The organism is Nocardioides phosphati, assembly GCF_014646375.1.
Taxonomy (GTDB): Bacteria; Actinomycetota; Actinomycetes; order Propionibacteriales; family Nocardioidaceae; genus Nocardioides; species Nocardioides phosphati.
The window spans coordinates 1-54943 of the sequence record NZ_BMNI01000003.1 but is presented as its reverse complement, the minus strand read 5'-3'; the positions used below and the strand labels follow the sequence as shown (position 1 = coordinate 54943).

At 72.5% G+C, this 54943-nt stretch carries 57 protein-coding genes and 4 tRNA genes (1 of these 61 cut by a window edge); 34 read left to right on the top strand and 27 right to left on the bottom strand.

Features of this window, described 5'->3' with window-relative positions; all coding sequences use genetic code 11:
• On the bottom strand, window positions 1-691 hold the 5' portion of the coding sequence (locus tag IEX47_RS07540) for an FHA domain-containing protein (protein WP_188783402.1). 17 nt of this gene lie to the left of the window's left edge; the window shows 691 of its 708 coding nt (coding positions 1-691); the start codon lies at window positions 689-691; the stop codon falls past the left edge of the window.
• A gap of 179 nt (window positions 692-870) precedes the next feature.
• On the opposite strand from IEX47_RS07540, the gene IEX47_RS07535 reads away from it, so the two are divergent.
• Window positions 871-953 (top strand) — tRNA-Leu (locus IEX47_RS07535).
• A 73-nt stretch (window positions 954-1026) separates the two neighbouring features.
• Here the strand turns inward: IEX47_RS07535 and IEX47_RS07530 are convergent.
• Window positions 1027-1719: a S1 family peptidase gene (locus tag IEX47_RS07530; RefSeq protein ID WP_188783401.1), complete on the bottom strand. Its 693-nt coding sequence runs from the start codon at window positions 1717-1719 to the stop codon at window positions 1027-1029.
• Window positions 1720-1837: 118 nt separating this feature from the next.
• Between IEX47_RS07530 and IEX47_RS07525 the strand changes: the two genes are divergently transcribed.
• From IEX47_RS07525 to IEX47_RS07515, 3 genes are read left to right on the top strand one after another with little or no spacing between them, the layout of a single operon-like run.
• Window positions 1838-2413 carry a nitroreductase family protein gene (locus IEX47_RS07525; RefSeq protein ID WP_188783400.1) on the top strand — a complete coding sequence of 192 codons (576 nt, stop codon included), beginning with the start codon at window positions 1838-1840 and terminating at the stop codon, window positions 2411-2413.
• A 51-nt stretch (window positions 2414-2464) separates the two neighbouring features.
• Window positions 2465-3133: a hypothetical protein gene (locus tag IEX47_RS07520; RefSeq protein ID WP_229662713.1), complete on the top strand. Its 669-nt coding sequence runs from the start codon at window positions 2465-2467 to the stop codon at window positions 3131-3133.
• Entirely contained in the window at window positions 3133-3363 is a 231-nt protein-coding gene (locus IEX47_RS07515) for a hypothetical protein (RefSeq protein ID WP_188783398.1), read from the top strand. The genes IEX47_RS07520 and IEX47_RS07515 overlap by 1 nt, the downstream gene beginning before the upstream one ends.
• 106 nt (window positions 3364-3469) lie before the next feature.
• Here the strand turns inward: IEX47_RS07515 and IEX47_RS07510 are convergent, their stop codons facing one another.
• Window positions 3470-4234, bottom strand: a complete 765-nt coding sequence (locus IEX47_RS07510; RefSeq protein ID WP_188783397.1) for a maleylpyruvate isomerase N-terminal domain-containing protein — start codon at window positions 4232-4234, stop codon at window positions 3470-3472.
• Window positions 4235-4404: 170 nt separating this feature from the next.
• Between IEX47_RS07510 and IEX47_RS07505 the strand changes: the two genes are divergently transcribed.
• The 6 genes from IEX47_RS07505 (at window position 4405) to IEX47_RS07480 (ending at window position 12226) form a co-directional block, all read left to right on the top strand.
• Entirely contained in the window at window positions 4405-5901 is a 1497-nt protein-coding gene (locus IEX47_RS07505) for a fatty acid desaturase (RefSeq protein ID WP_188783396.1), read from the top strand.
• Window positions 5901-6092 (top strand): ferredoxin, encoded by a 192-nt coding sequence (locus tag IEX47_RS07500; protein ID WP_188783395.1) that lies wholly within the window; start codon window positions 5901-5903, stop codon window positions 6090-6092. The genes IEX47_RS07505 and IEX47_RS07500 overlap by 1 nt, the downstream gene beginning before the upstream one ends.
• Before the next feature lie 2 nt (window positions 6093-6094).
• Window positions 6095-6706, top strand: coding sequence for a TetR/AcrR family transcriptional regulator (locus IEX47_RS07495; protein WP_229662712.1), 612 nt, complete (start codon window positions 6095-6097; stop codon window positions 6704-6706).
• Window positions 6707-6761: 55 nt separating this feature from the next.
• Entirely contained in the window at window positions 6762-7973 is a 1212-nt protein-coding gene (locus tag IEX47_RS07490) for a M15 family metallopeptidase (RefSeq protein ID WP_188783394.1), read from the top strand.
• Window positions 7974-8020: 47 nt separating this feature from the next.
• Window positions 8021-9958 (top strand): M13 family metallopeptidase, encoded by a 1938-nt coding sequence (locus IEX47_RS07485; RefSeq protein WP_188783393.1) that lies wholly within the window; start codon window positions 8021-8023, stop codon window positions 9956-9958.
• A gap of 162 nt (window positions 9959-10120) precedes the next feature.
• Complete coding sequence (locus IEX47_RS07480) at window positions 10121-12226, top strand: RecQ family ATP-dependent DNA helicase (RefSeq protein WP_188783392.1); 2106 nt, start codon at window positions 10121-10123, stop codon at window positions 12224-12226.
• Window positions 12227-12296: 70 nt separating this feature from the next.
• Here the strand turns inward: IEX47_RS07480 and IEX47_RS07475 are convergent, their stop codons facing one another.
• The 3 genes from IEX47_RS07475 to IEX47_RS07465 form a co-directional block, all read right to left on the bottom strand.
• On the bottom strand, window positions 12297-13877 hold the full coding sequence (locus IEX47_RS07475; protein WP_229662711.1) for a DHA2 family efflux MFS transporter permease subunit: 1581 nt from the start codon (window positions 13875-13877) through the stop codon (window positions 12297-12299).
• 144 nt (window positions 13878-14021) lie between these two features.
• A complete protein-coding gene (locus tag IEX47_RS07470) occupies window positions 14022-14492 on the bottom strand; it encodes a DUF6328 family protein (protein WP_188783391.1) in 471 nt (156 codons plus the stop codon).
• 39 nt (window positions 14493-14531) lie between these two features.
• Window positions 14532-15017 carry a glutathione peroxidase gene (locus IEX47_RS07465; protein ID WP_188783390.1) on the bottom strand — a complete coding sequence of 162 codons (486 nt, stop codon included), beginning with the start codon at window positions 15015-15017 and terminating at the stop codon, window positions 14532-14534.
• Between the two features lie 53 nt (window positions 15018-15070).
• Here IEX47_RS07465 and IEX47_RS07460 point away from each other — a divergent pair, with 53 nt between their 5' ends.
• The 4 genes from IEX47_RS07460 to IEX47_RS07445 all read left to right on the top strand — a co-directional run bounded on the left by IEX47_RS07460 (window position 15071) and on the right by IEX47_RS07445 (window position 19835).
• Window positions 15071-16015, top strand: a complete 945-nt coding sequence (locus IEX47_RS07460) for an iron-containing redox enzyme family protein (RefSeq protein WP_188783389.1) — start codon at window positions 15071-15073, stop codon at window positions 16013-16015.
• The gene (locus IEX47_RS07455; protein WP_188783388.1) at window positions 16012-16215 is read left to right on the top strand and encodes a CDGSH iron-sulfur domain-containing protein; all 204 of its coding nucleotides are present in this window, start codon (window positions 16012-16014) and stop codon (window positions 16213-16215) included. The genes IEX47_RS07460 and IEX47_RS07455 overlap by 4 nt, the downstream gene beginning before the upstream one ends.
• A gap of 111 nt (window positions 16216-16326) precedes the next feature.
• Window positions 16327-19143: an SNF2-related protein gene (locus IEX47_RS07450; RefSeq protein ID WP_188783387.1), complete on the top strand. Its 2817-nt coding sequence runs from the start codon at window positions 16327-16329 to the stop codon at window positions 19141-19143.
• Window positions 19140-19835, top strand: a complete 696-nt coding sequence (locus IEX47_RS07445) for an SWIM zinc finger family protein (protein ID WP_188783386.1) — start codon at window positions 19140-19142, stop codon at window positions 19833-19835. The genes IEX47_RS07450 and IEX47_RS07445 overlap by 4 nt, the downstream gene beginning before the upstream one ends.
• A 28-nt stretch (window positions 19836-19863) precedes the next feature.
• On the opposite strand, the gene IEX47_RS07440 is transcribed toward IEX47_RS07445, so the two are convergent.
• Both IEX47_RS07440 and IEX47_RS07435 read right to left on the bottom strand, forming a co-directional pair.
• Window positions 19864-20454: a class I SAM-dependent methyltransferase gene (locus IEX47_RS07440; RefSeq protein WP_188783385.1), complete on the bottom strand. Its 591-nt coding sequence runs from the start codon at window positions 20452-20454 to the stop codon at window positions 19864-19866.
• 13 nt (window positions 20455-20467) lie between these two features.
• Window positions 20468-21022, bottom strand: a complete 555-nt coding sequence (locus IEX47_RS07435; protein ID WP_188783384.1) for a TetR/AcrR family transcriptional regulator — start codon at window positions 21020-21022, stop codon at window positions 20468-20470.
• Between the two features lie 45 nt (window positions 21023-21067).
• Here IEX47_RS07435 and IEX47_RS07430 point away from each other — a divergent pair, with 45 nt between their 5' ends.
• Genes IEX47_RS07430 through IEX47_RS07415 form a run of 4 tightly spaced genes read left to right on the top strand, consistent with a single transcriptional unit; the run spans window position 21068 to window position 26764 of the window.
• On the top strand, window positions 21068-22639 hold the full coding sequence (locus IEX47_RS07430; RefSeq protein WP_308423259.1) for a carboxyl transferase domain-containing protein: 1572 nt from the start codon (window positions 21068-21070) through the stop codon (window positions 22637-22639).
• 11 nt (window positions 22640-22650) lie between these two features.
• Entirely contained in the window at window positions 22651-24591 is a 1941-nt protein-coding gene (locus IEX47_RS07425; RefSeq protein ID WP_188783383.1) for an acetyl/propionyl/methylcrotonyl-CoA carboxylase subunit alpha, read from the top strand.
• A complete protein-coding gene (locus IEX47_RS07420; protein ID WP_188783382.1) occupies window positions 24588-25556 on the top strand; it encodes a serine/threonine-protein kinase in 969 nt (322 codons plus the stop codon). Before IEX47_RS07425 ends, IEX47_RS07420 begins: the two co-directional genes overlap by 4 nt.
• Window positions 25553-26764: a hypothetical protein gene (locus IEX47_RS07415; protein ID WP_188783381.1), complete on the top strand. Its 1212-nt coding sequence runs from the start codon at window positions 25553-25555 to the stop codon at window positions 26762-26764. Before IEX47_RS07420 ends, IEX47_RS07415 begins: the two co-directional genes overlap by 4 nt.
• 12 nt (window positions 26765-26776) lie before the next feature.
• Here the strand turns inward: IEX47_RS07415 and IEX47_RS07410 are convergent, their stop codons facing one another.
• Window positions 26777-27451 carry an EcsC family protein gene (locus IEX47_RS07410; protein WP_188783380.1) on the bottom strand — a complete coding sequence of 225 codons (675 nt, stop codon included), beginning with the start codon at window positions 27449-27451 and terminating at the stop codon, window positions 26777-26779.
• 39 nt (window positions 27452-27490) lie between these two features.
• Between IEX47_RS07410 and aat the strand changes: the two genes are divergently transcribed.
• The gene (aat, locus tag IEX47_RS07405) at window positions 27491-28186 is read left to right on the top strand and encodes a leucyl/phenylalanyl-tRNA--protein transferase (RefSeq protein WP_188783379.1); all 696 of its coding nucleotides are present in this window, start codon (window positions 27491-27493) and stop codon (window positions 28184-28186) included.
• Window positions 28187-28210: 24 nt separating this feature from the next.
• Here the strand turns inward: aat and IEX47_RS07400 are convergent, their stop codons facing one another.
• From IEX47_RS07400 to IEX47_RS07380, 5 genes are all read right to left on the bottom strand, one after another.
• The gene (locus IEX47_RS07400) at window positions 28211-28870 is read right to left on the bottom strand and encodes a hypothetical protein (RefSeq protein ID WP_188783378.1); all 660 of its coding nucleotides are present in this window, start codon (window positions 28868-28870) and stop codon (window positions 28211-28213) included.
• A 118-nt stretch (window positions 28871-28988) separates the two neighbouring features.
• On the bottom strand, window positions 28989-30623 hold the full coding sequence (locus IEX47_RS07395) for a copper resistance CopC/CopD family protein (protein WP_188783377.1): 1635 nt from the start codon (window positions 30621-30623) through the stop codon (window positions 28989-28991).
• A gap of 2 nt (window positions 30624-30625) precedes the next feature.
• Window positions 30626-31357: a YcnI family copper-binding membrane protein gene (locus IEX47_RS07390; protein WP_188783376.1), complete on the bottom strand. Its 732-nt coding sequence runs from the start codon at window positions 31355-31357 to the stop codon at window positions 30626-30628.
• Window positions 31358-31434: 77 nt separating this feature from the next.
• A complete protein-coding gene (locus tag IEX47_RS07385) occupies window positions 31435-31980 on the bottom strand; it encodes a hypothetical protein (RefSeq protein WP_188783375.1) in 546 nt (181 codons plus the stop codon).
• A 39-nt stretch (window positions 31981-32019) separates the two neighbouring features.
• Window positions 32020-32352, bottom strand: a complete 333-nt coding sequence (locus tag IEX47_RS07380; RefSeq protein ID WP_188783374.1) for a rhodanese-like domain-containing protein — start codon at window positions 32350-32352, stop codon at window positions 32020-32022.
• 19 nt (window positions 32353-32371) lie between these two features.
• Between IEX47_RS07380 and IEX47_RS07375 the strand changes: the two genes are divergently transcribed.
• Window positions 32372-33238, top strand: a complete 867-nt coding sequence (locus IEX47_RS07375; protein ID WP_188783373.1) for a DNA-formamidopyrimidine glycosylase family protein — start codon at window positions 32372-32374, stop codon at window positions 33236-33238.
• A 56-nt stretch (window positions 33239-33294) separates the two neighbouring features.
• On the opposite strand, the gene IEX47_RS07370 is transcribed toward IEX47_RS07375, so the two are convergent.
• The 3 genes from IEX47_RS07370 to IEX47_RS07360 form a co-directional block, all read right to left on the bottom strand.
• Complete coding sequence (locus IEX47_RS07370) at window positions 33295-33699, bottom strand: cupredoxin domain-containing protein (protein ID WP_188783372.1); 405 nt, start codon at window positions 33697-33699, stop codon at window positions 33295-33297.
• Between the two features lie 20 nt (window positions 33700-33719).
• A complete protein-coding gene (locus tag IEX47_RS07365) occupies window positions 33720-35156 on the bottom strand; it encodes a PepSY-associated TM helix domain-containing protein (RefSeq protein WP_188783371.1) in 1437 nt (478 codons plus the stop codon).
• 95 nt (window positions 35157-35251) lie between these two features.
• Window positions 35252-35866 (bottom strand): hypothetical protein, encoded by a 615-nt coding sequence (locus IEX47_RS07360; RefSeq protein WP_188783370.1) that lies wholly within the window; start codon window positions 35864-35866, stop codon window positions 35252-35254.
• Window positions 35867-35923: 57 nt separating this feature from the next.
• Here IEX47_RS07360 and IEX47_RS07355 point away from each other — a divergent pair, with 57 nt between their 5' ends.
• The 3 genes from IEX47_RS07355 (at window position 35924) to IEX47_RS07345 (ending at window position 38328) form a co-directional block, all read left to right on the top strand.
• On the top strand, window positions 35924-36196 hold the full coding sequence (locus tag IEX47_RS07355) for a hypothetical protein (RefSeq protein WP_229662710.1): 273 nt from the start codon (window positions 35924-35926) through the stop codon (window positions 36194-36196).
• A gap of 64 nt (window positions 36197-36260) precedes the next feature.
• A complete protein-coding gene (locus IEX47_RS07350) occupies window positions 36261-37475 on the top strand; it encodes an ATP-binding protein (protein ID WP_188783369.1) in 1215 nt (404 codons plus the stop codon).
• Between the two features lie 76 nt (window positions 37476-37551).
• Window positions 37552-38328 (top strand): glycerophosphodiester phosphodiesterase, encoded by a 777-nt coding sequence (locus tag IEX47_RS07345; protein WP_188783368.1) that lies wholly within the window; start codon window positions 37552-37554, stop codon window positions 38326-38328.
• Between the two features lie 134 nt (window positions 38329-38462).
• On the opposite strand, the gene IEX47_RS07340 is transcribed toward IEX47_RS07345, so the two are convergent.
• Entirely contained in the window at window positions 38463-39071 is a 609-nt protein-coding gene (locus IEX47_RS07340) for a TMEM165/GDT1 family protein (protein ID WP_188783367.1), read from the bottom strand.
• A gap of 112 nt (window positions 39072-39183) precedes the next feature.
• On the opposite strand from IEX47_RS07340, the gene IEX47_RS07335 reads away from it, so the two are divergent.
• The gene (locus tag IEX47_RS07335; RefSeq protein WP_229662709.1) at window positions 39184-39585 is read left to right on the top strand and encodes a DUF4446 family protein; all 402 of its coding nucleotides are present in this window, start codon (window positions 39184-39186) and stop codon (window positions 39583-39585) included.
• Between the two features lie 7 nt (window positions 39586-39592).
• Here the strand turns inward: IEX47_RS07335 and IEX47_RS07330 are convergent, their stop codons facing one another.
• Window positions 39593-41173 carry a bifunctional phosphatase PAP2/diacylglycerol kinase family protein gene (locus IEX47_RS07330; protein WP_229662708.1) on the bottom strand — a complete coding sequence of 527 codons (1581 nt, stop codon included), beginning with the start codon at window positions 41171-41173 and terminating at the stop codon, window positions 39593-39595.
• Between the two features lie 67 nt (window positions 41174-41240).
• Here IEX47_RS07330 and serS point away from each other — a divergent pair, with 67 nt between their 5' ends.
• Window positions 41241-42509, top strand: coding sequence for a serine--tRNA ligase (serS, locus tag IEX47_RS07325; RefSeq protein WP_188783364.1), 1269 nt, complete (start codon window positions 41241-41243; stop codon window positions 42507-42509).
• Window positions 42510-42555: 46 nt separating this feature from the next.
• Window positions 42556-43386, top strand: a complete 831-nt coding sequence (locus IEX47_RS07320) for an HAD family hydrolase (RefSeq protein ID WP_229662707.1) — start codon at window positions 42556-42558, stop codon at window positions 43384-43386.
• A 9-nt stretch (window positions 43387-43395) separates the two neighbouring features.
• On the opposite strand, the gene IEX47_RS07315 is transcribed toward IEX47_RS07320, so the two are convergent.
• Window positions 43396-45099 (bottom strand): sulfatase-like hydrolase/transferase, encoded by a 1704-nt coding sequence (locus tag IEX47_RS07315; protein WP_188783363.1) that lies wholly within the window; start codon window positions 45097-45099, stop codon window positions 43396-43398.
• Window positions 45100-45264: 165 nt separating this feature from the next.
• On the opposite strand from IEX47_RS07315, the gene IEX47_RS07310 reads away from it, so the two are divergent.
• The gene (locus IEX47_RS07310; RefSeq protein WP_188783362.1) at window positions 45265-46059 is read left to right on the top strand and encodes an HAD family hydrolase; all 795 of its coding nucleotides are present in this window, start codon (window positions 45265-45267) and stop codon (window positions 46057-46059) included.
• A gap of 43 nt (window positions 46060-46102) precedes the next feature.
• On the top strand, window positions 46103-46675 hold the full coding sequence (locus IEX47_RS07305; protein ID WP_188783361.1) for a hypothetical protein: 573 nt from the start codon (window positions 46103-46105) through the stop codon (window positions 46673-46675).
• 1 nt (window position 46676) lies between these two features.
• Here IEX47_RS07305 and IEX47_RS07300 read toward each other — a convergent pair whose 3' ends face one another.
• From IEX47_RS07300 to mobA, 4 genes are all read right to left on the bottom strand, one after another.
• Entirely contained in the window at window positions 46677-47207 is a 531-nt protein-coding gene (locus IEX47_RS07300; RefSeq protein ID WP_188783360.1) for a bacterial proteasome activator family protein, read from the bottom strand.
• 31 nt (window positions 47208-47238) lie between these two features.
• The gene (locus IEX47_RS07295) at window positions 47239-48207 is read right to left on the bottom strand and encodes an NAD(P)H-quinone oxidoreductase (protein WP_188783359.1); all 969 of its coding nucleotides are present in this window, start codon (window positions 48205-48207) and stop codon (window positions 47239-47241) included.
• 23 nt (window positions 48208-48230) lie between these two features.
• Complete coding sequence (locus IEX47_RS07290) at window positions 48231-48563, bottom strand: DUF6457 domain-containing protein (protein ID WP_188783358.1); 333 nt, start codon at window positions 48561-48563, stop codon at window positions 48231-48233.
• A 72-nt stretch (window positions 48564-48635) separates the two neighbouring features.
• Window positions 48636-49193 carry a molybdenum cofactor guanylyltransferase gene (gene mobA, locus IEX47_RS07285; protein WP_188783357.1) on the bottom strand — a complete coding sequence of 186 codons (558 nt, stop codon included), beginning with the start codon at window positions 49191-49193 and terminating at the stop codon, window positions 48636-48638.
• Window positions 49194-49218: 25 nt separating this feature from the next.
• Between mobA and IEX47_RS07280 the strand changes: the two genes are divergently transcribed.
• Window positions 49219-50013, top strand: a complete 795-nt coding sequence (locus IEX47_RS07280; protein ID WP_188783356.1) for a carbon-nitrogen hydrolase family protein — start codon at window positions 49219-49221, stop codon at window positions 50011-50013.
• Window positions 50014-50023: 10 nt separating this feature from the next.
• Window positions 50024-51046, top strand: a complete 1023-nt coding sequence (locus IEX47_RS07275) for a hypothetical protein (protein ID WP_188783355.1) — start codon at window positions 50024-50026, stop codon at window positions 51044-51046.
• A gap of 45 nt (window positions 51047-51091) precedes the next feature.
• Here IEX47_RS07275 and IEX47_RS07270 read toward each other — a convergent pair.
• Window positions 51092-51179 (bottom strand) — tRNA-Ser (locus tag IEX47_RS07270).
• 58 nt (window positions 51180-51237) lie between these two features.
• On the opposite strand from IEX47_RS07270, the gene IEX47_RS07265 reads away from it, so the two are divergent.
• From IEX47_RS07265 to IEX47_RS18100, 3 genes are all read left to right on the top strand, one after another.
• A complete protein-coding gene (locus IEX47_RS07265) occupies window positions 51238-51681 on the top strand; it encodes a hypothetical protein (RefSeq protein ID WP_229662706.1) in 444 nt (147 codons plus the stop codon).
• Window positions 51682-51749: 68 nt separating this feature from the next.
• Window positions 51750-51841, top strand: a tRNA-Ser gene (locus IEX47_RS07260).
• Between the two features lie 146 nt (window positions 51842-51987).
• Window positions 51988-52116: a hypothetical protein gene (locus IEX47_RS18100; RefSeq protein ID WP_268238960.1), complete on the top strand. Its 129-nt coding sequence runs from the start codon at window positions 51988-51990 to the stop codon at window positions 52114-52116.
• 7 nt (window positions 52117-52123) lie between these two features.
• On the opposite strand, the gene IEX47_RS07255 is transcribed toward IEX47_RS18100, so the two are convergent.
• A complete protein-coding gene (locus tag IEX47_RS07255) occupies window positions 52124-53101 on the bottom strand; it encodes a phospholipase D-like domain-containing protein (RefSeq protein ID WP_188783354.1) in 978 nt (325 codons plus the stop codon).
• Window positions 53102-53247: 146 nt separating this feature from the next.
• Between IEX47_RS07255 and IEX47_RS07250 the strand changes: the two genes are divergently transcribed.
• Window positions 53248-53320: transfer RNA gene (locus IEX47_RS07250), tRNA-Arg, on the top strand.
• Between the two features lie 114 nt (window positions 53321-53434).
• On the opposite strand, the gene IEX47_RS07245 is transcribed toward IEX47_RS07250, so the two are convergent.
• Window positions 53435-54454 (bottom strand): AurF N-oxygenase family protein, encoded by a 1020-nt coding sequence (locus tag IEX47_RS07245; RefSeq protein WP_188783353.1) that lies wholly within the window; start codon window positions 54452-54454, stop codon window positions 53435-53437.
• Between the last annotated feature and the right edge of the window lie 489 nt (window positions 54455-54943).

The window sequence follows — 54943 nt, the reverse complement described above, 5'->3', positions numbered from 1 at the left end:
GACTGTCAGCCACCCGACGCACGGTCATGGTGGTGTTGCCGAGGCGTACGACGGAGCCGTCGTACAGCGTGGCGCTCTGGGCCGGGTTGCCGTCGATGAGCACTCCGTTGGTGGAGCCGAGGTCCTGGACGGTCAGGCGGTCGCCCTCGAGGCGGAAGCGGGCGTGCTGCCGGCTGATGCCCGGGTCGTTGATCTGCAGGTCGGTCTCGGTGCCGCGGCCCACCACCAGCCCCGGGGGGTTGATCGGGTTGCGGGCGCCGTTGACGTCGACGAACCAGCGCGCCCGCGCGACCTGCGTGTCGGAGGCGTTGGTCGTGACCTTCGCCTGGGCGGCGCTGCGCACGCGGAAGCGACCCGTGCTGAGGTCGGGCGCTTCGTTGAAGTCGATGTGCACCGGCCCCGGGAAGACGTAGCTCTGGTGCTCGGCGTGCTCGCGGAGGCTCTCCGTGAGCTCGCTCGCCAGCGTCGAGTCGTACGGCGCGAGGCGCTCGAGGTCGGTGTGGCTCAGCTCGACGTGGAACGCGTTGGGCACCAGCCGGCGGTCGCGGCTGAGCACCTGGGCGTTGTTGTCGACCTCGCGCTGGAGCGCCGCGGAGATCTCCACGGGCTGGACCGCGCTGCGGAAGACGCGCGCGAAGGCACCCGCCACCATCTGCTCGAGGCGGTCCTCGAAGCGTTGCAGGCCGCTCATCGGCACCTCCTCGTCCAACGTCGCCAGTGCGTAGTCCAATGGATTGCCCAGTGGACGCTGTCGCGATCGTATCGGCCACCGCCACTCGGAGCCCGGGACGCACCCACCCGACGGCGAGCCGCCCCTCACCCCGGTTTGGGAGAAGAGTGGCCGCTGGGATAACGTTCTGCCTGCTTCACGCGCGAGTGGCGGAACGGCAGACGCGCTGGCTTCAGGTGCCAGTGTCCGAAAGGGCGTGGGGGTTCAAATCCCCCCTCGCGCACGCGAAGAACGAAGGGCCCCGGTCATCGACCGGGGCCCTTCGCCGTTCCCGCGCATGCCGCGGGCCCGCGCCCTCAGACGTGCTTGAGTCGCACGCCGGTCTTGTTGAGCACCTCGGAGAGCCGCTGGAAGGCGGAGTACGTCGCCTCGTCGCCGTAGCTGAGGATGCCCAGCGCCGCGACCCGGTTGGTGTCCGGGATCCGCCGGAAGAGGGGAGAGCCGGAGTCACCGTGGGTGGAGACGATGTCGGTGACGACGATGCCGTTGTCCTTCACCCGGGTGATGTGGCCGCAGCGGGTGCCGCTCTGACGGCCCGTGGTGCAGACGAACATGCCCCGCGAGGGCTTGCCCAGCCGCGCGACGTACTTGACGGTGCCGCGGTCGACGACCGTGGGGCCGAGGGCGAAGTTGCCGCTGCTGCGCACGATGGACCAGTCGTTGGCGCTGCCGTCCTGGCGGAAGGTGCGGCGGCTGGTCACGCCGATCTTGCGCCACTCCTTCTCGGCCATCCAGACCGACCCGACGGCGCCGCAGTGGCCGGCGGTGATGAGCACCGTGTGGCCGTTGGTGTCGCGGCCGTGGAAGCCGTCGGTGCAGGCGACCGCGGTGGTCGCGCTGGTCTGGCGGGCGATGCCCCAGCCACCGTTGTACGACGTGAGGGACTGGGCGGGGGCGGTCGCGCCGAGGCCGGCGCCGGCGAGGGCCACGCCGGCGAGCGCCGCTGCGGAGCGGCGTACGCGGGGGCGGCGGAGGGCGGGGTGGAACACGGAGACTCCCGAGATGAGCCGAAGGACGTGGACACCTGAGGTTACCGATTCCGAGTGGGCTGGCGAGCGCCCGTTGGCGCGGGGGGCGCCTCCGCAGCCCGCCCCTAGACTCGGCCGCATGCCCAACGCCGAGCTGACGCCGTACCTCCGTGACCGCTGGAGTCCCCGGGTCTTCGACCCGACGCACGAGCTCTCCGACGACGAGCTCCGGCTCCTCCTCGAGGCGGCCCGGTGGTCGCCGAGCGCGGGCAACACGCAGCGATGGGCCTTCCTCGTCGGGCAGCGTGGCGACGCGACGTTCACCGAGCTCGAGAAGCACCTGTCCAAGGGCAACAAGGGCTGGGTCGCCAACGTCAGCGCCGTCATCGTGACCTGCTTCCAGACCGGCGCGGCGCCCGACGACCAGGAGACGCCGTACCTCGACCTCGCGGAGTACGACGCCGGCCAGACCGCCGCGCACATCACCGTGCAGGCCGCGTCGATGGGGCTGCACGTGCACCAGTTCGCCGGCTTCGACCACGAGGGCGTCGCCGAGGCGTTCGGCGTCCCGGACCACTGGCGCGTCGCGACGGGCGTCGCGCTCGGCCGGATCGGCGACCCGGCCACCAGCGAGGTCCACGAGAAGGACCGCTCCTCGCGCAAGCCGCTCGAGGAGATCGCGTACGCCGGCAGCTGGGGCACGCCGCTCGCCTGACGGGCCCGCAGCCGGTCGCCGTCGTGGCAGTGCCGTGCTTGGATGACCGCCATGTCCCGCCTGGCCGCCAGCCGCCGCGGCGCGATCCTCATGGTCGTCGCGCTCCTGCTGCTGATCACCCTGCCCGCGCTGTGGACGGGGTGGAACGCCTGGCGCCTCGACCGCGCCGGCGTCACCACCGACGCGACGGTCACCACCACGTCGGCGATCCCCGAGACGAAGCCGACGCGCTTCTTCGTGCGCTACTACCTGCCTCAGGACGCCGACCCGCACCGCGGGCAGTACATCGCCCGGGTCTCGCGGTCGGCCTGGGAGGCGGCGAAGGCCGACGGGTCGATCCAGGCGAAGTACCTCGAGGGGCACCCGGGTGTGAACCGTGTCGAGGGGCAGGTCGCCAGCCACTTCGGCCTCTGGCTGACCGTGCTCGGCGACCTCGCGCTGCTGGCCATGCTGGGGCTGGCGCTGAAGTTCCGCCCCGCCCGCGAGAAGCCGCTCGTGCTGCTCGCCACCGCGGACGTCGTCCGGGCCCGGCCGGGCTTCGCCGTCGAGCAGGACGGCATCGAGCACGTCGTCCGCGGTGACGTCGTGAGGATCGGCGACGGCGAGCTCGTCCTCCACGTGGGCGAGGGCCGTGAGGTGCGCGTGGTGCTCGCGGAGTACCGGAACCCGGTCGGCTACCAGCAGCCCGCCGAGGTGCGCGGACGCCGGATCGAGCTGTGATGGACGAGCCGGCGCAGGGGTCGAGCGCGGGATCGGGCTCCCGGCAGGGCTCGCGCGCCGCGGGCTATGTGCTGGGCCTCGTGCTCGGCGTACCGCTGGCCTTCATCGCCGGCGTCTGGCTGCTCGGCTTCTGGGGCGGTGTCGCTGCCGCGGTCACCGCTGCCTGCATCGGCGGCGCGTGGGCGCTGCGGGCACTGGCCGGAAGCCCCGGCGACGTTGCTGAACGCTAAGTAAGCGACTTCCGCGCCTTCCCTCGCACCACTGCCCTCCTGCAGGGCGGCGGTAGTGCGAGTAACTGCGCTTTACAGCGCGCCGGGCGGTGCGCGGCGGCGTACCTCACCAGACGACGCGGGACTTCTCGCGCCACAGTTCCAGGCCGTCGTCGGCGCTGACGGGAGCGCGGTTCCAGAGCCGCAGGTAGAGGTCGACGGCGCCGCCGCGCACCTGCACGTCGGCCGCGTCGAGCGCGGGGTCGTCACGTCCCACGGCAGTCGTCACCGCCGGCTCCTCGGTGACCCGGACCACCCAGGCCTGCTCACCCTCGTCGGGCCGGACCGCGAAGACGACCGGCGTGGCCGTGCGCAGCGTGGACTTCGGCCGGGGCAGGAATCCGCAGAGCAGCTCGTCGATCCCGTCGAGCGCGAGGTCCACGCCGACCCAGGTCTGCGCCGGCTCCGGCGCCCCGCCGTACGCCGCGGCCATGGCGTCGACGGCGTGGATCGTCGTCTCGTGGCACTGGCGCCGTGCCCAGAAGGCGCGCGGCGGGGGAGCGTCCTTGAGGAAGACGGGTGCGGCCACCGTCTCCGGGGCGCGCGTGAGGGCGGCGGCGAGGTCGATCGCGCCGTCGCGCAGCCACTCGACCGGGTCGACCGCGGAGCGACCTTCGCGCTCGAGGGCGGCGGTCTCCTTCGACTGTCCCGCGAGGAGGCCGGCCGCCCAGCGGTGGACCATCCCCTGGTGCGCGATCAGTGCCCGGACGTCCCACTCCGGGCACGTCGGTACGCCGGCGCGCAGGCCGGCCCTGTCGGCGTACCGGGTGAAGGCGAGGAGCGCCTCCCGCAGGCCGTCGAGGTGAGCGGCGAAGGTCAGCGACGTCGGCATGGAACCAGCGTGGCAGGACCGGCAAGCGCTGTCGCGCGAGTTAGCGGACGTGGGCGCCGTCACACCGTTACTGGGACGTCGTGTCATTGACATCCCCCGTTTACAGATGCGACCTTGGTGTCAAGTCTTTACAGAAGTGCACGATATGTAAACCGAGCAAGGAGAACGCGATGGCAGACGTCGTCGGCACGGTCCCCGAAGGGACCACCGAGATCTGGAAGGACAAGAAGCGCTACCTCTGGCTCATCGGCCTGGTGGTCCCGCTCATCGGAGTCATCGTCCTGGTCGGTTACCTCTACACGGAGTCGTGGATCTTCCTGCTCGGCGGGCCGATCGTCATCAACGGCCTGATCCCCGCGCTCGACCTGGTCTTCGGTCTCGACTCGTCGAACCCGCCGGAGGAGGTCATGGAGCAGCTCGAGAACGACAAGTACTACCGCTGGGTCGTCTACGCGTTCATCCCGCTCCAGTTCATCGTCCTCTTCGCCGCCGCCGCGATGCTGGGTGACGTCAACCCCGTCCACTGGTTCTTCGACCTCTTCGGCGCGTCCGGCTGGGCCGCGGACCACCTCGGCTCCTCGCTGGTGTCCGCCATCTCGCTGACCTGGTGGGAGAAGTGCTTCCTGGCCTTCTCGGTCGCCGGCATCATGGGCGTCGCGATCAACACCGCGCACGAGCTGGGCCACAAGAAGGAGTCCGTCGAGCGCTGGCTCTCCAAGATCGCCCTCGCGCCGACCTTCTACGGCCACTTCTACATCGAGCACAACCGCGGCCACCACGTCCGCGTCGCCACTCCGGAGGACCCCGCGTCGTCCCGTCTCGGCGAGTCCTTCTGGGCCTTCTGGCCGCGCACCGTCATCGGCTCGCTGAAGTCGGCCTGGGAGGTCGAGGCCAAGCGCTACCAGCGCAAGGGGACCCACCCGTTCCACCTCGGCAACGACGTGCTGAACGCGTGGCTGATGTCGGTCGTCCTGTACGCCGGGATCGTGGCGCTGTTCGGCTGGGGCGTCCTGCCCTACCTGCTGATCACCATGGTCGGCGGCTTCTCGCTCCTGGAGATCATCAACTACGTCGAGCACTACGGCATGAAGCGCCAGAAGGTCGGGCCGAAGCAGCGCTACGAGCGCGTGCTGCCGATGCACAGCTGGAACAGCAACAACATCGTCACGAACATCTTCCTGTACCACCTGCAGCGCCACTCGGACCACCACGCGAACCCGACGCGTCGCTACCAGACGCTGCGTGACTTCAAGGAGTCGCCGGCCCTGCCGACGGGCTACGCGGGCATGCTGACGATCGCCCTCTTCCCGCCGCTGTGGCGCAAGGTCATGGACCACCGCGTCGTGGAGCACCTCGACGGCGACGTCACCCTCGCGAACATCCAGCCGGGCAAGGAGGCGAAGTACCTCCGGAAGTTCCCGCCGCCGGAGACCCACGTCCAGCACGAGGACCTCTTCCTCCAGGACCAGAGCGGCGAGGTGCTCGCCGCGAAGTGCCCGGGCTGCGCCTACGTCTACGTCGTCGACGCCGGTGACGAGCACGAGGGCTTCGCTGCCGGTACGGCGTGGGCCGACATCCCGGCCGACTGGTTCTGCCCGGACTGCGGTGTGCGTGAAAAGATCGACTTCGTGCCCGTCGACCCCGAGACCCTGAAGGTGGTCAACTGATGAAGATCGTGGTGGACCGTGACAAGTGCGAGGGGCTCGGCATGTGCGAGTCGATGGCGCACGAGTACTTCGAGGTCGATGACGACGACCAGGTGCACATCCACAACGAGAACCCGCCGGAGGAGGACCGCAAGATGGTCCTCGCCGCGGTGAACTCGTGCCCGGTGCTCGCGCTCTCGCTCGAGGGCTGACCGTGTCCGCTGACACCGGCAGCAGCGTCGGCGAGGTGGTCACCCTGCGTGACCGCCTCGTCGACGCGGCGACCGTGATGACGACCTCCGGGGGCTGGTCCGCCGTCACCATGGCCCGCCTCGCCGAGGCGGCCGGGGTCAGCAGGCAGACGGTCTACAACGAGATCGGCACCAAGCCCGCGCTCGCGGAGGCGATGATCCTCCGCGAGCTCGCGCGCTTCCTCGAGGCCGTCGACCGGGCCTTCCTCGCCCACCCCGATGACCTGTACGCCGCGCTCCGCGCCGCCGTCAGCGGGGTCCTCCGCTTCGCGGAGGGCAACGAGCTGCTCAAGGCGATCGTCTCCGCCACCCACGGTGCCGACACCGAGCTCCTGCCGCTGCTCACCTCCCACTCCGAGACGCTGCTCGAGACCGCGGGCGTCGTGGTCGGCGAGCACCTCGCGGCGTACGAGATGGGGATCGAGCCGAACCGCCTGCCGGGGGTGGTCGACACGATCATCCGCGTGGTGCTGAGCCACGTCATGCAGGCGAGCGGGTCGCCGGACGAGGTCGCGGAGACGCTCGTGTGGATCGCGCGCCGCGTTCTGGATCACGATCCGGTGACTGCGGGATAGTCTCGACCACGGGAGAGTCGCCCGGGTGCGCCCGGACCGAGTGGGGAGTTCGTTCATGGCACGTCGGCAGCACGGCCGCGGTGCGCTGGTGGCCGCACTGGCCCTGTCGTTGGCCGTCGCGGCCTGCGGCGGTCCGTCGGGCAAGGCCGTCCAGACGCAGAAGCCGACCGCCACACCGAAGCCGCAGGTGAGCGTCCCCGTGGTCAACGCCGACCATGCGATGCCGCAGCCGCCGAAGCTCGTCGGCGGCAACGCGCAGGCCGACATCCTCATCTACGCCGCGAAGCCGCTCTCGACCTCGATGGTCAAGCAGATCGCGGCGATCCGGATCGGCAAGGAGAAGGCGGTCACGGCGACCGAGCTCTTCTCCCTCGCCTCCCCGTCGATCCAGGGCCAGGTCTACAAGGTCGCGGCGGTCGACCCTGCGACGTACCGCCGGTTCTCGGGGGCCGGCCAGCAGGCCGAGGTCTGGTCGCGCCTCGCCGCGGGCGAGATGGTCGTCGGCGACAAGCAGACCGCGACCAACGTCGAGACCGAGCCCAACTTCATCGCGATCGGCACGGGCGACGACGCCGCGACGGTGCACGTCGGCGCCTTCGCGCCGCAGCCGCCCACGATCGACATGGTGGTCAACGCGAAGTGGGGCGAGGACCTCTTCCACGTCCACGACAACGCCCTGCTGATCTCCACCGGCGGCCACACGCCCCAGGCGATCCGCAAGCAGGTCAACGCGATCGTCAAGGGCACGGGAGCCTCCGTGCAGCTGCTCGACATCGCCACCCGGCGTGGGCTGGACCCCAACGCGGTGCAGACCGCGGTCGCGACCGGTGGCTCCGTCGGCGCGGCGATCGGCACCTACCACTACCGGGTCGTCGGCGACCGGGTCATCCCGGACGCCTCGTGGGTGGCCAGCCACATCCGCACCGAGACGATGCCGATCGTCGGAGCGGTCAGCTGCAACACCGCGATGCTGCTCCAGCTCCGCGCTGCCCTCAACGAGCTGGTCCAGCGCGGCCTCGCCAAGTACATCCACTTCTCGTCCGGATGCTTCAACGCACGCTTCATCGCCAACACCCACAGCCTCTCCAACCACGCCTTCGGCATGGCGATCGACTTCGACGCGCCGACCAACGGCCGCGGCACCCGGGGCACGTTCCCGCTGTCCGTGGTCAATGTCTTCAAGAGCTGGGGCTTCGCGTGGGGCGGCGACTGGCACTGGACCGACCCGATGCACTTCGAGCTCGTGCGCATCATGAAGGTCGTCTGACCGCCCGGCTGACACGCCTGCCTCGGCGGGGCGGGTAGGTTCGGCGCGTGAGCATTCTCGACGACGCACGCCCCGGCTTCGACCACGCGATCCGCCCGCAGGACGACCTCTTCGGCCACGTCAACGGCCACTGGCTGGCGACGGAGGAGATCCCCTCCGACCGCAGCAGCTGGGGTCCGTTCGTGACGCTGGCCGACCAGGCCGAGGAGCACGTCCGCGCGATCATCGAGGAGCTCGCCGCGGCCGCGCCCAACGCCGCCACCGAGCCGGGCAAGATCGCCGCCCTCTACGCCTCGTTCATGGACGAGGAGACCGTCGAGCGCCGCGGCATCGAGCCGATCCAGCCGCTGCTCGACGCGGTCGCCTCGATCAAGTCCACGCGCGACCTCGCCGCGCTGCTCGGCGAGCTCGAGCGCGTCGGCGGGGCCGGGCTCTTCGGCTCCTACATCGACACCGACTCGAAGAACTCCGACCGCTACCTCTTCCACCTCACCCAGGGCGGCCTCGGCCTGCCCGACGAGAGCTACTACCGCGACGAGAAGTTCGCCGAGATCCGCGAGGCGTACGTCGCGTACCTGGCGAAGATCCTCGGCCTCGCCTCGGTGGCGGACGCGGCCGGCGCGGCCGACCGGATCATGGCGATCGACACGAAGCTGGCCGCCGGTCACTGGGAGCGCGCGGAGACCCGCGACGTCCAGAAGACCTACAACCTGCTCAATCGGAATGAGCTGCTCGAGCTCAGCCCGGCGTTCGACTGGACCGCCTACCTGACCAACCTGGGCGCGAAGCCGGAGACGCTCGACGAGGTCGTCGTCCGCCAGCCCAGCTACCTGTCGCACCTCTCCACCGTCCTCGACGAGGTGCCGGTCGAGCAGTGGCGCGAGTGGCTCGTCTCCCGCGTGCTGCGGTCGGCGGCGCCGTACCTCACGCGGGCGTTCGTCGAGGCCAACTTCGACTTCTACGGCCGCACGCTGTCCGGCACGCCGGAGCTGCGCGCCCGCTGGAAGCGCGGTGTGTCGCTGGTCGAGGGCGCACTCGGCGAGGCCGTCGGTCGCGAGTACGTCGCGCGGCACTTCCCGCCGGTCGCCAAGCAGATGATGGACGAGCTGGTCGCCAACCTGCTGGCCGCCTACCGCAGCTCCATCGAGAAGCTCGACTGGATGACGCCGGAGACGAAGGAGCGGGCCTACGAGAAGCTCGCGACGTTCCGCCCGAAGATCGGCTACCCGGAGAAGTTCCGCGACTACGGACGGCTCGTCATCGGCGACGACCTGGTCGCCAACGTGCAGGCGGCCGCGGCGTTCGAGTCGGACCGGCAGCTGGCCAAGATCGGCTCGCCGGTCGACCGCGACGAGTGGTTCATGCTGCCGCAGACGGTCAACGCCTACTACAACCCGGGCACCAACGAGATCTGCTTCCCGGCAGGCATCCTGCAGAAGCCGTTCTTCAGCCCCGACGCCGACCCGGCGGAGAACTACGGCGGCATCGGCGCGGTCATCGGCCACGAGATCGGCCACGGCTTCGACGACCAGGGCGCGCAGTACGACGGCGCCGGCAACCTCAACGACTGGTGGACCGCCGACGACAAGGCCGCCTTCCAGGTGAAGAGCAAGGCGCTGATCGAGCAGTACGACGCCTTCTCGCCGCGCAACCTCCCCGGCGAGCACGTCAACGGCTCCCTGACCGTCGGCGAGAACATCGGCGACCTGGGCGGGCTGACGATCGGCCACACGGCGTACGCGATCTTCCTGGGGCGCACCCCGACGGCGGAGGAGAGCCAGACGCTGTTCACCAACTGGGCCTACTGCTGGCGCACGAAGCGCCGCCTCGAGCAGGAGCGGCAGTACCTCACCATCGACCCGCACAGCCCGCCGGAGTTCCGCGCCAACATCGTGCGCAACCTCGACGAGTTCCACGAGGCGTTTGCGACGAAGCCCGGTGACGGTCTGTGGCTCGACCCGTCGGAGCGCGTGCGGATCTGGTGACGCTGGGCGTCGTCGCGGGAACGGACTTCGTGCCGGGCCTTGGCGATCGCCAAGGCGGGCGCGTTCACGGTGTCACCGTGACAGTTCGGGCGGGCCCCGGGCTCGTCAGCCCCTGTGGACGGGGCCGGCCGCCGTGTCAGTGCCGGCTGGTAGACAGACCGCATGACTTCCTCACCTGCTGACGTCGCCGTCGACCGGGCCGCCGTGCGCGCGGAGGCCGAGGCCTCGCTGCGGGCGCTGGTGGGCCGCCCCGACGCGGAGCTGCGGGAGGACCAGTGGACGGCGATCGAGGCGCTCGCGGTCGACCGGCGCCGCGCCCTCGTCGTGCAGCGCACGGGCTGGGGCAAGTCGGCGGTCTACTTCGTGGCGACCGCGCTGCTCCGCTCCCGCGGCGCGGGCCCGACCGTGATCGTCAGCCCGCTGCTCGCGCTCATGCGCAACCAGATCCAGGCAGCCGAGCGGGCCGGCATCCACGCGGTCACGATCAACTCGACCAACCCCGAGGACTGGGGGCGCATCGAGGCGGCGATCGCCGAGGGCCAGGTCGACGTGCTGCTGGTCAGCCCCGAGCGGCTCAACAACCCCGGCTTCCGCGACGAGGTGCTGCCGCGCCTGGCCGCGACCACCGGCCTCCTCGTCGTCGACGAGGCCCACTGCATCTCCGACTGGGGCCACGACTTCCGGCCCGACTACCGCCGGATCCGCACGATGCTGGAGGACCTGCGCCCGGGCATCCCCGTGCTGGCGACGACCGCGACCGCCAACGCGCGCGTGACGAAGGACGTCGCCGAGCAGCTGGGCGACGACGTCCTGGTGCTGCGTGGGTCGCTCGACCGCGAGTCGCTGCGGCTCGGCGTCGTGCGCCTGCCCACCGCCGACATGCGGCTGGCGTGGCTCGCCGACAACCTCGGCTCGCTGCCCGGCTCCGGCATCGTCTACTGCCTGACGGTGGCGGCGACGCAGGAGGTGGCGGCGTACCTCCGCGATCGCGGGCACGTCGTCGCGGCGTACTCCGGGCAGACGGAGACGAGCGAGCGCGAGGCCCTCGAAGCCGACCTCGCCGCCGGCCGGGTCAAGGCGCTGATCGCGACGAGCGCGCTCGGCATGGGCTTCGACGCGACCCTCGGCTTCGTCATCAACCTCGGGGCGCCGTCGTCGCCGGTCAGCTACTACCAGCAGGTCGGCCGTGCCGGCCGAGGCACCGACGACGCGGTCGTCGTGCTGCTGCCCGGCATCGAGGACCGCGACATCTGGGCCTACTTCGCCTCCCTCGCCTTCCCCCGCGAGGAGCTCGTGCGGCAGACGCTCTCCGTGCTCGCCGAGGCCGGCCGGCCGATGTCGACCGCCGCCCTGGAGACGTACGTCGACCTCAACCGCACGCGCCTCGAGACGATGCTCAAGGTGCTCGATGTCGACGGCGCCGTGCAGCGGGTCAGTGGCGGCTGGGTCGCGACCGGCCAGGAGTGGAGCTACGACCGCGAGCGCTACGCGCGGGTGGCCGAGGCGCGTCAGCGCGAGCAGCAGGCGATGCTCGACTACCTCACCCACGAGGGCTGCCGGATGGCCTACCTCCGCGGCCAGCTCGACGACCCGGCGCCCGAGCGGTGCGGTCGGTGCGACAACTGTGGAGGCCTCCCGACGCCGACGACCGTCTCCGAGGCGTCTGCCGCGGAGGCCCGCGAGGCGCTGGCTCGTCCGGGCGTCGCGGTGGCGCCGCGCAAGATGTGGCCCACCGCGCTGGCCAACCTGGGCATCGAGCTCAAGGGCAAGATCGCCGACGGGGCCGAGGAGGGCCGTGCGATCGCCCGGCTCACCGACCTCGGCCACGGGCAGGCGCTGCGCGAGCTCTTCCGCGACACGACCCCCGATGGCCCCGTGCCGCTCCCGCTGATCCAGGCGATGGTCACCGTCCTGCAGGACTGGCGCCCGCGCGTCGACGCGATCGTCTTCACCGAGTCGGCGCGGCGACCCGGCCTGGTCCGCGACCTCGCCGACGGCCTCTCGCGCTACCTCCAGGTGCCGATCGTCGGCCGCTGGTCGATCGTCGACCCCGCGGTCGACCCGGGCCGCGGCGCCGCCAACTCCGCGCAGCGGGTCGCCGCCGTGCTCCGCCGGTCCGCGCTCGAGGGCGAGATCCCCGCGGGGGCGCGCGTCCTGCTCGTCGACGACCGGACCAGCACGGGCTGGACGCTGACCGTCGCGGCACGTGCGATCCGGGCGGCGGGCGCGGAGTCCGTCGTACCGCTGGTGCTGGCGACCGACAGCTGAGAAATGCACCGCGCCCCGGCCGCCCGATGGGCAGCCGGGGCGCGGACTCGGCGATCGCTGAGTCGACGGGTCAGTGACCCATCATCGCCGCGGGGTCGACCGGGGCGACCTTGTGGCGTGGCAGGAAGAGCGCCGGGATGAAGCAGAGGCCGACCAGGATCGTGCCGACCAGGAAGACCGAGCCGAACGCCTCGCCGAAGGCGACCAGTCCGTCGGGGGTGGCGGCCAGCAGCTGCTGGAGCAGGCCGGGGTCGGCCTTGTCCGGCCCGCCGGCATTGGCGACCTGCTGACCGAGGCCCAGGAGCCTGACCGCATCGGGACGGTTCATGAAGCCCTGGGTGAGGATCACCGAGAAGATCGCGGTGCCGATGGAGGCGGCGACCTGCTGGGTCACGTTGAGCAGCGTGGAGCCGCGCGCGATGTGCTCGTGGCTCAGGGTGGCGAGCGCCGCGCTGAACATCGGCATCATCGTGAGGCCCATGCCGAGGCCCATCACGAAGAGGCCCGCCAGGATGCGGAGCGTCGCCGGGTCGTGGCCGATGTCGATGAAGAAGGCCAGGCCGATCGTGTCGAGGACGATGCCCGTCATCACGATCTTGCCGGGGCCGATCCTGTCGGAGAGCACGCCGCCGACCGGCATGGTCAGGACGGCGCCCAGGCCCTGCGGGATCAGGAAGAGGCCCGAGTGGAGGGCGTTCTTGCCGAGGACCTGCTGGAAGTAGAGCGGGAAGAGCAGGCCCGCACCGAAGAAGGCCATGGCGAAGAGGGCCATCGCGACGACCGCGATCGTCATCTGCTTGTCGCGGAAGAGGTGCAGGTCGATGAGCGGGTGCTTGTTGCGGCGGGCGAGCGCCCACGGCACGAACGCCGCCACGAGCACGAGACCGATGAGGGTGCAGGCGACGACCTGGGTGGTCCAGATCGTGTTGTGCTCGGCCTTGGCGCCGGGGATCGAGGAGACGCCGTAGAGCAGGGTGGCGAGGCCGGGGGACAGCAGCAGCATGCCGAGGAAGTCGAAGGTCTCGGACGGCTCGACGTCGTCCTTCGGCAGCACGAACAGGGCGTAGAGCAGCGTGATCGCGCCGATCGGGACGTTGACCAGGAAGATCCAGTGCCAGCTCGCGGTGTCGACCAGCCAGCCGCCGAGGATCGGGCCACCGATCGGGCCGAGCATCATCGGGATGCCGAGGATCGCCATGACGCGGCCGACGTTCTGCGGGCCCGCCTTGTGGGTCATGATCGTCATGCCGAGCGGCATCAGCATGCCGCCACCGAGGCCCTGGAGCACGCGGAAGACGACCAGCATCTCGAGGTTCTGCGCGGAGGCACAGGCGGCGGAGCCGAGCGTGAAGAGGAGCACCGCGAGCATGAAGAGCCGCTTGGTGCCGAAGCGGTCGGCTGCCCAGCCGGTCAGCGGGATCACCGCGGCCAGCGCGAGCGTGTAGCCCGTCATCGTCCAGGCCACCTGCGCGGACGTGGCGTCGAAGGTCTTCTGGAACGTCTGCAGGGCGACGGACACCACGGTCACGTCGAGGATGGACATGATGGCGCCGAGAACGACGACGCCGGCCACGAGGAAGGTGCCCTCGGGCAGGGGCTCGATCGCCTGCTTCGCCACTGCGGGTGGGTCTTGGGTGAGGTCAGAAGTCACAACATTGCATGCTAGGCGCAACCACCGACAGCGGCATCCGACTTTGGGTTAGGCCGCGGGTGGCCGCCGCCACAGGGTCGGTCCGACCGGCCAGGGCTGCAGGCTCGCGCGCCACCGGGCGCCCGCCCCGGCGTACGACGGAGGTCAGCGCCCCTGGGCGGCCAGCCGGATCGAGTGGACCGGGAGGATCACCCACATGATTGTCACGAGCCCGAGGTAGAGGACGTCGATGGCGATCGTCAGCGGCAGGTTGAAGAGGTAGTCGGTGACCAGCGTGAGGATGCCGAGGATCGACAGCGCGACGAGCAGGATCGCGACGACGACCTGGTGGTTGCCGCGCACGACGACCCGCTCCTTGTCGCGACGGCGGAAGGCGAGCCGGTGGTGCACGACCGGGGCCACCACGACGATCGCGGCGGTGCCGGTGTTGAGCAGCGTCAGGTAGTAGACGACCCGCTGGAAGTCCGTCGCGCCGGCGAAGCCCGCGCTGAACGCGATCACGAGCAGGAAGCCGACGAGCAGCAGGACACCGCCCTGCACGACGCGCAGCTCCTGCAGCAGCTCGTTGAGCTCGCGGTCGAGCCGCGCTCCGTCGACGGGTCCGGTCGGCTCCATGGCCGCACGCTAGACCCGCGCGACGTCGCGCGGAAGGGGTCAGACCAGGGCGTCGATGACCGCGAGGACCTGCGGGTCGTCCGGCACGACCTGCGGGCTGAAGCGCGCGATGACGGCGCCGTCGGGGGCGATCACGAACTTCTCGAAGTTCCAGCGGACGTCGCCGGCCTCGCCCGCCTCGTTGGGCGTCTTCACGAGCTCGTCGTAGATCGCGTGGCGGCCCTCGCCGTTGACGTCGATCTTCTCGGTGAGCGGGAAGGTCACGCCGTACGTCATGGAGCAGAACTCCTTGATCTCCTCCGACGAGCCCGGCTCCTGGCCACCGAACTGGTTGCACGGGAAGCCGATGACGGTGAAGCCGCGGGCGGTGAAGTCCTCGTGGAGCTTCTCGAGCGTCTCGTACTGCGGGGTGAGGCCGCACTTCGACGCCACGTTGACGAGGAGGGCCGCGCGGCCGCCGGTGATCTCACCGAGGGTGCTGGCGGTGCCGTCGAGGAGGGCGATGGGCGTGTCCAGGATGCTCACGGCGTCGAGCGTAGCCGGGCCATGTCCTTGACCGAAGCGGGGTACCAGAGGGCATGAGCACCCTGCCCAAGCCACGCGGCCCGCTGAGCGAGGCCCTCCTCGCCGCCCTCGCCAGCGGCCACACGGACCTCGCCCACGTCGACCCGGACAGCCCGGAGGACGCGGCGCTCAGCCTGTGGGTCCTCCACGAGCTCAGCTATCGCGGGTACGACGCGGTCGACGACCGACTCGAGCACGACCCCGGGCTGGTCCGGCTCCGGGGGCGCCTCGAGGACGACCTCGAACGACGCCTGCGCGAGTGCTGGCCCGGCCGGCCGGCGTACGACGAGGGGTTCGCGGAGGCGTTCTTCGCCTGGGTCGCGGCCGACGACGGGCCGTCGCTGGCGCGCCACGTGCAGCGGGAGGCGACGGCCGACCAGGTGGTCGAGCTGGTCCAGCACCGCTCGCTCTACACGCTCAAGGAGGCGGACCCCTTCACCTTCGCGCTTCCCCGGCTGCCGGCGCCGGTGCGGGCGGCGCTGGCCGAGCTGCAGTACGACGAGTACGGCGGCGGGCGACCCGAGCGGCTCCACGCCCACCTCTTCGCCGAGGGGATGGCCGCGCTCGGGCTCGACGCGACGGGCTGCGGCTACGTCGACGAGGCGCCCCTGGAGGTGCTCGAGCAGAACAACGCGATGAGCCTCTTCGGCCTCAACCGCCGGCTGCGCGGCGCCTCGATGGGCCACCTCGCGGCGTTCGAGGCGGTGAGCTCGCTGCCGTCGCGGCAGGTCGCGCAGGGACTGGACCGGCTCGGGCTGCCGGCGGAGATCCGCGCCTACTACGAGGAGCACGTCGAGGCGGACGCCGTGCACGAGCAGGTGGCGGTGCGGATGATCTGCGAGCCGCTGATCGCCGCCGAGCCCGACCTGGAGGACGACGTCTGGTTCGGTGCGTGGTGCTGCCTCGACCTGGAGGCGCGGCTGGCCCGGCACCTGCTGGCGAAGTGGGAGGCGGCGTGAGCACCTCGCCGAGCCCCGACGTGATCGTGTGCCCGGGCGGTCCGCTGCTGCTCCGCGGCGAGCACGTGATCGCCGACGAGGACGGCGTGGAGCACGTGACGGAGCGGCCGGTCTCCGCGCTCTGCCGGTGCGGCAAGTCCGCCAGCAGGCCGTGGTGCGACGGCACCCACAAGGTGCTGCCGGAGAAGGACCGCCCCTGAGCCGCTTCGTCGAGCGCTCACCGGTCGGGGGAACTCGTTGTCGGTGTCGCGCGTTAGCCTCGCGTTCTCCCGCCGACGGCGGGGCACGGCGTACGACGAGGGGGTGGCGGGGTGGGGTTCGTCCCGGTCACCGGCCCCGCGTCGTTCCGCCTCGGTGAGCCGCCGCGCGAGAGCGTCGTGGTCTTCACCGACGGCGACGGGCGGCGCACGGTCGAGCTGCCGATGCGCTCCGCGCTGCCCGTGCTCGCGAAGGCGCGCGTCGACGAGGCCGCCCACCCGTCGGTCGGCCTGATCGGTGGCGCCGTCGTCTTCGGCATGCGGCTGGTCGCCGACGGCCGCTTCGAGCCGTCGCCCGAGGGGCCGTGGTGGCAGCCCGCCGAGCTCGACGCCGACGAGACCGACCGGCTCGAGCGGATGGTGCAGGCGCGGGCCTGGGACGAGTTCGACGTGGCCGCGGCCGAGGGGCTGGCCCGGCGCGTGGTCGCCGCGGTCGTCGACGCGATGCCCCGGTCGGCACCGTCGGGGTCGGCGGCCTCGCTGATCGCCGGGTCGGACGCCGGTGGTTCCACCGGGCCCGCCCTGCGGCCGGGAGGTGCCCGGCGTACGACGAGGGCAGGGGACCCGGCGGCCTTCCAGGCCCGGCTGGCCGAGCGGCTCGCGCGCATCCGCGCCGACGGCGGCCCGGTGCCCGACGACCGGCCCAACCTGGTGACGCTCTCGCTCCGCGTCGAGGCCGCCGAGGAGGAGCTGGTCGCGGGCTCGGTGCGGCTCGTCCTGCAGGTGCACGACGAGCGCAGCCCGCTCCACCTCTGCGACGCGGCCCTGCTCTGGACCGACCCGGAGACGAGCGGGTTCGGGCCGCGGGCGCTGACCCACACGACCGTCGCGCTGCGCGCGGCGGCCGACGCCTGGCCGGTGCTCGACCGGCTCCAGGCCCTGCGCGTCCCCGACGAGATCACCCTCGACACCGACGAGCTGGTCTCGCTGCTGGAGACCGGCGTGGGGGCGCTCCGCGACATCGGCGTGGACGTGCTCTGGCCCCGCTCGCTCGGTCGTGATCTGGTCGCGTCGACGGTGCTGGAGCGCGCGCCTCAGGGGAGGCGGCCGGGCGATGGCGGCGATGGCAGCCAGCGCGAGGAGGCCCTGCAGGACAGCATGTTCGGGCCGGAGGCGCTCTTCGCCTTCAACTGGCGGATCTCGCTGGCGGGCGAGCCCCTCTCCGACGAGGAGATGGACCAGCTCGCCGGCTCGGCCGCGCCCGTCATCCGGCTGCGCGACCAGTGGGTCGTCGTCGACCCCTCGATCGCGCGCAAGGCGAAGAAGCGCCTGGTCCGCACCGTGCCGGCCCCGGTCGCGGTCGCCGCCGCGCTGTCGGGCGTCGTGCAGGTCGAGGACCGGCAGGTGCCGGTCAAGGTCGCCGCCTCCATCGAGCGCATCAGCGAGCAGCTCCGCTCCGCCTCCACCCGCACGCCGGTCGACGTGCCGGCGGGCCTCGAGGCGACGCTCCGTGACTACCAGCGCCACGGCCTGACGTGGCTGGCGGAGCTCACGTCGCTCGGGCTCGGCGCGTGCCTCGCCGACGACATGGGCCTGGGCAAGACGCTGCAGGTGATCGCGCTGCACCTGCACCGGGCCGCCCGCGCTCCGTTGGCGAAGCCGGCGGGGAGCGAAGCGACCGACGCCACGCTGGTGGTCTGCCCGACCTCGCTGCTCGCCAACTGGGAGGCCGAGATCCGGCGGTTCGCCCCCGGCGTACCCGTGCGGCGGTTCCACGGTGGGGCGCGCGACCTCGAGGGTGCGTCGGGCTTCGTGCTGACGACGTACGGCACGATGCGCAACGCGGCGGCCGACCTGGCGAAGGTGCCGTGGGACCTCGTCGTCGCCGACGAGGCGCAGCACATCAAGAACCCTGCGACGTCGACCGCCCGCGCGCTGCGCACGATCCCGTCGAAGGCGCGCGTCGCGCTGACCGGCACCCCGATCGAGAACGAGCTGGTCGAGCTCTGGGCGATCCTCGACTGGGCGACGCCGGGGCTGCTCGGGTCGCGCAACGCCTTCCGCAAGGCGTGGGCGCAGCCGATCGAGTCAGGCGTCGACCCGGAGGTCACCGCGCGGTTCGCCGACCTGGTCGGCCCGTTCGTGCTCCGCCGCCGCAAGTCCGACCCCGGCATCGCGCCGGAGCTGCCGCCCAAGACCGAGACCGACCACCTCGTCGGCCTGACCCGCGAACAGACGGTCCTCTACGAGGCGCTGGTCCGCGACTCGATGGAGCGCATCGAGCGCGCCGACGCCGACAGCCGCCGCGGCCTGATCCTGGCGATGCTCACCGGCCTCAAGCAGATCTGCAACCACCCCGCGCACTACCTGCGCCAGGCCAACCCGCGGCTCACCGGCCGCTCCGAGAAGTTCGACCTCCTCGACGAGCTGCTCGGCACGATCCTCGCCGAGGACGGCGCCGCGCTGCTCTTCACGCAGTACGTCGCGATGGGCGACCTGCTCGTCCGCCACCTGACGAAGGCGGGCGTGCCGCACCAGTTCCTGCACGGCGGCACGTCGGTGGCGGAGCGCTCGGCGATGGTCGACCGGTTCCAGGCCGGCGAGGCGCCGGTCTTCCTGCTCTCGCTCAAGGCGGGCGGCACCGGCCTCAACCTGACCCGCGCCGACCACGTGCTCCACGTCGACCGCTGGTGGAACCCCGCCGTCGAGGAGCAGGCCACGGACCGTGCCTACCGGATCGGCCAGACCCGCCCGGTCCAGGTGCACCGGATCGTCGCCGAGGGCACGATCGAGGAGCGCATCGCCGCCCTGCTCGCCGGCAAGCGTGCGCTCGCCGACGCGGTGCTCGGCCGCGGCGAGGCGGCCCTCACCGAGCTGTCCGACTCCGAGCTGCGTGACCTCGTCGAGCTCCGGCCGCGGGGCCCGGCATGAGGCACGCTGCCTTCCCGCCGCGGCGCGGTGGGGTGAAGGCGACGACCTGGTGGGGCCGCGCCTGGCTGCGCTCGGCCGAGGACGCGGCGTACGACGACGCGGACGTGGCCGCCGGCTGGCGCCTCGCGCGCGCCGGCGCGGTCGGGGCGATCGACATCGAGGCCGGCCGGCTGCTCGCCGCGGTGCGGACGGGTGCCGGTGGCCGGGCCCGCTCGGTCGGTGCTCCCGTGGTCGACCCGGACGAGCTGGTCGCGTGCTCGGTGCTGGTGCCGGTCCTCGACCCGGCCGACCGCGAGGCGCTGGTCGAGGTGATCGCCGCGACGTCGGGGCGGATCGCGTCGCTGCTCGCCGGTGACCTGCCCGCCGGCCTGGCCGAGCACGCGGAGGAGGCCGGGGTCTCCCTGCTGCCCGACCAGCTCGACTGCACGTGCACCTGCGGGGCCTGGGTCCAGCCGTGCGCCCACGCGCTCGCGGTGCTGGCGCAGGTGGCCTGGCTGCTCGATGCCGATCCGTTCGTGCTGCTCGGCCTGCGGGGGCTGCCCCGCGACCACCTGCTCGCCGAGGTGGCAGATGTTGCGGGCCGAAGCGGCACATCTGGCGTGGGGAAGGCGTCGGACGAGGCCGAGATCGACCTCGACGTAGCCGGCGAGGCAGCCGAGCGTGCTGCCGCCCTCCTCGACGACCTCGCCTGAGGCCCACCGCAACCCGGGTCGTGGCGGGTCAGGCGCGGTAGAGGCTGACCGCCCAGTCGGCATCGGCGGTGAACGGATCCATCTGCCAGGTCGCCCAGCGCGCCTCGCGGGTCCACCCCACCGAGGCCGCGTCCTCGTCGAGGTGATCGTGCGTGTAGGCGCGGTCGGTGGCGAACCCGAAGACCGCACGGCCGCCCGTCCGCAGCACGGAGGCGAGCGCGGCCAGCACGGCGCGCTCCGTGCCCGGCTCGACGTAGACCATCACGTTGCCGGCGCTGGCCACGAGGTCGAAGGTGCCGAGCGCGGGCGAGACGTCGCGCAGGTCGAGGACCTCGAGTGGCAGCCCCGGGTAGTCGGCGCGGCCGGCCTCCACCAGCACCGGGTCGATGTCGACACCGAGCACGTCGTGCCCCTGCGCCGCGAGGTACGCCGCCATCCGTCCCGCGCCGCAGCCGGCGTCGAGGATCCGGGCGCCGCGCTCGGCGAGCGCGTCGACCAGCCGGGCCTCGCCGTCGATGTCGCGGCCGGACGCCGCGAGCGCGCGGAACCGTGCGGCGTACTCCTGGCGCTGCTCGAGCGTCCACTCGTCGAACCAGCGGGCGGAGGGCGCGTCGTTCATGGGGCCGAGTCTGTCAGGGCCGTACGCCGAGGGCGCCCAGCGCCATCTCGCGCAGCGTCGCGCGCATCGCCTCGTCGGGCAGGAGGGCGCTGTGGGGCGTCGAGTTCAGCAGCCCGAACGCCGCGTGGACGCGCGCGCGGGCCTCGACCGGCCGGAGCGCCGGATGCGCCGCGCGCAGCTGCTTCGCCCAGAGCTCGACGTACCTGCGCTGGAGGGAGCGGACCTGCTCGCGGGCGTCGTCGGGGAGCGAGGACCAGTCGCGGTCCTGCACGACGATGAGCGCGCGGTGGCGCAGCGCGAAGTCGATGTGCCAGTCGACGAGTGCCGCGAGTGCCTCCTCCGGCGTGAGGCCGCGCGCCCGCGCCCTGCCCCCCTGCAGGAGCTCCTCACTCGTGCCGACGAGCATCTCGGCGAGCACCGCCTCCTTCGAGGCGAAGTGCTTGTAGAGCGCCGGGCCGCTCATGCCGCAGGCCTTGCCGAGCTCGGCGACCGAGACGCCGTGGTAGCCGCGGCGGGCGAAGAGGGTCGCTGCGATCGCCAGGATCTCGTCACGTCGGGTGCCGGCCATGGGTCCACCCTAGTGCCCGAGGTTAATGATCGCTAACCTGTCGGCGTGACGACATCTCCGACCCTGCGCGACCTCGCCGCCGAGCTCCGTGAGCGCCTCGCCGCCGTACGCGCGGGCGGTGCGGGTGGCAGCGAGTCGGCCCGCGCCAAGCACACCGAGCGCGGCAAGCTCCTGGTCCGTGAGCGGGTCGACCGGCTGCTCGACCCGGGCAGCCCGTTCCTCGAGCTCAGCCCCCTCGCCGGCGACGGCGTCTACGACTTCGACGCCGCCAGCGCGGGCATCGTGGCGGGCCTCGGGCGGGTGTCGGGCCGGCTCTGCGTGATCATCGCCAACGACGCCACGGTCAAGGGCGGCACCTACTACCCGATGACCGTCAAGAAGCACCTGCGTGCGCAGACCATCTCCCTGCAGAACCGGCTGCCCGCGATCGCGCTCGTCGACTCCGGCGGCGGCTTCCTGCCGATGCAGGACGAGATCTTCCCCGACCGTGAGCACTTCGGCCGGATCTTCTTCAACCAGGCCAACGCCTCCGGCCAGGGCATCCCGCAGCTCGCCGCCGTCATGGGTTCCTGCACCGCGGGCGGTGCCTACATCCCGGCGATGTCCGACGAGACCGTCATCGTCCGCAACCAGGGCACGATCTTCCTCGGCGGGCCGCCGCTGGTGAAGGCCGCCACCGGCGAGGTCGTCACCGCCGAGGAGCTCGGCGGCGGTGACGTGCACGCCCGCACCTCCGGCGTCGCGGACCACCTGGCCGAGGACGACGCGCACGCGCTCGACATCCTCCGCGAGATCGTCGCCACCTGCCCCGAGCGCCCCCCGGTCCCGTGGACGACCGTGCCCGTCGAGGAGCCGCTGCTCGCCCCGGAGACCCTCTACGACGTCGTGCCCACCGACAGCCGTCAGCCCTACGACGTGCGCGAGGTGATCCGGCGGATCGTCGACGGCAGCCGCATGCAGGAGTTCAAGAAGCTGTACGGCGAGACGCTGGTCTGCGCCTTCGCCCACATCCACGGCCACCCGGTCGGGATCGTGGCCAACAACGGCATCCTCTTCAGCGAGTCGGCCCTCAAGGGCGCGCACTTCATCGAGCTCTGCAACCAGCGGCGGATCCCACTGCTCTTCCTCCAGAACATCACCGGCTTCATGGTCGGCAAGGAGTACGAGAACCGCGGCATCGCCCGCGACGGCGCCAAGCTGGTCACCGCCGTCGCGTGCTCGACCGTCCCGAAGTTCACCGTCGTCATCGGCGGCTCCTTCGGGGCGGGCAACTACGGCATGTGTGGCCGCGCCTACGACCCGCGCTTCCTCTGGATGTGGCCCAACGCGCGCATCTCCGTCATGGGCGGCGAGCAGGCCGCCTCGGTCCTCGCCACCGTCAAGCGCGACGGCATCGAGGCGAAGGGCGACACCTGGACCTCCGAGCAGGAGGAGGCGTTCAAGGACCCGATCCGCGCGATGTACGACGAGCAGGGCTCGGCCTACTACTCCACCGCGCGGCTCTGGGACGACGGCGTCATCGACCCGGTCGACACCCGCCGCGTGCTCGGCATCGCCCTGGAGGCAGCCGCGCACGCCCCGGTCGAGGCACCCTCCTACGGCGTCTTCCGAATGTGAGCCACACCGACATGGACACCCTCCTCATCGCCAACCGCGGCGAGATCGCCCGCCGCGTCATCCGCACCGCGCGCACCCTCGGCATCCGGACGATCGCGGTCTTCACCGAGGCCGACGCCGGCGCCCTCCACGTGCGCGAGGCGGACCACGCCGTGCAGTTGCCGGGCTACCTCGACATGGCGTCGATCATCGCGGCGGCCACGGACAACAGCACCCCGTCCTCCACAGGCGTCCACCCCGGCTACGGCTTCCTCAGCGAGAACGCCGCGTTCGCGCGCGCCGTCGAGGAGGCCGGCCTGGCCTGGGTCGGCCCGCAGCCGGAGGTCATCGACGCGATGGGCCGCAAGGACCGGGCCCGCGCCATCGCCGAGGCCGCGGGCGTGCCCGTCGTGCCGGCGTACACGCTGGAGGACGACCCGGCGACGTTCGCCTATCCGGTGCTGGTCAAGGCCGCGGCCGGCGGCGGGGGCAAGGGCATGCGCGTCGTGCGCAGCGCCGCCGACCTCCAGGCAGCGCAGGAGGCAGCAGCGCGCGAGGCGGCGAAGGCGTTCGGCGACGACACCCTGCTCCTCGAGAAGTACGTCGAGCGCGGCCGCCACATCGAGGTCCAGGTCTTCGGCGACAGCCACGGCAACGTCGTGCACCTCTTCGAGCGCGACTGCTCCACGCAGCGCCGCCACCAGAAGGTGCTCGAGGAGGCCCCCGCCCCCACGCTCACCGACGCGCAGCGCCGCGACATCACCGACGCAGCCGTCGCCCTCGCGCAGCACGCCGGCTACACAGGTGCGGGCACCGTCGAGTTCCTGCTCGACGAGGCGACGGGCGAGGCCTACTTCCTCGAGATGAACACCCGTCTCCAGGTCGAGCACCCGGTCACCGAGGAGGTCATCCGGGTCAACGGTGAGCGCGCCGACCTCGTCGAGCTCCAGCTCCGCATCTCAGCCGGCGAGCCCCTCGGCTTCACCCAGGATGACGTCACCACCGAGGGACACGCCATCGAGGCGCGCGTGTACGCCGAGGACGCGTGGGGCGGCTTCCTGCCACAGGCCGGCCACGCGGCGTACGTCTCCTGGCCCGACTGGAACGGCGCCCGCGTCGACCACGCGCTGGAGTCGGGGCAGGAGGTGACCACCGGCTTCGACCCGATGCTGGGCAAGGTGATCGCGGTCGGCGCCGACCGCGAGCAGGCCCGCCAGCGGCTCGTCCACGCGCTCGAGGACACGCTCGTCCTCGGCCTGACCACCAACACCGGCTTCCTGCGCGAGCTGGTCGCCTCCGACGCGTTCCGCGACGCCGCGATCGACACCGCCTGGCTCGACCGCACCACGCTCGAGCCCCCCGCGACGGACGCCGCCGCCATCCTCGCCGCGCTCGCTGAGTCGTCCTTCGACCTTCCCGCGACGAGCACCCCGCTCAGCCACGACGGCTGGCGCGACGGCGGCGCTGCTGCGCCCCTCCGGCCGGTCCTCGCCGACACGCCCGCACTCCGCCTGCTCGGCCCCGCCCGCGTCGAGACCGCCGGCGGCGCGGCGGTCACCTGGGGCGAGGAGCTCCGGGAGCCGCTCGCACCGGGCGTCGAGGTGGTCCACGCCGCGGTCGATGGCGAGTGGCTCTACGGCGTCGTACGCCGCGACCGCCGCGGCGCCGAGGTGGTCGTCGCCGGCCAGCGCACGCTCTTCGCGCGGCACACCGCCGACCGCGACCACACCGCGCACGCCGGTGACGGCTCGGTCCTCGCACCGATGCCCGGCACCGTCCTGGCCGTCCGGGTCGAGGCCGGCCAGCAGGTCACGAAGGGCGACGTCCTCGGCGTCCTCGAGGCGATGAAGATGGAGCTCAGCCTCACCGCCCCCTTCGACGGCACCGTGACGGAGGTCGCCTGCGCCACCGGCGCCCAGGTCGCCCTCGGAGCGGTCCTCTTCACGGTCGATGGGGCAGAATCGCCGGCATGACGACACCCGGGGCGCCGCCGACGAGCGACCCCCAGCAGTACGTCGCGCACCTGGTCGCCGACGTCGCCTCCGGGCTCGCGCACCCGCCGTCCGCGGCGGCCGTGCAGCGCCTCGTCGACCGGGTCGAGCAGGCCAGCGTGCCCGGGCGCGGCAGCGGGGCCAGCTCCGCCGTGCGCCTCGCCGTCGGGCTGCTCGCGGAGGACCTGCTCCGTCGCGACCCGGGACCCGCGCGGGTTCGCCGCCGGGACCTGCGGGCGCCCCGCCGCGGCGTACTCCTCGTGGGGGCGCCGCTCGCCGTGGCGGCGACGCGGGCAGCCAGCGGCCTCCCGGCGCTGCGGCCCCTGCGGCCGACGCAGGTCGTGGTGCTCGGCCGCCCGCTCGACGAGGCGCTCGCCGACGCGTGGGCGTTCCAGGTCCACGGCGGCGTCAACCGCACCTGGGGCGGCATGACCGCGACCCTCGCCGCGCGTGACCGGATCCCCCCGCGCTCCGACGCCGCGTGGGTCGCCGCCCGCTGGGCCGGCCTCGTCGGTGCAGGGCGCGTGCACGTCGTCACCCGTCCCGGTCCGCTGGCCGGGGTCGCCCATGAGCCGCTGACCGTCGTCCACCCGCCGGTGGCCGCCGCGCCCGTCGAGCTGGCCCGCCGCACCGCGGAGCAGCTCGGCATCCTGACCGACCGTGCCAGCCACGCGCGCATCGTCGCGGAGGTGCTCCACCCGCTGCTCGCCCGCGAGCAGGGGCCGGGCCCGCGCGTCCGCGACCGCCTCGAGCCGTGGCTCCGGCGGCATGCAGCGGACATCGTCGAGGGCGTCCGCGCGGGTGGCTACGCTCTGCACGGCGACCCGGCCGACCTCGCCCTGCGCGACGAGGGCACGGTGCGGTGGCCCGGCTCCGACCACCAGCAGCCGGCCCTCCTCGCGGTCGCCGTCCGCACCCTGCTCGCCCTCTGTGAGGAGTCACCGTGACCGATCCCGCGACCCAGGGGCCGATCTACCTCCACGTCGGCACCCCCAAGACCGGCACGTCGTACCTCCAGGACGTGCTCTTCGGCAACCGCGACGGGCTCGCCAAGCAAGGGCTGCTCTACCCGGCGGAGCGCTTCGACGGCCAGTTCCTCGCTGCGCTCGACCTGATGCGCCTGCCGTGGGGAGGCCTCGAGAAGGAGGCCGTCGGCGCGTGGGACGACCTGGCCCGCAAGGTCCGCGCCTGGGACGGCCCGGTCATCATCAGCCACGAGATCCTGGCGACCGCCAAGCCGGCCGACGTGAAGCGCGCCCTCAAGTCGCTGGGCCACCCCGACCGCGAGGTGCGGATCCTCGTCTCGGTGCGCGACCTGGCCCGCCAGATCCCGGCGGAGTGGCAGGAGAACGTCAAGCACCGGCGGACGCTTCGCTACAAGCGTTTCCTCGAGCAGATCCAGGACCCCGAGCGCCCCGGTGGCGTGGCGCCGTGGTTCTGGGACGCGCAGGACGTCCCCGCGATCCTCGGACGCTGGGCGGCCGACCTGCCCGCCGACCGGGTCACCCTGATCACCGTGCCGCCGCCGGGCGCCGACCGCGACCTGCTGTGGCAGCGCTTCGCCGAGGCCTTCGACCTGGCCGACTACAAGTTCGACCTGCACACCGAGCGGGCCAACCCCTCGATGGGCGTCCCCGAGACCGCGCTGCTGCGCCGGGTCAACCGCGCCGCCACCAAGGTCGTGCCGCCCAAGCACTACCGCGTCCTGGTCCGCGAGCTCCTCGCCCACCAGACCCTCGCGCTGCGCACGGAGTCGCCGCGCCTCGGCGTACCCCAGGCGGTGTGGGAGTGGGCCGACTCGCTCGCCCGCGGCTGGGTGGCGACGCTGCAGGAGCGCGGCTACCGCGTCGTCGGCGACCTCGCCGACCTGACGCCGGCCCCCGCCGAGGGTGAGTACGCCGACCCCGACCGGCCGCGCGAGCGCCAGGTCGCGTTCGCTGCCGTGGAGGCCCTGACCGCGCTCCTCGTCGAGGCCTCGCGGCTCCGCGAGGTCGAGGAGGAGCTGCGCGCCGAGCTGGCCGAGGCCCGCGCGGCTCTCGACAAGGCCGAGCTGCCGTTCAAGGAGCGCACCAAGGTGCGCGCCTACACCTACGCCTCGGGGCGCCCCTGGGGCCGCCGGGCCATCGCGGCGTACAAGAAGCGCCAGGGCCTGTAGGGCGTCAGGGCGTCAGGCGCCCTTGGCGAACTCGCGGGCGGCGTAGCGGCCCAACTGCCAGGTGGCGTAGCCGTCGGCGGTCAGGCCGACGATGCCGCCGAGCACAGGCACGCGCTTGCCGACCGTCGTCGCCAGGCGCCGGCCGGCGACCCGGGTGATCAGCGCGGTGGAGACCTCGATGCTGAGTGCCTGCTCCAGCTCGGGCTTCAGGTCGGGGCCGGTGGCGAGCTGGTGCGGCGTGCCGGGCAGCTGCTTCTTCTTGACCGCCTTCTTGACGCCGTCCTCGCCGAGCAGGGTGGCGACGACCGCCCGGCGTACCTTCACGTCGCGGAGGTCGAGGCCGTGCACGTGCGCGATCTCGGCGACCATCCGGACCTGCACGAGGGTGAGCCCGGTGATGTTGGCCGGCACCGCGGCGACCGCGGTCATGAGTCCGCCGATGTTGGTGAGGAAGCCCTGCCCGCTCGCGTAGGCGACGTGGATGCGGATGATGTCGGCGACCGCCTTCTCCACGTTGCCGTCCTCGTCGGCGAGCTGCTTCTCCGCCGCGCGGACGGCCGGGCGGAGCGGCCCGACGCCGGTGATGGCCTTGTCCATCGCCTCACGCACGAAGTTGTGCGTGACGTCCGGAACGAGCTTCTGCACGCGGGGGGCGAGGCGACGGCCGACGATGCTTCCGAGTCCCATGTCGGTCATCGTAGGTGGCGGGTCCCTACGATCGGGCTCGTGCATCCCGTCGAGCCGCCACCCTCTCCGTGGCACTTCCCGGACCCGAGCGGCGAACCCGACTGGGAGGACGACGATCTCGTCGCGCTCGGGGCCGACCTGGCGCCGGGCACGCTGCTGGCGGCGTACCGCTCGGGGCTCTTCCCGATGCCGGTCGACGACGATGACGACCTGCTCGGCTGGTTCTCCCCCGTACGCCGCGGCGTGCTGCCGCTGGGCGGCCTCAAGGTCAGTGCGTCCCTGCGCAAGTCCTGCCGGCGCTTCGAGATCCGCGTCGACACGGCGTTCGTCGAGGTGATGCGCGCGTGCGGTGATCCGGCGCGCGACGGCGGCTGGATCACCGACGAGTTCGTCGACGCCTACACCGCGCTCCACGAGCTGGGCTGGGCGCACTCGGTCGAGGCCTGGCGCGACGGCCAGCTCGCCGGCGGGCTCTACGGGCTCGCGATCGGCGGTCTCTTCGCGGGCGAGTCGATGTTCCACCGCGAGCGCGACGCGTCGAAGGTGGCGCTGGTCGGCCTCGTCGACCTGCTCACCTCCGGCGGCAGCGACGAGCACGCCGACCGGCGCCTCCTCGACGTGCAGTGGCGCACCGACCACCTGACGACGCTGGGCGTCGTGGAGATTCCGCGCGCGGAGTACCTCCGCCGGCTCCGGGTCGCGCTGGAGACGCCGCTGCCGGCCGCCCTCGGCTGAGGACGACCGGCAGCAGCAGACGGATCAGCCGCGGTGGACGCGGGGGCTCCAGACGGGGCCCGCGTCGCGGACCGTGGGGGACAGGCCGTCGTCGACGAAGATCGACGACGACATCGACGCGCCGTCCGGCGACTCAGTGAAGTTGAGCCGGATCTGGCCGACGCCGGCCTGCACCCAGCGCGGGCGCGAGAGGCAGTGGCGCGGGATCCGGACCTCGATGTAGTTGTCCGCGAAGTCGATCGTCTTGCTGATGTCGCACTTCGCCTCCTCGCCGTTCGGCCGGATCATGGCGAGCTCGGTCTCGCCCTTCGTGTACATGAGGAAGATGTCGCGGTGCAGGTGCTCGTTGGTGCGGACCGAGCCGAGGTGCACGCTGAAGTCCGTGCCGCGCGTGAGCTCGCGGAAGGTGGTCCGGAGGACCACGCGGTAGTGGCTGTGACGGACCACGACCTTGGTGATGTCACCCTCGCGCACGGTGCGATCGGTGGACGTGGTGCAGTCCTCTTCGGGGTCGAGGCTGGGGTCCGTGGCCGGATCGGTCGGCTCGGTGTAGGTGCAGTTCTCCACCTGCACGTCGCCCCGGGCGTCGTAGTGGACGTAGCGCTCGGCGCCGGCCGGGCTGGCGAGGGACAGGGCGAGGAGGACGGCGCCGGTGGTGGCGCCGAGGCGGGCGAGGGGGTTCATGCTGCTCCTGGAGGAGAGGGACGGTGAGCGAAGTCTTCCGCGCGCAGCGCCCCGCCGTCCGGACTTTCACCGAAATGGGTGGCACATGCAATCGTGCTACGTCGCCCGGAAGGCAGCATCACCCGGCAGGCGCGACGGTGAGTGGCACGCGGGCCACCGGGTTGTCGAAGCGGGTGATCCGCAGGCTGACCTGGGCCGTCCACGCGCCCGACGTCGGCACCACCACGTCGGCGACCCAGGTGCCCGTGCCGCTGTCGGTGAGGGGGACCTCGCCCAGGTCGGTGTCCCCGGCGCGCAGGGTGAGCACCGGGTCCCGGCGCGGCTCGACGGGCTTGCCGTCGTCGTCCTCGAGCTCGACGACGACCTGCGCCGGTCCGACGCGGGCGGGGGTCAGGGCGACCTGCACGCGGTGGTCGGCGCCGAGCTCAGCGGAGGCGGCACCGGCCCGGTCGGCTCCGGAGGTCAGCAGCGTGCGCGGTGACTGGTTGACGAGCACGGCGGTCAGCGCGAGCACCGCGACGAGCAGACCGGCCTCGACGCGCACCTCCCGGCCGACCTTCGCGGTCGCGCCGGAGCGGATCAGCCCGCGGTTCACCGCCGCGTAGGCGAGCGCGACCAGGACCAGGTCGACCTTGGCCAGCAGCAGCCGGCCGTACGCCGACGCGAGCAGCTCCCAGGTGCCGAGCACGCGCCATGCCATCACCAGGCCGGTGAGGACCAGGAGCGCGACGGAGCCGGCCGCGAAGGCCGAGAAACGCGACAGCGTGCCCGCCCGGTCCGCCGGCCGGCTCCGCGGCAGGACCAGGACCAGGCCCACGAGTCCCCCGATCCAGGCGCTGCCCGCGACCACGTGCAGCACGTCGACCGCCATCACGAGCGCCTCGGGCGTCGCGGCCCGCGAGTGCCCCGTCAGCGACAGCCCGCACGCCGGCACCAACACGGCGAGGACCGCGGTGGAGCGCACGACCCGCGGCGGCCACTGGTCACGGCGTACGACGGTGACGACGGCGAGCACCAGGCCGGCGAACACGGCGGCGAGACCGAGGTGCATCGCCGCACCCCCGCCGGTCCAGGAGCCGCCCGCGACGAGCTGCTCGAGGCCCTGCCCGCGTTGCTGCACGACGGTCAGCGGAACCGCGAGGACGCCTCCCGCGAGGGAGACCGCGCCCGCCCCCCACGCCGTACGCCGGAGCGCGCGGCGCCGCGGGAGCGGGCGGGCCGTGGCGGTCCAGGTCGCGAAGACCGCGAGGCCCGCGGCCGTGAAGAGGCCGAGGTAGAGCAGGGCCTGGTTGACCGCGAGCAGGACCGCCACGGAGCGGGGGCTCCCGCCGGGGCCGTCGGGTGCCGTGACGGTGCGGCTGGGCCGGCCGACCGAGAACGAGAGCGAGCCGGCGACGGGGTGGCCGTCGGCGGAGACCACCCGCCACACGACCGTGTAGGTGCCGCGGGCGAGCGCAGCCGGGAGGGCGACGGTGACGGTGGTGTCGCGGGCGGTCGCAGGTGCCCGCAGCCGGTGGCCGGTGGCGTCGAAGACCTGCACCGCACCCGCGCCCAGCGCGACCGACTCGTCGAACCGGAAGGTGGCGTGCGTGGGCGGCTTCGCCAGCACGGCGCCGTTGACCGGGTCGCTGCTGATCAGCGAGGAGTGCGCCTGCGCGGGGGACGGCACGAGCAGGAGGACGAGGGCGGCGAGCGCCGCGACGACGTACCCGGGGGTGCGTCGCCGCGGCGGCTGCCGGAGGTGGCGGGTCATGGTCAGCCGCGGCGTCGCGCGATGACCAGGGCGGCCCCGCCGAGGAGGAGGCCGCCGAGGCCGGCCACGAGCCCGGCGACGCCGAGCGCGTTGCCGCCGTCCTCGTTGCCGCCGTCCTCGTCGTCGGCACTCTCGCCGTGGTGCCCGTCGGCGTCGTCGGCGGCCGCGGTCAGCCTGAACGCAGGCGCCGGGTGCTCGAGCTCCTCCGCGTCCTGGCCGTCGGCCGGGAGCTCGGTCCAGGCGGTCTGGCCCTTCGCGCAGGTCTGGATCGTCGGGAAGGTGAGCCGGGTGCCGACGCCGTGGTCGGGCAGCTTGACCGAGAGCTCGAGCGCGTCGCGCTGGTGGTCGGGCAGCGGGGTGTGCGCGGTCCAGGTGACGACCGCGTCGCGCTCGGTGACTGCGTTGCCGTGGGCGTCGGTCAGCGGCCTGGCCAGCGTCGCCTTCGTGACCGTGACGTCGTAGAACGGGTTGCGGGTCGGGGTGACCGAGAGGATCGACTTCGGCACCTGCAGGGCGAGCTTCGTGGTGGCCGAGCCGTCGCAGCCGTGGGGCACGGAGAGCGTGAGGAGCGCGTAGCCGCCGGCGGCCGTGGTGTCCGGCGAGATCTCGACGTGGGCGCTGGCCGGACCGGCGAGGGCGAGGACGGCGACGCCGGCGGCGAGCGGAGCCGCGAGACGGGCAAGGGGCCGGGCGAGCGGTCGGGCGAGGGGTCGGGCGGAGGAACGGAGGGGCATGGCGGGACTCTTTTCCGAGACAAAGGGTCGTCGACCGCCCGTCGGGCGGTCGGGTGACGGGGCGCGGCTGCGTCGGGTCAGGACGCGGCGACACGCGCCGGCGGCCCCCGGCGTACGAGCGAGTCGGCCAGCCACCGCGACGTACGCCGGGCGGGGAGGTGGGCGCGCGTGAGCAGGCGCGGCGCCGGCCGGAGGACGACCGTGGCCGGCCACGCCCCCGGCACGTACGCCGCGAGGCGGGCCCCCAGGGCGAGGATCGCGAGGAGGGCCCGTTCGGCGTGGCCGAGGGCGAGACCGGTGAGGCCCGCGGCGGCCAGATGCGCGGCGGTCATCGCGGCGTCGGGGCTGGCCATCGGCTGGTCGCAGCCCGCGAGCGCCCGCATGACGAGGTGGGTCGCGCCCTGCGTGGCGAGCAGCAGCGCGCCGAGGCCGGCCGGGGTCGCCACCGCACGCAGGCAGACCAGCGAGCCGGCGAAGGAGAGTGACGCCGCGGTGAGGACGAGGTCCGCGGATGGCGCGGCGCCGCCGGCCGAGGAGTGGGCGCCGGTCGCGAAGGCGACCGACAGGAGCGTGACCGCGACGGCACGCACCGTCACCAGGTCGCGCCGATCCCGAGTCGTCACGCGCCCATCATGGCCCACGCAGGGCCCGGCGGACAGGAGTCAGACGACGAACGGCGGCGCGTCGGTCTCGCTGACCATCGGCCGCCCCGCGGCCTCCCAGTCGAGCATGCCGCCGTCGAGGTTCACGACGTCGTGGCCCTGCTGCTGCAGCCACATGACCGCCTGCGCCGAGCGGCCACCGACCTTGCACACCACGAGCGTCTGACCCGCGGGGAGCTCGCCGGCGCGCACGGTGAGCACGCCGAGCGGGATGTGCAGCGCGCCCTCGATGTGGCCCTGTGCCCACTCCATCGGCTCGCGGACGTCGAGGACGGTGAGGCCCTCCGGCAGCGGGTGGGGGACCTGGTCGATCGAGACGGTGGGGATGCCCATACGTCCTAGGATCGCAGACATGCCCGAGCTGCCCGAAGTGGAAGCACTCGCCCTCGACCTCGCCGGTCGCCTCGACGGCCGCGCGATCGTGCGCATCGACCTCGCGGCGTTCAGCGCGCTGAAGACGTTCGACCCGCCGCTCTCCGCGCTCAACGGTGCCTTCGTCGAGGGGGTCACCCGCCACGGCAAGTTCCTGGACATCTCGGCCGGCGGGCTCCACCTCTGCCTCCACCTCGCGCGCGCCGGCTGGATCCGCTGGAAGGACACCGTCCCCGCGCTGCCCGCCCGCCCGAACTCCAAGTCGCCGCTCGCCGCGCGCATCGTCCTCGACGACGACACGGGCCTCGACATCACCGAGGCCGGCACCAAGAAGAGCCTCGCCCTGTACGTCGTGCGGTCACCGCAGGACGTCCCCGGCATCGCCTCGCTCGGGCCGGACCCGCTGTCGGAGGAGTTCACCCAGGAGGCGCTCGCGGCGATCCTCGCGGCTGAGGGACGCAAGCAGATCAAGGGCGTGCTGCGGCACCAGGGCACGATCGCCGGCATCGGCAACGCCTACTCCGACGAGATCCTCCACGCGGCGCGCATGTCGCCGTACAAGCCGGCGTCGTCGATCGAGGGCGACGACCTGACCACGCTCTTCCACGCGATCAAGGACACGATCGGCGACGCCGTCGACCGCTCCCGCGGACTCGCGGCGTCCGAGCTCAAGGGCGAGAAGAAGAGCAACCTCGCCGTCCACGGGCGCGCGGGCCAGGCGTGCCCTGTCTGCGGCGACACCGTGCGCGAGGTGTCGTTCGCCGACTCGAGCCTGCAGTACTGCGCCACCTGCCAGACCGGGGGCAAGCCGCTCGCCGACCGGCGGATGTCCAAGCTCCTCAAGTAGCGACGCCGGCGCGCGGGGCAGCCCCCGTACGCCGGCGTGCAGGCGCGGTGGCGCCCTTACTCGGCTTCGAGCTGGGCGACCAGGGTGCCGGTCTGCTCGAGCTCGGTCTCGATCGTGCCCGGGCGGGGGATCGTGATGATCACCGAGTGGGTGCCGGGGGTGTACTCGAGCGACTGGGCGGGCGTGGTGTGGATGTGCAGCTCGCCGGAGCTGTCCGAGGTGACGCGGAGCTCGATCGGCTTGCCGACCGGGACCTTGATCATCTCGCCGCTGGGGGTGACCTTGTCGCCCTTGACGGTGATGTCGATGACCTTGGCCGGCTTCGCGGAGGCGCTGGCCGTCGGCGACGTCGAGCCCGACGTACTGGTCGACGGCGTGGGAGCCGACGAGGTGCCTTCGCTCGCGCAGGCGGCGAGGGCGAGGGTGCCGGCGAGGGCGAGGGTGGTGAGGGCGATGCGCATGGTGTTCCTTTCGAGGGGTGTCAGACGACGTTGAAGAAGCTCTTCAGCGGGGTGACGCGGCGGAGCACCAGCTGGTCGAGCGCGAGGACCGCGACCAGTGAAGCACCGAAGACGGGCAGGACAAGGGCGAGGCCGATGAGGCCGGCCACGGCGACCGGACCGGTCCGCAGGTTCAGCCGGCCACGCGGTGCGCCGACCGAGCGTCCGCGCGGGCGCCGGCGCCACCACATGAGCGGGCCGGACAGGCACATGACGATCACCGCGACGCAGAACGCCGCCGACGCGACGAGGTTGGCCGACCCGAACCGGCGTCCCTCGTGCAGTGCGATGCCCTGGTCGACGACCTTCGCCAGGGCGGGGTAGTCGCGGTAGCCGTACTGCGCGACGGGCTGCCCGGTGAACTGGTCGACGTGGACCGTCGCCTCCCGGCTCGGCGCGTGGAAGGCGTAGCCCATCACCGAGTAGACCCCCTTCCGGTCAGCCGGTACGGCGACGGTCATCGGGTGGGCGAGGCCCTGCGCCGACGCGGAGGCGATCGCGGCGTCCACGCCGACGGGCCGGGCCCCCGCCGACGGGGCCGACTCCGGGACCGGGCTCTTGCCCGACCCCCACGGCACGTTGTGGCTGTGCGGCATCGAGGCGTCGAGGGTGGGCGGAGCCGACTGGGCGCCGGGGTCGGCCGACCACATCGAGGTGCCCCGGTCGGTGGCGAAGGACTGCACGTGCCCGCCCCACCAGATCGTCCAGGGGAGTCCCGAGACGATGAGGAGCAGCAGCCCCGCGCCGACGAAGAGGCCGGTCCTCCCGTGCCGTTGCCGGAGCGCAGCACCGACAGCACCGGCGGCGCGACGGCGCGCGCGGGCGACGCGCCCCCGGGCGTAGAGGTAGTAGCCCGTGATCGCCATGACGATCGCCCAGCAGGCGCCGAGCTCCATGACGTACTGCCCGGGCGTGCCGAGCAGCAGGTCCTTGTGGGCCCTCTTGGCCCAGCCGGAGACGGTGTGGTCGGGGTCGAGGGCGCCGAGGACCTTCCCCGTCCAGGGGTCGACGTAGACCTCGCGGATCGTGGCGTCCTCCCCGGCCGGCGTGCCCGGGGCCGCGGTCGAGACGGTGAAGTCGGTCGAGCGGTCCGGCGCGGAGGGCTCCAGCACGGCCGCGATCCGGCCGTCGGGGTACGCCGTGAGCACGGCCGCCGCCTGGTCGTCGTACGACAGCCGGCTGCCAGAGGCGGGGACGTCGACCTTCATGAGGTCGTGGTGGAGCACGGGTTCGATCTGGAAGCGGAGCAGGTAGACCAGGCCGGTGCTCGCGAGCACCAGCAGGACGGGGACGACGAGGAAGCTGGCGTAGAGGTGCCAGCGCCAGAAGGCGCGGAAGAGGCCGGCGGGCGGGCGCGGCCTGCGCGCCGGGGTGGGCGGGGAGTCGTCGACGGGGTCGACGACGAGCGTGTCGGTCATGCGTTCTCCTCGGAGCACGTGGGGACGTCCTGCGGGTACGCCGAAGCGGCCGCGCGCAGGGCGGTGGGGTGACGTGGTGCCCGGACCGGGAGCGGTCAGTGGGCGGCGAGGAGCTCCGGGGGACCGCGGCGTACGACGCAGGCGCCGGTGAGCAGGCGCGCCTGGAGGAACGGGAGGTCGGTCTCCGGCCGGTGCGTGGCCGGGCGGGTGGTCACCGCGACGGCGAACGGCCGCAGCACGAGGACGACGAAGCGCGCGGCGCGGGCGATCAGCCCGAGGACAGCCCAGAGTGCGCGCTCGGCGTGGCCGAGGGCGAGGCCGGTGGCGCCGGCGGCGGCGAGGTGCGCGGCCATCATCGGACCGTCGGCAACCGCGTCGACGCGCAGGTGGTGGACAGCGTCCTGGAGCGCGCCGGAGACGTTCGTGGCGCGCAGGCCGCCCTCGTCGCCGTGGCCCGCGAGCGCCGTCATCGCGAAGTGGATCGTCGTCTGGCCGCCGACCAGCAGGAGGGCGAGGCGGCTGCGGGAAGCCCGCCGGTCGAGCGCCATCGCGGAGCCGGCGAAGCAGAGCAGGCCCATGAGCGCGAGCGCCCAGGCCGCCGGCAGCAGGCCGCCCGCGGTCACGTGGGCGGCGGTCGCGAGCAGCAGCGAGAGACCCGCCACCACGAGGGCGCGCACGACCACGAGGTCACGGCCGGCCCGAGTGGTCACGGAGCCATCTTGCCCGTGCCACGTGACGGGTGTGTTGCGGGGGAGCATGATGGAGGGGTGCCTTCGGTCACCCCGCTTCCGCTGACGGGCGAGATCTACCTCGACGCCCGTTCGCCGTCGCGCGCGCTGCGGGTGACGTGGCACCACGAAGCCGGGCTGGTCGTCCTCTCGCTCTGGCGCGACACCACCTGCGCGGGCACCTTCCGGCTCGCGATCGAGGAGGTCCCCGACCTCATCGACGTGCTGCGCGCCGGCCTCGACGCGTCGTACGCCGCGGCGCTGGGCGAGCGCCGCGCGGCGCGCCTCTCGGGGCTCTCCGACGCCGGCTGAGCGCTCGATGCGACACGCTAGGTCAATCTAGGGCGTGCGTTAGAAACCCGGATACCGTCACATCGTGGACCCGATCCGTAACCCCTACGCCCCCGGCGCCGGCCAGCGCCCGCCCGAGCTCGCCGGTCGCGACGAGCAGCTGGCGCAGTTCGACGTCGTGCTCGAGCGGGTCTCCCGCGGGCGCCCCGAGCGGTCGATGGTCCTGACCGGACTCCGTGGCGTCGGCAAGACGGTGCTGCTCAACGCGCTGCGCTCCGCAGCGGTCCGCAAGCGCTGGGGCACCGGCAAGCTCGAGGCGCGCCCCGACCAGGGCCTGCGCCGCCCGCTCTCGAGCGCTCTGCACCAGGCGATCCGCGAGCTCGGCCACCCGCAGCAGGACGACGTCGACCACGTGCTCGGCGTGCTCAAGGCGTTCGCGCAGCGCGAGGCCGGCCCGGCCGCCAAGCTGGCCGAGAAGTGGAACCCCGGCATCGACGTCGTCGCCCGCAAGGGCCGTGCCGACTCCGGCGACATCGAGATCGACCTGGTCGAGCTCTTCACCGACATCGGCGGCCTCGCGGCCGACGTCGGCAAGGGCATCGCGGTCTTCATCGACGAGATGCAGGACCTCGGCCCCGACGACATCTCCGCGCTCTGTGCCGCGTGCCACGAGATCAGCCAGTCGGGCCTGCCGGTCATCGTGGTCGGCGCCGGCCTGCCGCACCTCCCGGCCGTGCTCTCCGCGAGCAAGTCCTACTCCGAGCGGCTCTTCCGCTACCAGCGCATCGACCGGCTCTCCCGCGACGCCGCCGACGCGGCGCTGAGCCGGCCCGCCGACGACGAGGACGCGGCGTACACCGACGAGGCGCTGGAGGCGATGTACGCCGCGACCGGCGGCTACCCGTACTTCATCCAGGCCTACGGCAAGGAGGTCTGGGACCTCGCGCCGCGCTCGCCGATCACCGCCGACGACGTGAAGGTCGCCGCGCCTGCCGCCGAGGCGGAGCTCGCGGTCGGCTTCTTCGGCTCGCGCTACGAGCGGGCGACGCCGGGGGAGCGGGAGTACCTCCGGGCCATGGCCGACGTCGCCGTCGACATGGCCGCGACCGGCCAGGGGCGCATCGACGACATCGGCTCGGTCGCGACCGCCGACGTCGCGATCCAGCTCGGCAAGAAGCCCCAGTCGCTGTCACCGGCGCGCGACGCGCTGCTGAAGAAGGGCCTGATCTACTCCGCCGAACGCGGCCTGATCGCCTTCACCGTCCCCCACTTCGGCCGCTACCTCCTCGACCACGCCTGACGATCGCGCGCCGACTGCGGCGCGTCGTGAGCGGAAAACCGGGCGCGCAACGCGCGATCCGGTGCAAGATCGCGGCATGGAGGTCGTCGCCCACCGCGGAGCCAGCGCGGACATCGCCGAGCACACGCTCGGTGCGTACCTCGAGGCGCTCGAGGTCGGAGCCGACGCGGTCGAGTGCGACGTCCGGCTCAGTGCCGACGGGCACCTGGTGTGCGTGCACGACCGCGACCTGCGGCGCACGGCGGGGGCACCGGGCAAGGTGTCGACGATGGAGCTCAGCGACCTGGCCGAGCTCGACTTCGCCAGCTGGAAGAAGCCGTGGTCCGACCTCGACGACGAGGCGCCCGACCTGGACCCGGCGCTGGGCGGGGTGCTCACGCTGCGCAACCTGCTCGCCACCGTGGCGGAGTACCACCGCCCCGTGGAGCTGGCGATCGAGACCAAGCACCCGACGCGCTACGGCGGGCTGGTGGAGAAGCGGCTCGTCGAGACGTTGCGCGAGTTCGGCTGGGCCGGCAAGGAGTCGCCGGTGCGGGTGATGAGCTTCTCGCACACCGCACTGCTGCGGATGCAGCGGCTCGCTCCTGACCTGCGGCTGGTGCAGCTCGTCGAGAAGGCGCACCACTGGCCGATGCTCCGCCCGATCGTGCCGCGCGACTGGATCATCGGGCCCGGCATCAAGCAGCTCAACCTGCACCCCGGTCTCGGCGAGCACCTGGTCCGCGAGCAGCGGCGCATGCACGTGTGGACCGTGAACACGGAGAAGAACCTCCGCTACTGCCAGGAGCTCGGGGTCGAAGCGGTTATCTCGGACAAACCGGGCACCATGCTCCGACTTCTCGGCCGGAAATGACAACGAGTGTTGCGGTCCGGTCGACCGGTCGCCTATCTTTCTCTTGCCCGGTCGTTGTTGTATCCCCCGTCGACAACGACCGGGTTTTTCTCTGCCCGCGGGACGCTTTCTTTATACAACTTTGACAGTTTGTGTCAGAGCAGCTCGTAGATCGTCACCGCGGCCAGGAGCAGGCACATGCCGGCGCCCACGTAGTGAAGCGTGCTGAGCCGGACCCGCGCCAGCAGCCAGCGCCCGATCAGCACCGCGAGCCCGCTCACGGCGAGCAGGCCGCCCAGGGCGCCGACGAAGACGGACACGGGGTCGTCGTACTTCGCCGAGAACGAGAGCACGAGCAGCTGCGACAGGTCGCCCCACTCGGCCGCGAAGAGGACCAGGAAGCTCGTCGCCAGCGCCGCCCACGCCGTACGCCGGTCGCCCGCCGCGTCGGCCTTCGCGGCGTACTCGGCCTCGGTGTCGGCCTCCTCGGCGTCAGCTCCGCGCGCCTCGCGCAGCAGCAGGAACGCACCGACGAGGAAGAGCACCGCAGCACCGCCGCGCACGACCTCGGCCGGCAGCAGGGAGAGGGCCTTGCCGAGCGCCACCGCGATCAGCACCTGCACCGCGAACGCGCAGCCGACGCCGATCCAGACGTAGAGCGGGCGGAAGCGCGTGCTGAGCACGAGCGTCGCGAGGAACGTCTTGTCGGGCAGCTCGACCACGAAGATGGTGCCGAACGTGAGCGCGATGAGGGCGAGGTCCATGGTGGCTCCAAGTGTAGGGAGCCCCGACCCCACGCCCGGTCCACCCGAGCCCGCACCCGTGGTCACGCGAGCCTGCGCGGGAGGTCACCGGGCCGCGACTACGCTGCCGCTCGTGCTGTACGTCGCGATCGCCGCCCTGCTCCTCGCCCTCGCCGCCTGCGCGCTCGCCCTCGTGGCGCTGCGCCGCGGTGCCGCTCCGGCCGCCACCGGGACCGCGCACGAGCCGCTGCCCGAGGACGTCCAGGGGCTGCGCCAGGAGGTCGCCGCGCTGCGTGCCGAGGGCGCCTACGCGCTCAAGCACCTCGCGGTCGTGCGCTACGACGCGTTCGGTGACATGGGCGGCCACCTGTCGTGGTCGCTCGCGATGGCCGACGACGACGGCAACGGCGTCGTGCTCACCTCGATCCACGGCCGCAGCGAGGCGCGCACCTACGCGAAGTCGGTCAACGCCTGGTCCTGCGACCAGCAGCTCTCGCCCGAGGAGGACGAGGCGCTGGCGGCTGCCCGCCCCTGAGTCGCGGTCAGCGGGGCACGCGCACGAGCAGGCGCCCGTGCACGGTCTCGCACCGGAGCTCGCGGCCCGACGGGATGATGTCGCCGTCGATCTGGCGGGGCACGTCGGCCGAGGAGCGCACCACGACGCGGGTGCCGGTGAAGCGGGTCAGTGAGGCGTCGACGCGCTTCTGCTTGGTCAGGATGCGCACGGCCAGCGGCAGCCACGACAGGAACTTCCGCGGGTAGAGCAGCACGACGTCGAGCTGACCGTCGTCGATCGCGGCGTCGGGGATGAGCGGCATGCCGCCCTGGAGGAAGCCGACGTTGCCGATGACGACGGTGCGCGCCCGGTGGGTGGTGAACTCCCCACCGTCGACCGAGATCTCGAGCTTCATCGCCGGGAACATCAGCGCCTTGAGGGCGGAGAGCACGTAGGCGATCCAGCCGACCTTCTTCTTGATGTCCTCGTTGACGCCCTCCATGATCGCGGCGTCGAAGCCCATGCCGGCCATCACCAGGAACGACGTGTCCTCCACGCCGTCGCCCGACAGCGTGACCATGTCGATCGCCTTGTCCTGGCCGTGGAGAGCCACGTCGATCGCGGAGCGGAAGTACAGCGGGAGAGACAGGTTGCGGCCGAGCAGGTTGCCCGTGCCGGCCGGCACGATGCCCACCGGGATGCCGGTGCCGGCGAGCTCGGCGCAGACCTCGCGGACCGTGCCGTCGCCACCGCAGACCAGGACCAGGTCGGCGCCCGCGACGGAGGCCTCGTGGGCCTGGCCGGTGCCGGAGTCCTCGACCGTCGTGTAGTGCCAGACGGGCTCGGACCAGCCGGCGTCGGCGGCCATCTGCACGACGACGCTGCGGAAGGCGTCGAGGTCCTCGACCTTGATCGGGTTCATGACGACGTGCAGGTCGCGCTTGCCCGACGGCGTGGTCGCGAGCAGCGGCTCGAGGCGGCGCGCGTGGCTGCGCGGCACGGGGGAGTAGAGCGCGAGGACGAGGAGCACCCAGACGCCGCCGAGTGCCGCGCCACCGATCACGTCGGTCAGGAAGTGGCGGCCGAGCAGCAGCCGGTCGGCGCTGATAGCGACGACCGAGAGGACAAGCGCGGAGTAGAGGACCCGGCGTACGGGCGCCTTGCGGACCAGCATCGACACGAGTACGCCGAGCGAGCCGGCGATCGACGTGGCCCAGGCGGCGTGGCCCGAGGGGTAGGAGCCGTTGTGGAGGATGTGGTCGACAACCTGCCACGCGGGACGGTCGCGGTCGAAGACCGCCTTGAGCAGGTGGACCGAGACGATCGTGAGCGCGTTGACCAGGGCGAAGTAGACGCCGGCGCGGGGGTGACCCTTCCAGCCCAGGAGGACCGCACCGACGAGGGCGGTCAGCTCGGCCGCGACCGTGCCGGTGAGCAGCTCGGCCCAGTGCAGCCCGGTGATCACGTGGGCGTGGTGCGCGACCAGCCCGGCGATCGGGTCGCTGAGGTTGGCGTCGACGTCGAGCAGCGCCTGCCAGCCGGCGCTGACGGCGACGCCGAGGAAGAGGAAGACGCCGGTCAGGACGGCAGCCCAGGTCAGGAGCCAGCGGGCGGAGCGATCGGTCACGGCGCTCAGTATGCAGGCGTGGAGCCCGCAAACCGCCCAACTGTGAGGCGGCCGATAGCCTGTGCGCATGATCGACCCGCGCATCCTCCGCGACGAGCCCGACCGTGTCCGTGCCTCGCAGGCCAAGCGCGGACTCCCCGATGACGTCGTCGACGCGGCGCTGGTGGCCGACACGCGCCGCCGCGCGGCCATCACGGCGTACGAGGCGAAGCGGGCGGAGCAGAAGCGCGTCGGCGGCCTGATCCCGCGCGCCTCCGCCGAGGAGAAGCCCGCGCTGCTGGCCCAGACCAAGGAGCTCGCCGCCGAGGTCAAGGCGGCCGAGGAGGCCAACCGCGAGGCCGAGGAGGCCTGGGAGAAGGCGCTCAAGTCGATCCCCAACATCTGCGAGGAGGCGACGCCGGCCGGCGGCGAGGACGACTCCGTCGTCATCGAGTACGTCGGCACGCCGCGTGACTTCGCCGCCGAGGGCTTCGAGCCCCGCGACCACGTCGAGCTCGGCAAGCTGCTCGGCGCGATCGACCTCGACCGCGGTGCCAAGGTCTCCGGCTCGCGCTTCTACTTCCTCACCGGCGTCGGTGCGCAGCTCGAGTTCGCGCTGATCAACATGGCGCTCGACCAGGCGCGTGAGGCCGGTTTCACGCAGGTCGTGGCGCCCGCGCTCGTGCGTGCCGAGGCGATGGCCGGCACCGGCTTCCTCGACCAGGTCGACGACGGTGTCTACAAGGTCGACGACCTCTATCTGGTCGGCACCTCGGAGGTGCCGATGGCGGCGTACCACTCCGACGAGATCCTCGAGCCGGCGTCGCTCCCGCGGCGCTACGCGGCGTTCTCGTCGTGCTTCCGCAAGGAGGCCGGCTCGGCGGGCAAGGACACCAAGGGCATCATCCGCGTGCACCAGTTCGAGAAGGTGGAGATGTTCGTCTACACCTCGATCGAGGAGGCGCCGGCCGAGCACAAGCGCCTGCTGGACTGGGAGAAGGAGTTCCTCGACAAGCTCGAGCTCGCCTACCAGGTGGTCGACATCGCCGCCGGCGACCTCGGCCCGTCGGCCGTGCGCAAGTACGACTGCGAGGCGTGGATCCCGACCCAGGGCAAGTACCGCGAGCTCACCTCGACCTCCAACTGCACGGAGTTCCAGAGCCGGCGCCTCAACATCCGCGAGCGCGGCGAGAAGGGCACCCGTCCGGTCGCCACCCTCAACGGCACGCTGACCGCCGTCACCCGCGCGATCGTCGCGGTGCTCGAGACCCACCAGCAGGCTGACGGCTCGGTCCGCGTGCCGAAGGCGCTCCAGCCGTACATGGGCGGCCTCGAGGTCCTCACGCCTGTCGGCTGACCCCGTCGGCTGACCGCTGTCGGCGCTCCCCGCTACTGTCGCTGCTGTGGGGGAGAGCTGGCAGCCGCGCCTCGTGGCGCTCGACATCGACGGCACCGTGATCCGCTGGGTCGAGGGCACGGGTCAGGACAACGAGGAGATCGCTCCGGCGGTCCGGGCGGCGGTGCACCGCGTGCTCGATGAGGGCGGCCACGTCGTCCTCGCCTCCGGCCGCTCGATCGACGGGATGACCAGCGTCGTCGACCTGCTCGGCCTCCACCGCGGCGAGCAGGTCTGGGTGGTCGCCTCCAACGGCGGCGTCGTCTTCCGCTACCCGCCCGTCGAGGTGGTCCACGAGGAGCGCTTCGACGCCTCCGAGGCCGTGCGCGCGATCCTCGCCGAGCACCCCACCGCGCTCGTGGCGGTGGAGGAGTACGGCGTGGGCTACCGCGTCTCGCACCACTTCCCGCCCGGTGAGCTCAGCGGCACGCAGATCGTCGCCGACGTCCACGAGCTCGTCGCCGAGCCGGTCACCCGTGTCGTCATCCGCGACCCCGACGCGACGCCCGAGGAGTTCGTCGCGCTCGGCCGCCGCCTCGGCCTCGCCAACACGGAGTACGTCGTGGGCTGGTCCGCGTGGATGGACCTGGCGCCGGTCGGTGTCTCCAAGGCGTCGGGCCTGGCGAAGGTCGCCGACGCCCTCGGCATCGCCGCCGACGAGACGCTCGCGATCGGCGACGGGCGCAATGACCTCGAGATGCTCCGCTGGGCGCACCGCGGGGTCGCGATGGGCCAGGCGGTCGACGAGGTCAAGGCTGCGGCCGACGACGTCACCGCCCCCGTCGAGCAGGACGGGGTCGCGGTCGAGCTCGCGCGCTGGTTCGGGCCTGCTGACTGAGCGGACCGCTCAGCCCAGGCGCTCCTCGCGGCCGTAGTACTCCGCGGTTGCGCGCTCCATGTCCTCCACCAGCGCGGTCGTGGTGGCCGCGTCCGTCCGCAGCGAGTCCGGCAGCGGGATCCGGCAGCCCTCGCCCTTGCAGGTGTGGAAGCGGTCCCAGAGGGTCCGCAGCTCCGCCTTCACCCCGTCGTACGCCGGGTCCTTGGCGACGGAGTCGAGCTCGACCGGGTCGTTGCGGAGGTCGAAGAGCTCCTCCTGGCCGCTGCTGTAGCGGACGTAGAACCAGCCGGCGGTGCGGATGCCGATGGCGGCCGCGGCGCTCTCGCCCTCGAAGCCGGGGACGTCGTGGTCGTTGACGATGTTGGGGAAGTAGGCCTCGTAGCCGAGCGCCTGCGTCCAGCCGCGGTCCTTGCCGATCGCGTCGACGAACGAGTGGCCGTCGGTGCCGCTGAGGTGGGCGCCCGCCCAGTCGAGCACGGAGGCGGAGAGGTTGACGGTGTTGACCGGCATGTCCTCGTTGCTGCCGGCGGGGATGCCGGGGCCGGCGATCAGCAGCGGCACGCGGTACGACGGCTCGAAGCCGATGACCTTGCCGTCCTTCCACCGGTGCTCGCCCTGCATGTAGCCGTTGTCGGAGGTGAAGGCGACGATGGTGTGGTCGAGCTCGCCGGTGAGCTCGAGCTTCCGCAGCACACGCACGAGCTGGTGGTCGAAGGCGTAGAGCGCCTCGGCGCGCTGGCGCGACTCGCCGCGGATGGCGAGGCGGTCGTTGTCGTCGAGCGGCAGCCGGTGGCGGGTGATCCACGCCTTGTCGCGCACGTCGGGCTCGGGCTCGCCGCTCGCGGGCACGCCCAGGCCGCGCGGGATCTCGGCGTCGAAGCGGCCCTTGACCCAGTCGGGGCGGGCCGGCGTGCCGAAGCCGGGCACGTCGTCGGCCTCGATCGGGCCGCCGTGGTGCGGCGCGAGCGAGTTGAGCTGGAGGTACCACGGCTTGTTGCCGGCCTGGAACTCCCCGAGCACGTCGAGGGTCTCGTCGAGCAGGACGTCGGAGCTGTACTCGCCCTCGTGGCCCTCGAGGGTGCCGTTGACGTTGACCGTCTGGTCGAAGTACCGGTAGGTGCCGCCCTCGCGCGGGTCCCAGCTCGGCAGGCCGGTCGAGTCGGGCGTCGCCCGCCACTCGTCCCAGCCCGCGGGCACGAACGTCGAGGGGTTGGCGTACGGGTCGGCCTTGGGCGCCGCGATGCCGTAGCGGTTGAGGTACTTGCCGACGTAGCCGGTGGCGTAGCCGGCCTGCTGCAGGGCGCCGGCGATCGTGTGGCGGTCGTCGAAGGAGCCGTAGCCCCACGGGTCGTCGTGCCACCAGACGTGGTGGTTGTGGGCGTACTCGCCGCTGAGGAACGACGCGCGGTTGGGGCAGCAGAGCGGGGTCGGCGCGAACATGTTGCGGAAGTTGGTGCCGCGGCGGGCGAAGAAGCGCTCGGTGTGCGGCATCCAGCGCAGGTCGTCAGCGCGCATGTCGTCGGTCATCACGAGCAGGATGTTCGGCTTGTCGACGCGGGGGGCGACGGGCTGCCGGACGGGTGCGTGGGCGGCGACGTCGACCTGCGTCGAACGGGTCGGGGCGGCGTGGTCCGGGCGCCCGGCGGCCTGGCTGCAGGCGGCGAGCGCCACGATCGTCGTCGACAGCCCGACGAGCAGACGCGCTCGCGCCATCGGTGCCTCCCCCAAGACTGGTCCTGACTGCGCACGTGCTCGCGCAGACCAGGGAAAACGGTACGGGCTCCGACCGGACTTGTCCGACGAATCGCCGCCCGTGGACGATGGTATCTGCAACTACTCCGCGCCGCCGCTCCTCGCCCGACGCCCTAGGCTCGGACCATGCCGTCCCTCGTCGCGACCGATCTCGACGGCACGCTGCTCCACACCGACGGCACGGTGACGGCGTACACGCGGCAGGTGCTGGCCGAGCTCGACGGGCGCGACGTGCCGGTCGTCTTCGTGACCGGGCGCCCCATCCGCTGGATGGATGCCCTGTGGGAGCACGTCGGCGGCCACGGCCTGGCGATCTGCTCCAACGGCGGGATCGTGTACGACGTGGCGCGGCACGAGGTCCGGACGGCGCTGACGATCGAGCCGGACGTCTGCCTCGAGGTGGGCCGGATCCTGCGGCGCGCGGTGCCGGGCACGACGTTCGCGCTGGAGAAGACGGGGGGCTTCGCGCTCTCGGACGACTTCGTGCCGCGGGCCGAGACGCCGGCCGACATCCCGCGCGGGACGCTGAAGGAGATCGTCGACTCCACGGTCGTGAAGATGCTCGCGCGCCACGACGAGCTGGCGCCCGACGCCTTCTGGCACCTCGTGGAGGAGCACGTCGGGTCGCTCGTGACGACCACCTGGTCCTCGACCGGCGCGCTGGTGGAGATGAGCGCCAAGGGCGTCACGAAGGCGTCGACGCTGGAGCGCCTGGCCGGCTCGCTGGGCGTCGCGCAGGCCGACGTCGTGGCCTTCGGGGACATGCCGAACGACATCGACATGCTGCTGTGGGCGGGCACGTCGTACGCGATGGAGAACGCGCACCCGTCGGTGCGCAGGGTGGCGACCCGGGTGGCGCCGCCCAACGACCAGGACGGTGTCGCGGTGACGCTGGCCGGTCTGTTCGGCCTCGAGCGGTAGTTTGGCCCCGTCCGGCCACCACCGTCGTCGAAGGAGGGCCCTGATGCGGCGCCTTGTCCCGCTCGCCCTCGTGGCGCCCACGCTGGCCCTGGGTGCCGTGCTCGTGGCCGCGCCCGCGCAGGCCGCCTGCGACGCCGGACCGTTGCGCACCGAGCTGAAGTCGTCGAAGCTGGTCGTCATCGGCAAGGTCACCGCGATCGAGAAGCGCGCCCACAGCCAGCGCTACACCGTCACCGTCAAGCGGGTCTACGCCGGCTCGGCGACGGCGACGCTCGAGCTCCAGGGGCCGACGAAGTCGGCCCCGTGCGCGCTGCCGGTGGCGAAGGGCGACGAGTGGCTCTTCCTCAGCGACGGCCGCGCCAAGCCCCCCGTCGTACGCCGTGACGGGGGCAGCACGAAGCTGTCGGCCGAGGCCGCGACCGTCGTCGCCGACGTCCTGGGTTCGGGCAAGCGCCCGTCGAAGGACGCCAACGAGCCGACGCAGGTCGCGCTCGAGAAGGTCGACGCCCCGAAGCCCTACGGCTTCTGGCAGATCGCCCTGCCCGGCGCCGTGCTCGCCGGAGGCGGCCTGCTGGTGCTGATGCTCGCGCGAGCCCTCGGCCGCGCCCGCCACTGACCTAGAGGTACATGCCCGACGTGCCCGGGTGGTCCCCGGTGACGGCGTCGGCCTGCGGTGCGCCGGGCTGGCCGGCGTTGGGGTCGAGGTGGACGCCGGGCGGGAGCGCGCGGCGCATCTGCTCGAGCTGCGCGCGGGCGGCCATCTGCTGGGCGTAGATCGCCGTCTGGATGCCGTGGAAGAGGCCCTCGAGCCAGCCCACGAGCTGGGCCTGCGCGATGCGGAGCTCGGCGTCGGTCGGGGTGCCGCTCTCGAACGGCGCGATCAGCCGGTCGAGCTCCTCGTCGAGCTCGGGGGCGAGGCCGTCCTTGAGCTCCTTGACCGAGGTCTCGAGGATGCCGGCGAGGCGGGTGCGGCTCGGCTCGTCGAGCGGGGCCGACTTCACCTCCTCGAGGAGCTGCCGGATCATGCTGCCGATGCGCATGACCTTCGCGGGCTGCTCGACGAGGTCGGTGATCGGGGCGCCGCTGTCGTCCTGGTCGCTGTCGCCGGTGTCGAGGACGAAGACCTGCTCAGGCTGCTGCTCGCTCATGCCCTTCACCTTAGCCAGCGGACGGAACTGCTCAGAGCGTGAGCAGGATCTTGCCGACGTGGTCGCCGGAGTCGATCAGGCGGTGCGCCTCGGCGGCCTCCTCCAGCGGGAGTACGGCGTGCACGACCGGTGCCACCTGCCCGTCGGCGACGAGCGGCCAGACGTTGTCGACGACGTCGGCACAGATCAGCGCCTTCTCCTCGAGCGGCCGGGCCCGCAGGCTGTTCGCGTGGACGCTGGCGCGCTTGGTGAGCAGCGTGCTGATGTTGAGCTCGCCCTTGATGCCGCCCTGCATGCCGATGATGACGAGGCGACCGCCGGTGTTGAGGGCGCGGACGTTGCCGTCGAGGTACTTCGCGCCCATGTTGTCGAGGATGACGTCGGCGCCGCCGGCCTCCTTGAGGATCGCGGTGAAGTCCTCGGCCTTGTAGTCGATGGTCACGTCGGCGCCGAGCTCGGCGCAGGTCGCGCGCTTCGCCTCGGACCCGGCGGTCGTGAAGACCTGCGCTCCGAGGGCGGAGGCGACCTGGATCGCGTGGGTGCCGATGCCGCCCGCGCCGCCGTGCACGAGGAAGCGGTCGCCCGCCTCGAGCCCGGCGAGCATGAAGACGTTGGACCAGACGGTGCACGCCACCTCGGGCAGGGCCGCCGCGGTCACCAGGTCGACGCCGTCGGGCACCGGCATCAGCTGACCGGCCGGCACCACGACGTGCGACGCGTAGCCGCCGCCGGCGAGCAGCGCGCAGACCTCGTCGCCCACCTGCCAGCCGTCGACCCCTTCGCCGAGCGCCTCGATGGTGCCGCTGCACTCGAGGCCGATGATCTCCGAGGCCCCGGGCGGCGGCGGGTAGAAGCCCATCCGCTGCAGCACGTCGGCCCGGTTGACCGCCGTGGCGGCGACGCGGACGAGCACCTCGCCGGGACCGGGTGCCGGGGTCGGCAGCTCCTGGATCTCGAGGACCTCGGGTCCTCCGGGCTGGGTGGCGACGATGGCACGCATGTCGCCGAGGCTAGCGGGGAGGCTCAGGCGTCCTCGAAGACGTCGGTCGAGTGGTCGACGCCGCGGTCGTCGGGCACCTCGACCTCGACGCCGTCGACCTCGGGGTCGGGGGCACCGGCCGGGCGCTCCCACTGCTCCGCGAGGGCGGTCGCCTTGGCGGCGAGCGCCTCCATCTCGGAGGGGTCCGCGTCGGACGCGCCGGCGGCGTACCCGAGGAGGAAGGTGGTGATGGGGGCCGAGGTGTGTTGCACCTGGTGGGCCGAGACGCGCGCGAGGTCGAGGAGCAGGCCCTCGTCGACCTCCACGTCGACGTCGAGGACGTCGCAGAGCTCATCGATCCAGTCGTGGAGGTTCACGTCTCCCACCTTGCTCCCGCCCGCCGGGACCTGACAAGACCCTCCGGGTGACCACCGGTGGAGGGTGCGGGATCAGGCGAGGTCGTCCCAGGAGTCGATGTCGTGCGCCTCGTCGCCCCGCGCGGGTACGGCGGCCAGGTCGAGCTCGCCCAGCAGTGCCCGCAAGGACATCCCGTACGCCGCCTCCGCATCCGGGCGGGCGGCCCGCAGCGCCTCGACCGAGAAGACGTAGGCGAGCGCGCGGCGGCCGTGGGAGTCGACGAGCACCGCGCCGTCACGCCCCTCGGCGGCGTCACGGAGGCGGTCGACCGTCGACATCGTCACGCGCGGCATGTCCACTGCGAGCACCACGACGTGGCGTGGGGCGCCCGCGAAGGCGTCCAGCCCGGCGAGCACGCCCGCGGCCGGCCCGCCGCGCACGGGCTCCTCACGGGTGAAGGTCACGGGGCGCTCGGTCGGGACCCAGTCGCCGACGACGACCACCTCGGCGGCGTCCGTGACCGCGTCGAGGGCGTACTCCAGCAGGGTCCGCCCCCGCCACTCGATCGAGGCCTTGTCGACGCCGCCCATGCGCACCGCCGTGCCGCCGGCGAGGACGATCGCGCCGAGGCGCAGCACAGGTCGCTCCATGGCGGCAGTCTGGCAGGCTGGGGGAATGGTGGACAGGCTGACGGTGACCGGGCTCCAGTGGCGGGCCTCGCTCGACCCTGCCGAGAACCTCGCCGCACTCGCGTCGTGCCAGGCGCGTGCCGACCTCGTGGTGCTGCCGGAGGCGTTCGCCCGTGACTTCGGCCCGGTCACCGAGCCGCTCGGGCCGCACGCCGAGGACCAGGGCGGCCGGTTCGACGCGGCGGTGAGCGACCTCGCGGCGCGCGCCCGCGGCACCGTCGTGGCGGGGATGTTCGAGACGTCCGGCGACCCCGGGCGGCCGTTCAACACCCTGCTGGTGCGCGGCGCCGCGACGGCGGCGTACCGCAAGATCCACCTCTACGACTCCTTCGGCTACAAGGAGTCCGAACGCCTCACCCCCGGCCCGTGGGAGCCGCTCGTCGTCGACGTGCAGGGCTGGAAGGTCGGCCTGATGACCTGCTACGACCTGCGCTTCCCCGAGCTGGGGCGCGCGCTCGCCGACCGGGGCGCCGAGGTGATCGTGGTGCCCGCCGCCTGGCTGCGGGGGCGCACGCCGGAGGAGCACAGCCGCAAGCTCAACGCCTGGGAGCGGCTGGCCAGTGCCCGTGCCATCGAGAACGTCGCGTACGTCGTCGCGGTGGGCCAGCCCGGGCCCGACGGCTACACCGGCCACTCGATGGTCCTCGACCCGTACGGCGAGCCGGTCGTCGAGGCGGGTGGTCGCGCGGCCGAGATCAGCGCGACGCTCGACCGGGCCGTGCTCGACGAGGCCCGCGCCACGAACCCGTCGCTGGACAACCGCGTCAAGCGCGACCGTTAACCTCGACCCCGTGACGACCCCGACGCCGCTCTACCCGCTCCTCGTCGTCCGCTCGATCCTGGGCCTGCTGGCGGTCGGCGTCCTCCTGCTGGCTGTCGCGGTGGCGCAGGTCGGCCCGGAGTGGCTGGACCGTGCCGGTGGGGTCGCGGTGGCCGCGTCGTACGCCGCGCTGCTGGCGATGCGCACCGGCGGCCGCCCGCTCGTCTTCGGCATCGCCGCCCTCGTCTTCGGCGCGACCGGTGCGCTGGTGGCCGAGCTGGGGCCTGCGTCCGGTGTCGTGCACGACGCCGGCGTCATCCTCACCACGGGCGGCGCGGTCGGCATGGCCGTGCTCACCGCGGTGCTCGCCGTCATGCTCACGACGCCTGCGGTGCGTGCGCTCCGGGCCGCGGGCGAGGTGCTGGTCGCCTTCGCGATCGCGGGCGTGGGCTCGCTCGCCGTCATCGCGTTCCGCCCGCGGCTCGACGTCGACCGCCTCGACTACGCCGCGCTCGCGCTGGCCTTCGGGCTCGGCTTCGTCCTCGTCTTCCGGCTCGGCGCCGGCTGGCACGGCCTCGGCCGCCGCGGCCTGCTGGTCGTCCTCGGCGGCAGTGCGGTGCTCGCCGTCTCCGTCGCGTACGCCGAGCTGCTGCGGCACTACGGCACCCCCCAGCTGGTCGACGCGATCGACAGCTCGGTGCGCTGGACCCGCGACACGATCGGCGCCGTCCCGCGCCCGCTGCAGGTGCTCGTCGGCGTGCCCGCGCTGCTGTGGGGCTGCCACATGCGTGCGCGGCGTCGCCAGGGCTGGTGGGTCTGCGTCTTCGGGTGCGCCGCGACCGGCTCCGTCGCGACCACCCTCGCCAACCCGGGCACCACGTGGCTCGAGGCCGGCCTGATCCCGCTCTACTCGCTCGTGCTGGGCCTGGCCTTCGGCTACCTCGCGATCCGGGTCGACCTGGCGCTGACCGGCCAGCGTGGCTCCCGGGCCCGCGCGGTCGAGCGCGAGCGGGCCGTACGTCCGGAGCCGTCGCGTCTGCAGCCGCTGCTCTGACGCCGGTCGGGCCTGTCGGAACCCGCTGGTCCCGACAGGCCCGAGTGGCAGAGGAGGAGGGATTTGAACCCCCGGTGGGTCTCCCCACGACCGCTTTCAAGGCGGTTCCGATAGGCCGCTCCGGCACTCCTCCATGCCCGCCTGGACGGGCGGCGTCGAGTCTAGCCACCGCGATCGGCGAGAATCCTCCCGTGCCCCAGGACTACCGCCTCGCCCCGCAGTTCGCCGCCCGCCTCCTCGGCCTGACCCTGATGGGGGCCGGCCTGGCGATCGTGGTGGCGACGGTCGTGGCGGTCGGGTTCGCCGCGCAGCCGTGGGTCGTGTCGATCACCGTCGGCCTCGCGCTCGCCCTGATCCTCTTCGTGATCTGGACGCTGCGCTCCGGCACGTGGGTCGTCCGGCTCACCGACGACGGCTACAAGGTCCAGTTCGTCCGTGGCGCCGGCGTGAAGCAGGCCCGGTGGGCGGACGTCGCGGACGCGGTCACGACCGAGGTCGCCGGGTCCCCGTGCGTCGTGCTGCGGCTCAAGAACGGTGGCTCGACGACGATCCCTGTCGAGTTCCTCGCGGCTGACCGTGACGAGTTCGTGCGCGCTGTGCTCGCGCAGCTGAAGCTGCACGGCAAGGCGCGCTGACCGCCGTTCGGGGGTGGGCGATTCCACACGCCGGGGCCGGGTCGGCTAGCCTGTGGCGCGCAACAAATGGAGACGTCGCATAGTCCGGTCGAGTGCGCCTCACTGCTAATGAGGTATGGGGTGAAACCCATCGGGGGTTCAAATCCCCCCGTCTCCGCCACGTGTGAGGGGCGGGCCCGTCGGGTCCGCCCCTCGTGGCATTTCCGGAAGTTTTGCTATCTGGTTGTGCGGCTCCACTGGTCTGGTGCACGATTCCACGAGGGAGCAAGGCCGGCGAGACGCGCCGGCGCACTAGGGAGACACATCATGAAGAGCAGGTTCGTTCGGGTCATCGCAGCCGGCCTCGCCGTGTTCGCGCTCGCCATCGGCACCAGCGCGGTCGGCGACCAGCCGGCCACCCAGGCGCTCCAGGCCGGTGACACCAGCTGGGGCTGATCAGCCCTCAGGAGTCAGTGCCGCGCCGGGCCGCCTCGAGACCCATCCGGTAGCCCAGCTGGAACCGCGTCTGCGCGTCGTAGTCCCGCTTCAGATCTGCGAGGTACGCCGCGTAGGTGCGGTCGCTGACGCCCATGCGCTTCGCGCTGGCTGAGTCGGGGTGGCCCTCGATCAGCATGCGCGTGGCCATCGCGCGCTGCTCCGACGCGATCGCAGACGCGATGTCGGCGGTGGTCTGGGTGAACGGCTTCCCGCGGTCCCAGTTCCGCTCGAAGATGTCGACGAGGTAGGCGACCAGGTTGGTGTCGCGGATGACGACCGCGGTCGTCCGCTCCTTCGCCGACGGGATCAGCGCGACCCGGCGGTCCACCACGATCAGCCGGTTGAAGAACTCGTCGAGCGTGCGCACCTCGGCGCCCTCGGCGGTCACCCGGTCGACGTACTGACGGGTGAAGCGGGCCCGCCGCGCGGCGTGCTGGTAGATCGTGCGGAGCCTGACCCCGCGCTCGAGCGCGGCGAGGTCGCGGGCGGTCGCGGTCTTGAGCGACGCGGCTGACCGCCCGACCTGGGGCTGCGCGGTGAGCACCTCGTCGCGCGCGCCGGTGACGAGCTGCTCGAGGAAGACGTTGAGCTGGTCGCCGTGCAGCTCGGTCATCGGGCCGTCGGTCGTGCGCGGGTAGCGCCGGTAGGCCTGCGTCAGCTCGGTGAAGACCTGTGCCCACGCGCTCGCCTCGCCGATCGCCTCGGTCGCGCGCTGGCTCAGCGGCGTCACGATCGCGCCCTGCGCCATCTGCGGGTCGACGACGTCGTACCGGCCGGCCTCCTCGCGGAGCAGGCCCAGCTTGAGCAGCAGGGCCGTTGCTGCCGGCGCACCGGTGATCAGCGGGTCGTGCGTGGGTACGCCGCCGCGCGCCGCCACCTCCGCGAAGAGCTCGCCGGCCGGCCCCTCGACGAGCTGCAGCTGCTCGCGGTCGATGTTCGACACGGTGCTCCTCCCTGAGCTCGCCTGCGTCGGCCTGTGCTCGCCCGGCCCAACGCTCGCTCGCGATCTTGCCAGAACCAGCCGATTTCGCGGGGCGGGTGAGGGTCCGCTATTCTCTTCCAGTCCTCGCGGTGCGAGCCGCAGGACGGGCGCCTGTAGCTCAACGGATAGAGCATCTGACTACGGATCAGAAGGTTTGGGGTTCGAATCCCTACAGGCGCGCAGGACACGAAGGGCCCGGTCAGCTGACCGGGCCCTTCGGCATTTCGCGGATCGGTGCCTGCCGCACATCCGCAACGGCGGAGGACACCTGCGGACCGCTCGCGGATCCCTGCTCTAGGCGCTGAGGCGGGTCGGCTCGGCGCGGAAGCGCGACGGGCGACCGTCGATGCCGAGCAGGCGCCAGAGGCGCTTCGTCACCGGGCCACGGATGCCGAGCTCGTCGGCGAGCATCCGGACGTCGCCGAACATCCCCCGCAGCAGCCGGCTGGACGGCTCCGAGCTCCACCAGATCTCGCGGGCCACGCTGCGCGGGATCCCCATGTCGCGGCGGGCCTGGCGACTGGGCACCATGATCACGTCGCACAGGACGCGCATGGTGAGCGGGAAGAGGACCGAGAAGGCCGCTCGCTGGACGGGGCCCATCGTCCGCGCCTCGTGCTTGAGCCACTCGTGGGCGAAGCTGATGTGCCGCGCCTCCTCGGCGATGTGGATCTGCATGATCCGGTCGACCATCGGGTGGCTTCCACCGTGACGCATGATCGACTTCTGCAGGTGGTCGATCGGCTCCTCGCCCGCCAGGATGCCCGTGAAGAACAGGGCCGGGAACCAGGCGCCCGCAGACGAGAGCAGCGGGAAGAGGAGCTTGAAGTACGTCGGCGCACCCGCGGCGTCACCGCCCAGGCGGTTCACGCCTTCCTGGAACATCTGGATGTGGTGGGTCTCCTCGGTGACCTCGTGCATGGCGTACCGGAAGGCCGGGTTGCCGTTGCGCGCCCAGACGAGGTGGTTCATGACGCCTGCGATCAGCAGCTGCTCGAACTGCAGGCCGACCTTCGCGATCTGGGCGTAGCGGTAGCGGCCGATCTCGATCTGCCTCTCGAGCGGCAGGCTCTGGTACCACGGGTGGGCGCCGATCTCGTCGACCTCACCGAGCACGAAGCGGGGGTCCTGGGGGTCGACCCGGAACTCGGGCGAGTCCCACGGGATGTCCTTGAACGCCTGGAAGTGCTTGTCCACCGACGCCTCCGACAGGCGCTGCAGCAGGGCGTGGTACTCCGCCGTGGCCGTGTCGACGTCCGCCGACGCGGCTGCAACGCGGGTACGCGACGCCAGGGAAGTGATTGTTGCGTCCATCTCTTGCTCCTCGAGGCGGCGGCCTGGCATAGGCCGCACGGAAAGCCGGCGCGCAGTGTCTGCTACGCGGTGTATCGGTAACGCTAGGTCGCAAGAGACCGTCGGATCCACGATCTGTGAGCGGACGCACGCCCGCTGTGAGCGGGCACACGCCGCCTGACCCGAGAGACGTCGCGCCACCTGGGCCGGGCCCGGGGCGCGACGTCCTCGGGGTGGATCGCCTCGGCGGGGCACCCGTCGAGGCACGCGCGGACCTCGCCGTTCGTCGGCCTTCGAGGTCCCTCAGGACGCGGTGCGCAGCAGCGCGTTGCTGACCAGGAACCGGTCGGCGTCCTCGCGCAGCACCCGCGCGGCGACCCGGTGGGCGGCGACGGTCTCCGGGCATGCCTCCCAGTACGGCGTACGGGGGTCAAGTCCCTAGGCGTGGTGTACGAAACGAATCCTCCGTCGGGCGTGTCGCTAGGCGCTGATGGCGACCTCCTCGGTGAT

Bases quoted from the DNA above. Each gene is read 5' to 3' on its own strand.
- IEX47_RS07300 (WP_188783360.1), bottom strand. From the start codon at position 47,207: ATGAGCGAGCAGCAGCCTGAGCAGGTCTTCGTCCTCGACACCGGCGAC.
- IEX47_RS07310 (WP_188783362.1), top strand. From the start codon at position 45,265: ATGCCGTCCCTCGTCGCGACCGATCTCGACGGCACGCTGCTCCACACC.
- IEX47_RS07305 (WP_188783361.1), top strand. From the start codon at position 46,103: ATGCGGCGCCTTGTCCCGCTCGCCCTCGTGGCGCCCACGCTGGCCCTG.
- mobA (WP_188783357.1), bottom strand. From the start codon at position 49,193: ATGGAGCGACCTGTGCTGCGCCTCGGCGCGATCGTCCTCGCCGGCGGC.
- IEX47_RS07500 (WP_188783395.1), top strand. From the start codon at position 5,901: ATGAAGATCGTGGTGGACCGTGACAAGTGCGAGGGGCTCGGCATGTGC.
- IEX47_RS07375 (WP_188783373.1), top strand. From the start codon at position 32,372: ATGCCCGAGCTGCCCGAAGTGGAAGCACTCGCCCTCGACCTCGCCGGT.
- IEX47_RS07440 (WP_188783385.1), bottom strand. From the start codon at position 20,454: ATGAACGACGCGCCCTCCGCCCGCTGGTTCGACGAGTGGACGCTCGAG.
- IEX47_RS07490 (WP_188783394.1), top strand. From the start codon at position 6,762: ATGGCACGTCGGCAGCACGGCCGCGGTGCGCTGGTGGCCGCACTGGCC.
- IEX47_RS07470 (WP_188783391.1), bottom strand. From the start codon at position 14,492: ATGGAGCCGACCGGACCCGTCGACGGAGCGCGGCTCGACCGCGAGCTC.
- IEX47_RS18100 (WP_268238960.1), top strand. From the start codon at position 51,988: ATGAAGAGCAGGTTCGTTCGGGTCATCGCAGCCGGCCTCGCCGTGTTC.
- IEX47_RS07400 (WP_188783378.1), bottom strand. From the start codon at position 28,870: ATGAACCCCCTCGCCCGCCTCGGCGCCACCACCGGCGCCGTCCTCCTC.
- IEX47_RS07505 (WP_188783396.1), top strand. From the start codon at position 4,405: ATGGCAGACGTCGTCGGCACGGTCCCCGAAGGGACCACCGAGATCTGG.
- IEX47_RS07390 (WP_188783376.1), bottom strand. From the start codon at position 31,357: ATGCCCCTCCGTTCCTCCGCCCGACCCCTCGCCCGACCGCTCGCCCGG.
- IEX47_RS07370 (WP_188783372.1), bottom strand. From the start codon at position 33,699: ATGCGCATCGCCCTCACCACCCTCGCCCTCGCCGGCACCCTCGCCCTC.
- IEX47_RS07315 (WP_188783363.1), bottom strand. From the start codon at position 45,099: ATGGCGCGAGCGCGTCTGCTCGTCGGGCTGTCGACGACGATCGTGGCG.
- serS (WP_188783364.1), top strand. From the start codon at position 41,241: ATGATCGACCCGCGCATCCTCCGCGACGAGCCCGACCGTGTCCGTGCC.
- IEX47_RS07420 (WP_188783382.1), top strand. From the start codon at position 24,588: ATGACGACACCCGGGGCGCCGCCGACGAGCGACCCCCAGCAGTACGTC.
- IEX47_RS07510 (WP_188783397.1), bottom strand. From the start codon at position 4,234: ATGCCGACGTCGCTGACCTTCGCCGCTCACCTCGACGGCCTGCGGGAG.
- IEX47_RS07345 (WP_188783368.1), top strand. From the start codon at position 37,552: ATGGAGGTCGTCGCCCACCGCGGAGCCAGCGCGGACATCGCCGAGCAC.
- IEX47_RS07520 (WP_229662713.1), top strand. From the start codon at position 2,465: ATGTCCCGCCTGGCCGCCAGCCGCCGCGGCGCGATCCTCATGGTCGTC.
- IEX47_RS07245 (WP_188783353.1), bottom strand. From the start codon at position 54,454: ATGGACGCAACAATCACTTCCCTGGCGTCGCGTACCCGCGTTGCAGCC.
- IEX47_RS07280 (WP_188783356.1), top strand. From the start codon at position 49,219: ATGGTGGACAGGCTGACGGTGACCGGGCTCCAGTGGCGGGCCTCGCTC.
- IEX47_RS07365 (WP_188783371.1), bottom strand. From the start codon at position 35,156: ATGACCGACACGCTCGTCGTCGACCCCGTCGACGACTCCCCGCCCACC.
- IEX47_RS07515 (WP_188783398.1), top strand. From the start codon at position 3,133: ATGGACGAGCCGGCGCAGGGGTCGAGCGCGGGATCGGGCTCCCGGCAG.
- IEX47_RS07435 (WP_188783384.1), bottom strand. From the start codon at position 21,022: ATGGCCGGCACCCGACGTGACGAGATCCTGGCGATCGCAGCGACCCTC.
- IEX47_RS07380 (WP_188783374.1), bottom strand. From the start codon at position 32,352: ATGGGCATCCCCACCGTCTCGATCGACCAGGTCCCCCACCCGCTGCCG.
- IEX47_RS07445 (WP_188783386.1), top strand. From the start codon at position 19,140: ATGAGGCACGCTGCCTTCCCGCCGCGGCGCGGTGGGGTGAAGGCGACG.
- IEX47_RS07525 (WP_188783400.1), top strand. From the start codon at position 1,838: ATGCCCAACGCCGAGCTGACGCCGTACCTCCGTGACCGCTGGAGTCCC.
- IEX47_RS07410 (WP_188783380.1), bottom strand. From the start codon at position 27,451: ATGGGACTCGGAAGCATCGTCGGCCGTCGCCTCGCCCCCCGCGTGCAG.
- IEX47_RS07425 (WP_188783383.1), top strand. From the start codon at position 22,651: ATGGACACCCTCCTCATCGCCAACCGCGGCGAGATCGCCCGCCGCGTC.
- IEX47_RS07460 (WP_188783389.1), top strand. From the start codon at position 15,071: ATGAGCACCCTGCCCAAGCCACGCGGCCCGCTGAGCGAGGCCCTCCTC.
- IEX47_RS07395 (WP_188783377.1), bottom strand. From the start codon at position 30,623: ATGACCCGCCACCTCCGGCAGCCGCCGCGGCGACGCACCCCCGGGTAC.
- IEX47_RS07480 (WP_188783392.1), top strand. From the start codon at position 10,121: ATGACTTCCTCACCTGCTGACGTCGCCGTCGACCGGGCCGCCGTGCGC.
- IEX47_RS07295 (WP_188783359.1), bottom strand. From the start codon at position 48,207: ATGCGTGCCATCGTCGCCACCCAGCCCGGAGGACCCGAGGTCCTCGAG.
- IEX47_RS07340 (WP_188783367.1), bottom strand. From the start codon at position 39,071: ATGGACCTCGCCCTCATCGCGCTCACGTTCGGCACCATCTTCGTGGTC.